43 protein-coding genes (1 of these 43 running past the window's edge) are annotated in these 53704 nt (G+C 59.0%); 12 read left to right on the top strand and 31 right to left on the bottom strand.

The window, feature by feature from the left end; translation table 11 throughout:
• Nucleotides 1-436: 436 nt before the first annotated feature.
• The 21 genes from tyrS to infC form a co-directional block, all read right to left on the bottom strand.
• Nucleotides 437-1741 carry a tyrosine--tRNA ligase gene (tyrS, locus tag AB1Z34_RS03950; RefSeq protein ID WP_367157933.1) on the bottom strand — a complete coding sequence of 435 codons (1305 nt, stop codon included), beginning with the start codon at nt 1739-1741 and terminating at the stop codon, nt 437-439.
• Nucleotides 1742-1753: 12 nt separating this feature from the next.
• A complete protein-coding gene (locus AB1Z34_RS03945; RefSeq protein ID WP_367157932.1) occupies nt 1754-2404 on the bottom strand; it encodes a DNA-3-methyladenine glycosylase in 651 nt (216 codons plus the stop codon).
• Nucleotides 2405-2578 carry a Trm112 family protein gene (locus tag AB1Z34_RS03940; protein ID WP_016422889.1) on the bottom strand — a complete coding sequence of 58 codons (174 nt, stop codon included), beginning with the start codon at nt 2576-2578 and terminating at the stop codon, nt 2405-2407. It abuts the gene before it with no gap.
• The gene (locus AB1Z34_RS03935; protein ID WP_070643230.1) at nt 2568-3227 is read right to left on the bottom strand and encodes a hypothetical protein; all 660 of its coding nucleotides are present in this window, start codon (nt 3225-3227) and stop codon (nt 2568-2570) included. Before AB1Z34_RS03935 ends, AB1Z34_RS03940 begins: the two co-directional genes overlap by 11 nt.
• A complete protein-coding gene (locus tag AB1Z34_RS03930; protein WP_367157931.1) occupies nt 3214-4860 on the bottom strand; it encodes a VWA domain-containing protein in 1647 nt (548 codons plus the stop codon). Before AB1Z34_RS03930 ends, AB1Z34_RS03935 begins: the two co-directional genes overlap by 14 nt.
• A 6-nt stretch (nt 4861-4866) precedes the next feature.
• Nucleotides 4867-6018: a hypothetical protein gene (locus AB1Z34_RS03925; RefSeq protein ID WP_367157930.1), complete on the bottom strand. Its 1152-nt coding sequence runs from the start codon at nt 6016-6018 to the stop codon at nt 4867-4869.
• A 525-nt stretch (nt 6019-6543) separates the two neighbouring features.
• The gene (gene argH, locus AB1Z34_RS03920; protein WP_016422893.1) at nt 6544-7983 is read right to left on the bottom strand and encodes an argininosuccinate lyase; all 1440 of its coding nucleotides are present in this window, start codon (nt 7981-7983) and stop codon (nt 6544-6546) included.
• Between the two features lie 45 nt (nt 7984-8028).
• Nucleotides 8029-9228, bottom strand: a complete 1200-nt coding sequence (locus AB1Z34_RS03915; RefSeq protein ID WP_016422894.1) for an argininosuccinate synthase — start codon at nt 9226-9228, stop codon at nt 8029-8031.
• Between the two features lie 49 nt (nt 9229-9277).
• Nucleotides 9278-9760 carry an arginine repressor gene (locus tag AB1Z34_RS03910; protein ID WP_005511719.1) on the bottom strand — a complete coding sequence of 161 codons (483 nt, stop codon included), beginning with the start codon at nt 9758-9760 and terminating at the stop codon, nt 9278-9280.
• 4 nt (nt 9761-9764) lie between these two features.
• Nucleotides 9765-10706 carry an ornithine carbamoyltransferase gene (gene argF, locus AB1Z34_RS03905; RefSeq protein WP_070595570.1) on the bottom strand — a complete coding sequence of 314 codons (942 nt, stop codon included), beginning with the start codon at nt 10704-10706 and terminating at the stop codon, nt 9765-9767.
• A 6-nt stretch (nt 10707-10712) separates the two neighbouring features.
• The gene (locus AB1Z34_RS03900) at nt 10713-11918 is read right to left on the bottom strand and encodes an acetylornithine transaminase (RefSeq protein ID WP_367157928.1); all 1206 of its coding nucleotides are present in this window, start codon (nt 11916-11918) and stop codon (nt 10713-10715) included.
• Nucleotides 11919-11974: 56 nt separating this feature from the next.
• Nucleotides 11975-12868: an acetylglutamate kinase gene (gene argB, locus AB1Z34_RS03895; protein ID WP_070429631.1), complete on the bottom strand. Its 894-nt coding sequence runs from the start codon at nt 12866-12868 to the stop codon at nt 11975-11977.
• 21 nt (nt 12869-12889) lie between these two features.
• Nucleotides 12890-14098 (bottom strand): bifunctional glutamate N-acetyltransferase/amino-acid acetyltransferase ArgJ, encoded by a 1209-nt coding sequence (gene argJ, locus AB1Z34_RS03890; RefSeq protein WP_070605570.1) that lies wholly within the window; start codon nt 14096-14098, stop codon nt 12890-12892.
• On the bottom strand, nt 14095-15135 hold the full coding sequence (argC, locus tag AB1Z34_RS03885; RefSeq protein ID WP_187403959.1) for an N-acetyl-gamma-glutamyl-phosphate reductase: 1041 nt from the start codon (nt 15133-15135) through the stop codon (nt 14095-14097). The genes argJ and argC overlap by 4 nt, the downstream gene beginning before the upstream one ends.
• Before the next feature lie 184 nt (nt 15136-15319).
• The gene (locus AB1Z34_RS03880) at nt 15320-16156 is read right to left on the bottom strand and encodes a trypsin-like serine protease (protein ID WP_070866612.1); all 837 of its coding nucleotides are present in this window, start codon (nt 16154-16156) and stop codon (nt 15320-15322) included.
• A gap of 27 nt (nt 16157-16183) precedes the next feature.
• Nucleotides 16184-18676: a phenylalanine--tRNA ligase subunit beta gene (gene pheT, locus AB1Z34_RS03875; RefSeq protein WP_224433224.1), complete on the bottom strand. Its 2493-nt coding sequence runs from the start codon at nt 18674-18676 to the stop codon at nt 16184-16186.
• 32 nt (nt 18677-18708) lie between these two features.
• The gene (gene pheS / locus AB1Z34_RS03870) at nt 18709-19758 is read right to left on the bottom strand and encodes a phenylalanine--tRNA ligase subunit alpha (RefSeq protein ID WP_070429629.1); all 1050 of its coding nucleotides are present in this window, start codon (nt 19756-19758) and stop codon (nt 18709-18711) included.
• A gap of 98 nt (nt 19759-19856) precedes the next feature.
• Entirely contained in the window at nt 19857-20687 is an 831-nt protein-coding gene (locus tag AB1Z34_RS03865) for an RNA methyltransferase (protein ID WP_070546574.1), read from the bottom strand.
• A gap of 184 nt (nt 20688-20871) precedes the next feature.
• Nucleotides 20872-21255, bottom strand: coding sequence for a 50S ribosomal protein L20 (gene rplT, locus AB1Z34_RS03860; protein WP_016422904.1), 384 nt, complete (start codon nt 21253-21255; stop codon nt 20872-20874).
• Between the two features lie 77 nt (nt 21256-21332).
• The gene (rpmI, locus tag AB1Z34_RS03855) at nt 21333-21527 is read right to left on the bottom strand and encodes a 50S ribosomal protein L35 (protein WP_005511726.1); all 195 of its coding nucleotides are present in this window, start codon (nt 21525-21527) and stop codon (nt 21333-21335) included.
• Nucleotides 21528-21603: 76 nt separating this feature from the next.
• The gene (gene infC / locus AB1Z34_RS03850) at nt 21604-22155 is read right to left on the bottom strand and encodes a translation initiation factor IF-3 (protein ID WP_172954614.1); all 552 of its coding nucleotides are present in this window, start codon (nt 22153-22155) and stop codon (nt 21604-21606) included.
• A gap of 411 nt (nt 22156-22566) precedes the next feature.
• On the opposite strand from infC, the gene AB1Z34_RS03845 reads away from it, so the two are divergent.
• Complete coding sequence (locus AB1Z34_RS03845; RefSeq protein WP_367157926.1) at nt 22567-24999, top strand: DUF2339 domain-containing protein; 2433 nt, start codon at nt 22567-22569, stop codon at nt 24997-24999.
• A gap of 1 nt (nt 25000) precedes the next feature.
• Here the strand turns inward: AB1Z34_RS03845 and uvrA are convergent, their stop codons facing one another.
• Nucleotides 25001-27853 (bottom strand): excinuclease ABC subunit UvrA, encoded by a 2853-nt coding sequence (uvrA, locus tag AB1Z34_RS03840; RefSeq protein WP_016422907.1) that lies wholly within the window; start codon nt 27851-27853, stop codon nt 25001-25003.
• A gap of 139 nt (nt 27854-27992) precedes the next feature.
• Here uvrA and AB1Z34_RS03835 point away from each other — a divergent pair, with 139 nt between their 5' ends.
• From AB1Z34_RS03835 to AB1Z34_RS03820, 4 genes are all read left to right on the top strand, one after another.
• Nucleotides 27993-28700 (top strand): MBL fold metallo-hydrolase, encoded by a 708-nt coding sequence (locus AB1Z34_RS03835; protein WP_367157925.1) that lies wholly within the window; start codon nt 27993-27995, stop codon nt 28698-28700.
• Between the two features lie 189 nt (nt 28701-28889).
• The gene (locus AB1Z34_RS03830) at nt 28890-29759 is read left to right on the top strand and encodes a DoxX family protein (protein ID WP_016422909.1); all 870 of its coding nucleotides are present in this window, start codon (nt 28890-28892) and stop codon (nt 29757-29759) included.
• A 133-nt stretch (nt 29760-29892) separates the two neighbouring features.
• The gene (locus AB1Z34_RS03825; RefSeq protein ID WP_367157924.1) at nt 29893-32394 is read left to right on the top strand and encodes an AAA family ATPase; all 2502 of its coding nucleotides are present in this window, start codon (nt 29893-29895) and stop codon (nt 32392-32394) included.
• Between the two features lie 34 nt (nt 32395-32428).
• Nucleotides 32429-33523: a crosslink repair DNA glycosylase YcaQ family protein gene (locus tag AB1Z34_RS03820; protein ID WP_016422911.1), complete on the top strand. Its 1095-nt coding sequence runs from the start codon at nt 32429-32431 to the stop codon at nt 33521-33523.
• 68 nt (nt 33524-33591) lie between these two features.
• Here AB1Z34_RS03820 and AB1Z34_RS03815 read toward each other — a convergent pair whose 3' ends face one another.
• Both AB1Z34_RS03815 and uvrB read right to left on the bottom strand, forming a co-directional pair.
• Nucleotides 33592-34032, bottom strand: coding sequence for a universal stress protein (locus AB1Z34_RS03815; protein WP_005511992.1), 441 nt, complete (start codon nt 34030-34032; stop codon nt 33592-33594).
• A gap of 132 nt (nt 34033-34164) precedes the next feature.
• A complete protein-coding gene (gene uvrB / locus AB1Z34_RS03810) occupies nt 34165-36297 on the bottom strand; it encodes an excinuclease ABC subunit UvrB (protein ID WP_016422912.1) in 2133 nt (710 codons plus the stop codon).
• A gap of 398 nt (nt 36298-36695) precedes the next feature.
• Between uvrB and AB1Z34_RS03805 the strand changes: the two genes are divergently transcribed.
• From AB1Z34_RS03805 to AB1Z34_RS03780, 6 genes are all read left to right on the top strand, one after another.
• Nucleotides 36696-37577, top strand: a complete 882-nt coding sequence (locus AB1Z34_RS03805) for a type IV toxin-antitoxin system AbiEi family antitoxin domain-containing protein (RefSeq protein WP_016422914.1) — start codon at nt 36696-36698, stop codon at nt 37575-37577.
• A gap of 69 nt (nt 37578-37646) precedes the next feature.
• Nucleotides 37647-38615, top strand: coding sequence for an ABC transporter ATP-binding protein (locus AB1Z34_RS03800; RefSeq protein ID WP_005511996.1), 969 nt, complete (start codon nt 37647-37649; stop codon nt 38613-38615).
• 24 nt (nt 38616-38639) lie between these two features.
• Complete coding sequence (locus AB1Z34_RS03795) at nt 38640-39488, top strand: ABC transporter permease (protein WP_016422915.1); 849 nt, start codon at nt 38640-38642, stop codon at nt 39486-39488.
• Nucleotides 39489-39605: 117 nt separating this feature from the next.
• The gene (locus tag AB1Z34_RS03790; RefSeq protein ID WP_367157922.1) at nt 39606-40850 is read left to right on the top strand and encodes a sensor histidine kinase; all 1245 of its coding nucleotides are present in this window, start codon (nt 39606-39608) and stop codon (nt 40848-40850) included.
• Nucleotides 40847-41443, top strand: a complete 597-nt coding sequence (locus tag AB1Z34_RS03785; protein WP_016422917.1) for a response regulator transcription factor — start codon at nt 40847-40849, stop codon at nt 41441-41443. Before AB1Z34_RS03790 ends, AB1Z34_RS03785 begins: the two co-directional genes overlap by 4 nt.
• A gap of 80 nt (nt 41444-41523) precedes the next feature.
• Nucleotides 41524-42231, top strand: a complete 708-nt coding sequence (locus AB1Z34_RS03780; protein WP_016422918.1) for a hypothetical protein — start codon at nt 41524-41526, stop codon at nt 42229-42231.
• Here AB1Z34_RS03780 and mprF read toward each other — a convergent pair.
• Nucleotides 42224-44809: a bifunctional lysylphosphatidylglycerol flippase/synthetase MprF gene (gene mprF, locus AB1Z34_RS03775; protein WP_016422919.1), complete on the bottom strand. Its 2586-nt coding sequence runs from the start codon at nt 44807-44809 to the stop codon at nt 42224-42226. The genes AB1Z34_RS03780 and mprF overlap by 8 nt on opposite strands.
• Nucleotides 44810-44901: 92 nt before the next feature.
• A complete protein-coding gene (locus AB1Z34_RS03770; RefSeq protein ID WP_016422920.1) occupies nt 44902-46287 on the bottom strand; it encodes an alpha/beta hydrolase-fold protein in 1386 nt (461 codons plus the stop codon).
• A gap of 193 nt (nt 46288-46480) precedes the next feature.
• Here AB1Z34_RS03770 and AB1Z34_RS03765 point away from each other — a divergent pair, with 193 nt between their 5' ends.
• Nucleotides 46481-47695, top strand: a complete 1215-nt coding sequence (locus AB1Z34_RS03765) for an aminotransferase class I/II-fold pyridoxal phosphate-dependent enzyme (protein ID WP_016422921.1) — start codon at nt 46481-46483, stop codon at nt 47693-47695.
• Here the strand turns inward: AB1Z34_RS03765 and coaE are convergent.
• The 5 genes from coaE to polA all read right to left on the bottom strand — a co-directional run.
• Nucleotides 47625-48269, bottom strand: a complete 645-nt coding sequence (coaE, locus tag AB1Z34_RS03760; protein WP_042388750.1) for a dephospho-CoA kinase — start codon at nt 48267-48269, stop codon at nt 47625-47627. The genes AB1Z34_RS03765 and coaE overlap by 71 nt on opposite strands.
• Nucleotides 48270-48302: 33 nt before the next feature.
• Complete coding sequence (locus tag AB1Z34_RS03755) at nt 48303-49424, bottom strand: glutathione S-transferase family protein (protein ID WP_367157921.1); 1122 nt, start codon at nt 49422-49424, stop codon at nt 48303-48305.
• An 83-nt stretch (nt 49425-49507) separates the two neighbouring features.
• Complete coding sequence (locus AB1Z34_RS03750) at nt 49508-49717, bottom strand: hypothetical protein (protein WP_258225304.1); 210 nt, start codon at nt 49715-49717, stop codon at nt 49508-49510.
• A 73-nt stretch (nt 49718-49790) separates the two neighbouring features.
• Complete coding sequence (gene rpsA / locus AB1Z34_RS03745; protein WP_005510285.1) at nt 49791-51254, bottom strand: 30S ribosomal protein S1; 1464 nt, start codon at nt 51252-51254, stop codon at nt 49791-49793.
• 282 nt (nt 51255-51536) lie between these two features.
• On the bottom strand, nt 51537-53704 hold the 3' portion of the coding sequence (polA, locus tag AB1Z34_RS03740; RefSeq protein WP_367157935.1) for a DNA polymerase I. It continues 463 nt past the right edge of the window; the window shows 2168 of its 2631 coding nt (coding positions 464-2631); its start codon lies off the right edge, out of view; its stop codon occupies nt 51537-51539.

Here is a 53704-nt window from a genome sequence, read left to right as displayed (position 1 = left end):
GAAAGTCAAACCAACGACTCCCAGCGGCTAACCGCACGAAAACATTTCCCCCACATCAGCCAACCAAACACATAAACTGCCTGGCCACGCTGACCCCCGAATACATTACACACACCCCACCAAAGACACAAAACCCCAGGTAGATGGATATGAACTAGCGTTTTGCCTGTGGAGTAGAACGATTCATTAGGACCGACAGTCCCCACACCGTGACGAAAGCCGGGAGCTTTCGCTCATCGCTACCACCTTTGTTTCGGCTTCTATGCTCCCTTTAAAACAACCAAAGCTCCGGACTGACCAAGAGTCAATGATTCTGAAATCATCAATCCCCTAGCCTGCCCGGAGCCTTAGCCCAGCTACCTAAAAAGAATCAAGCTGCATAAACACCAATTAATCGAGAGATCAGCAGCGCGCCTACACAAAGACCAACCAGCACTTACACGAACTTCACACCAGCAAAGTTCTTCTTGCCGCGGCGCAGTACAATCCACTTGCCATGCAGCAGGTCCTCAGCAGAAGGCTCCCACGCTTCGTCCTCGATGCGCTGGTTATTGGCGTACGCGCCGCCTTCCTTAATGGTGCGGCGTGCCTCGCCCTTCGACTTGGCAAGACCCGCAGCGACGAGAAGGTCGACAACAGTTCGCGGCTCGCCCTCAGCGATCTCCGCAACCTCAGTCTCGGAGACGGCGCCCGCCAGGGTGGCCTCGTCCAGCTCGGTCAGCTCAGCGCGGCCAAACAGGGCCTGCGCTGCCAGCTCAACAGCCTTGGTGGCCTCTTCGCCGTGGACCAGGTTGGTCATCTCCTGCGCCAGACGACGCTGCGCCTCACGCTTGAACGGACGCTCCGCAACAGCAACCTCGTACTCCGCGATTTCCTCCTGAGACAGGAAGGTGAACCAACGCAGGTAGTCAATAACCACCGAGTCACCCGCGTTGAGGAAGTACTGGTACCAGGAGTACGGCGAGGTCTTTTCAGCGTCCAGCCACAGCTTGCCGCCACCGGTAGACTTACCGAACTTCTGACCCTGCGCATCGGTCACCAGTGGCGCGGTCAGGCCGTGCACCTTGGCGCCGTCGATACGCCTGTTCAAATCGACGCCAGAGACGATGTTGCCCCACTGATCGCCGCCGCCAATCTGCAGCACGCAATCGTAGTTGCGGCGCAGCTGCACGTAGTCGTTGGACTGCAGCAGCATGTAGGAAAACTCGGTGTAGGAGATACCGTCAGACTCGAGGCGACGCTTCACAGTGTCGCGATCGAGCATGGTGTTGAGGGAGAAGTTCTTGCCGACATCGCGAAGGAAGTCAATGACGGACATGTTCATAGTCCAGTCCGCATTATTGACCATTGTCGCCGGGGCATCGCCCTCAAAGTCAATAAAACGACGCAGCTGGCCCTTGATGGCCTCCAGGTTGTGCTCAATGGCGTCTTGGCTGAGCATCGAACGCTCACCGACATCACGCGGATCGCCGATGAAGCCCGTGGCGCCACCGGCCAGCGCAATTGGGTGGTGACCGGCCAGCTGGAAACGACGCAGCATAATCATCGGAACCAGGTGGCCCGCGTGCAGCGAATCGCCAGTTGGGTCAAAACCGCAATACAGAGTAATGGGGTTTTCGCACGCCTCGCGCAGCGCTTCAACATCGGTGGACTGATTAATCAGGCCACGCCACTGTAGTTCGTCGATAATGTTCTGTTCAGTCACGTCCCCTATCGTAACGTCTCGCTTGCCGACGTTCACCGCGAGGGTGACCTAGAACTCCTCAACGGCCTTCTTGTGGCGACGATAGGCTGAGACGGAATCGTCCGGAAGCCACAGCCGCCACGGCCGATTCGCCGCTCGCCGAACGCCCACACGCGGGCCTGCGTGGACATCTTTATCCGGGTTGATGCTCTCTGGCTGCGCCACGAACACGCGTGACGACGGATCCAGCGCATCTGCCCCATAGTCATTTAAGTCAAGGCCAAGCGCCTGACCAACGTTGCCCGGACCACGTCCGAGACCCGCAACCGCAGGTTTTTCACCGCGGCGACGGCGCACCGCATCCAGGCCCTGCTCAATGCGTACGGAGCGGACTAATACTCCCCCACCCGTGCCGTCCGTAGCGCTGGTGATATTGGCACAAAAGTGGATGCCGTAGGAGCGGTAGATATACCAATGTCCCGCCGGGCCAAACATGGCGCGATTGCGTGCGGTTGGCCCCATGAAACAATGCGCGGCCGGGTCGGGATAGCGCTGGTCAACTGGGCCACCATAGGCCTCGACCTCCGTGATGGTGGCGATAACATCCTCAGCGGGGATTACAATTACGCAGCCGAGCAGCGTCTGCGCAGCCTCAATGGGAGCTCCCGACAGCACAGTGCGGTCGAGGGCGCTGTAGCCGTCGGGAAGCGGGAAAGGCAATTACTTGTCCCAGGCGATAGCTTCGTCGGAAAGCATGACCGGAATGCCTTCGTCGATGCGGTAGGCGATCTTCAGGCGAGGATTGACCAGCACCTGCTCATCTTCGAGGTATTCAAGCGGCCCCTTGTCACGCGGGCATGCGAGGATTTCAAGGAGTTTCGGATCAAGGCTCATAGTCCACTACCTTACCGAACTGAATTGCCAGGGTGTCACGCTGACCTTCCAAAGCAATCAGGTTGTCCTGACCGATTGCATCCTGGATCTTCTGAACCGCGGAATGCAGCAGGTCGATGGATTCCCGAGCCGGATTCTCGGCTTTGTGACGCAATCGCTCCGGGACCGCGAGGTAGGAGTTGACTGTCTGCGGCAAGTACTCCTGGATAATGCCGCCGATGACTACCTTCTGCTCGGGATAATCTTTGAGATACTTCCACTCGCTCAGGACGGATTCCAGCGTCGCACCCAGGTCATTTGCGGCGTTGCCAAGAGCTTCGCCAGGCTGGGCATCGAAAAGCCTGCCCAATGTCCGGTGAAGATTCCTACGCAGCTCAGATGGATTGAGCGGGCGACGCTGTGGGACCTCAGGCTTCGGCGCCGAGCTAACGGACTTCTGAGCCCCTTTGCTCTGCCTCGGCAACAAAGCAACCGACGCGCCCCAGGCGGCAATCGCAACAACCGGCCACAGGAAACCAAGCCCCACGGTCAGGTGCAGCAGCACGACGGCGATGGCAAGGATGAGCCCGACAATGTTAGCGGGACTGTTGAGAAAGCCACCGCCAGAGGAAGTGCCAGAGGAAGTACCGGAGGATTTACTGGTAGCCACGAATCTCCTTGAACACATCAGCAAGCTCGGTCTCACGGGATTCAAAGACCTTACCACCGGTCAGATTCGCAAGTTCCTGCATTTCTCCCGGATCCGCCTCGCCATAGCGGATGACGAATACCGGCGGCAGATTCCCGCCCTTGGACTGGTAGAAATCACGGAATTCCGCAAAGCTTTTGCCCGACGTTACCTGACCATCGGTCAACACCACGATGGACGGGATGGAGTTCTTATCCGAGCTGCCGAGAAGGTCGAAGGCTTGAATCAGTGCGTCGTAAAGCGCGGTCTCGCCCTCTGCGTACAGACCATCGACGGCGGCGGTGAGCTGCGCGCGCGATTCCGGGCCGTCAATTGTCGTGGTCGTGGGCTCGCCGACGCTCGTACTGAACGGCAGGATCGTCGCGATCTCACGGTTTCGCAGTCCCACGCTTCCCGTTTCGGTGCGTGCACTGCCGTCGACGATTGCGCGCATTGTCGCCTGTAGATCAGCGATGCGCTCACCGAACATTGAACCGGAGGTGTCGAGAACGAAGACCGACTCTCCGGGCACGCGCAGGTCATTGTTGTAAGCCTCAATGAGGCGGTCCGTGACGGCGCGATCGCCCGGGAACGGCAGCTCGATAATGACGCTGTTGGTCATGCTTTCCGGCAGGTTGGCGTCATCGGAGACCGGGCGCAGGAAGTGATCGGCGAGAACCTGTGAGTTCGCTTCCAGCCACTGCCCGAGAGCCTCCGTCTGCCGCGCGGCGAGATCATTAGCGGGCTGTGCTAGCGGCGTCAGCGGGTAATCCGCACTGATGACGCCGTCGCTCGGAACAACAACTTCCAGGTCAGCGCCCTCTTTATTCATCTGCTGCAACACAGCTTCATAGTTGATGAGCGCATCGACGGAGTCCGACTCATCCAGGAACTTGTCACGCAGCCACCCCGACGAACCCGAGGTCATCTTCTGCCCCTCGAAGAACTTCTGCAGTTCAGGCGTGGTGCGGTTGATATCCCCCGTAGTCAGCGCCGATCCGGTGTCGGCGAACGCGGTCGCAACCGACACCACACCGGAAAAGCCCGAGTTCGATTCCGCGGGGTTGGTCATGCCGTAGGTCAATTTGCCTGACGACGCAGCCTCCGCGATCTCAGCCCACGTCGGCTGCTTGGTATCCCAACCGAGCTCCCGAGCCTTCGCCGAATGGATACCAAAGGCTACCGGCGAGGTGGCGACTTTCTTGGCTTCGCCCAGCTTGTCAGCCCCACCGAGCAGATCAACGTACCGGTTGGTAGCAAACCAAGTGGCATCAAATTGGTTGTCGAATTCGTCTGCGACAAGGGCGTGGCTGTTCTTCACGGTGCCGTCGACAAGCTCGAGGTTAATCGTAAAACCGAGGTCGTCGGAGGCCTTTTGCATCAGTGGCTGGAGCTCTGCAAGCTCCGTGGCCCCGGCGATACGCATGGTCGAGCCCTTGAGGTCAGAATCGACGTCGACTTTGTTGGTCTTCTCCTCGTCGGAGCCCAGCGGCAGGTTCAGGCCACCGTCGGAGCAGGCCGCGACAGCGAAGATGCCGAGCACACCGACGAGGCCAAGAAGCATTTTGCGGAGGGCAGTTGGTGCCTTATCCATGTTCATTCGATCCATGTTCATTCGGCTTTACCCCTCTTCCGTTTCCGGCCTCGGAGGGCTCTGGTATCCACGGGAAACACCCTCAATAAGCTGCTCGAGGATGTCGAAACTCGGCGGATCAATGGAGTCCACAAAATCGGTGGAGACCTCCTGGCCCGTCTTCAACTGCGTCTGGAATTCCTCCATCGCCTCAGGCTGGCTGGAGCGGTAACCGTGCTTGGCCGCCAGCTTCTGAAGCTCAGGGTCTTCGGCGAGGAGCCGTGCGACCGCAGCTCCATTGTCGTTAAAGCCCAGCGCCACGTGAGTACTCAGAATCGTCGGCGATGGATACGCCAGGCGCATTTCCGGCTTCAACCGGCTGTTCGGGGCACTGTTCTCCCCCAGGAACTGCGACTCGTAGACCATCACCATTGGCTTTGACCCGACACCCTGCGAGAGGTAGTCCGAAAATGGCCCAGCTGATGAGGATTCCGTGTACCCCTGGCCGGTGAACAGCGGGGTGAGCTCTGGCAAGACCGCATTAACCTGCCCATTGTCGGACACAATCCGGCCTTCATTGGTAATCCAAGACATGAGCGACAAGTACATTGCGGCCGAGCTCGACGAACGAATGTCAGTCGTGGACATCTGCACCGTGCGCGGCGACGGATAATCGTTCTCCGCGAAGTCACGCCAGCGGACATTGTCGTGCTGCATCGTGGCCAGCGCCGCCATATCTACCTGCCACGTATTGCCCTGTTGGCGAGCAACATTTTCCCGCGCCAATGCCTGCAAGATGTTGTCGAAAGTAGCGATCGCCATCGGTGTGTAGAAGACGTCGTACCGCTCAGCGCCGCTCATTTTCTCGGCAATTTTCTCCGCTGCCGGTGCCGACGACGGGAATGCCAAGTCGAAGGAATCCAGATCCACATCCGTGGCCATCCGACGCGAACCCGCCGTCTTTACTTCCACCACATAGCCGTGAGAGGCAAGAACCTTCTGGACCTCTTTGTCTTCGAAGAAGGGCTTCTTCTCAGAGCCAACAATCGCCTTGACGACGGTCTTTTCACCACCGAAGAAATCACGGTTTCCTCCGGAGCTGCCACCAGAAAAACCTGGAATACTACCGCCACGACCGACATAGACTGCAACAGCCGCGATGACAATCAAAATGACTGCAAGAATTGCCCCCGGGCCCATGCACCCTTTCTTGCTACCACTCTGATTTTTATTTTTATCCCGTGAGCTGCGATTTCCACCGCTCGACCGCGTACTTTCCACCATGAAATTATGGTAAGAGACCCGGACAAACCTGGCAACAGATATAGAAATAATCAGTAATCTGCGTCACTTCAGGGGCACCCTGGCATTACTGGGTTACTGACGGCGGCGGGTCGATCCGAGTTACTGACTGCGTTTATGACTGGCGGCGGCGGGTCGAGCCGAGTTACTGACTACGTTTATGACAAAAATGGCCCGAAAAATGGCCTGAAAGTGTCATAAACTTACACAGTTTCACATTTGCAGCCCGTATTCGCACGTGGAGCCCGTAATTTTTCGGGTGGCCAGTTATCGGGTTGATAGTTACCGGGTCATCAGTTGTCGGGTTGCTGGTTTTTCTACTCCCCCCCCCGGGCTGTAAAAAATCGGCGTGCGGTCGATTGACCGCACACCGATTAATTAGCTGCGTTAGCTGGGCTAGCAGGTTTGCTAGCTCTAGCAGCTTTAGCCGCGAACCGGCTTTTCAGCCCACTGCTTCAGCTCGGTATTCTTCTCGTCAACGCGAGCGAGCTGCTCTGCAACACGGACACCCGCGGTGCCGCCGCGAGTATCGCGGGAAGCGACAGCACCGTCAATAGTCAGCACTTCACGGACCTTCGGAGTCAGTGCCGGGTGGACACCGGCGAGGTCCTCGTCGGAAAGCTCGTCCAGACCGATACCGCCCTTGGACTCTGCGATGCGGACACACTGGCCGGATGCCTCGTGAGCGTCGCGGAACGGTACGCCCTCGCGGACCAGCCACTCAGCCAAGTCCGTGGCCAGGGTGTAGCCAGCCGGAGCGAGCTCGCGCAGACGGTCTTCGTGGAAGGTCAGCGTTGCCACTAGACCGGTCAAAGCCGGAAGCAGTAGGGTTAGCTGCTCGACCGAGTCCACCAGAGGCTCCTTGTCCTCCTGGAGGTCGCGGTTGTAGGCCAGCGGCTGAGCCTTCAGCGTGGCCATGAGCCCTGCAAGATTACCGATCAGGCGACCGGTCTTACCGCGGGTCAGCTCTGCCACGTCCGGGTTCTTCTTCTGCGGCATGATGGAGGATCCAGTCGACCAGGCATCAGCCAGAGTGACGTAACCGTACTCCGGGGTGGCCCAGTAGATGATTTCCTCTGCCAGGCGAGACATGTCCACGGCAATCTGGGCGAAGACGAATGCCGCCTCAGAGGCGAAGTCACGCGAAGAAGTGCCGTCAATGGAGTTGTCCGTGGCAGAGTCGAAGCCGAGCTCTTCAGCAATGGCTTCCGGATCCAAGTGCAGCGAGGACCCTGCGAGCGCACCAGAACCGTACGGGGACACAGCCAGTCGACGGTCGAGATCGCGGATGCGGTCCAGATCGCGCAGCAGCGGATGCGCGTGAGCCAGCAACTGGTGGGCCAGCAATACCGGCTGCGCTGCCTGGGAGTGGGTCTTGCCCGGCATGATGGCATCCGGATGTGCCTTGGACTGAGCCACCAGGGCGGCAACCAGGTCAGTGACATCCAGTGCAACGCCGCGCACGGCATCGCGCAGCCACATGCGGAACAGAGTTGCCACCTGGTCATTACGGGAACGACCAGCGCGCAGGCGACCGCCGACCTCCGGGCCGACGCGATCAATCAGACCGCGCTCCATAGCACCGTGGACGTCCTCATCTGTCGGCTCTGGACCAAATTCGCCGGAGGCAACGTCGCGACCGAGCTGATCAAGGCCTTCGATCATGGTGTCAAAGTCGGCATCGCTGAGCAGCCCACGGGCATGCAGCACTCGGGCGTGGGCCTTGGACGCAAGAACGTCGTAAGGCGCGAGCACCCAGTCAAAATGGGTGGACTTGCTCAATGCGGCCATCGCCTCGGACGGGCCACCGGCAAAGCGGCCGCCCCACAGGGAGCCTTCGTTGGTACCGTGCTTTTCGACCATTGTCTTTTCCAATAGGCCTTTCGCTCTAGTCGCTCTGGAGAATCTTTACAGTTTGAAGTCGCGCTTTGCGGCCATCTTCGAGGACAGGCCGTGCAGCTCGACAAAACCGCGAGCCAGGGTCTGGTCGAAGGTGTCGCCCTCGTCGTAGGTAGCCAGGTTGAAGTCGTACAGCGAGGTGTTCGAACGACGACCGTTGACGTTGCAGTGACCTGCGTGCATGACCATGCGGATGTCACCGGAAACGCCCTTCTGGGACTCCTCGATGAAGGCATCCAGCGCGCGCTTCAGCGGCGAGAACCACAGGCCGTCGTAGACCAGGTTGGCCCACTCGCCCTCGACCTGGCGCTTGTAACGAGCCAGCTCACGCTCAACGGTGACGTCCTCGAGCGCTGCGTGTGCGGTCATGATGGCAATTGCGCCCGGAGCCTCGTAGATCTCGCGGGACTTAATGCCGACCAGGCGGTCTTCAACCATGTCCAGACGACCGATGCCCTGAGCACCAGCGCGGCGGTTCATCTCTTCGATGGCCTCAAGCACGGAAACCTTCTTGCCGTCGATGGCAGTCGGCTTACCGTCCTCGAAGGAGATGATGACCTCGTCCGGGGAGCTGAAGTTCAGGGTCGGATCCTCGGTGTACGCGTAGACATCCTTGGTCGGTGCGTTCCACAGGTCCTCCAGGTAGCCGGTCTCAATGGCGCGACCGAAGAGGTTCTGGTCAATGGAGAACGGAGAGGACTTGGACTGCTCAATTGGCAGACCCTTCTCCTCAGCGAAGGCAATAGCCTTGTCGCGGGTCCAAGCGAAGTCACGAGCCGGTGCAATAATCTTCAGATCCGGGGCGGTGTTAGCGAAACCAACCTCGAAACGGACCTGGTCATTGCCCTTACCGGTGCAGCCGTGTGCGACGTGAGTGCCACCAAACTCCTCTGCGGCCTTCGCCATGTGCTTAACAATCAGCGGGCGCGACAGTGCGGAAACCAGCGGGTACTGCTTCATGTAGAGACCATTGGCCTTAATGGTCGGCAGGCAGTACTCCTCGGCGAACTCGTCCTTAGCGTCGACAACGACAGCTTCGACAGCGCCGGCGTCCAGAGCGCGCTGACGCACGGACTCCATGTCCTCGCCGCCCTGTCCGACATCGATGGAAACTGCGACGACCTCGCCGTCGGTCATTTCCTTGAGGTACGGAATAGCAACGGTGGTGTCGAGGCCACCAGAGTAAGCAAGAATAACCCGGTTGGTCATAGGGTAAGCGCTCCTTTAATCGGTGCTTTAAAGCATTTCGTGGAATAGTTTACTGGTTCGTTCCGGCGGCTAGACGCTGGGCTAGGTCAGCGCCGGAAAGTGGTTCTCTAGCCAGGCACATTACGGTGTCATCTCCCGCAATTGTGCCAACGATTTCTTTGAGTCCCGCACGGTCAATCACACTGGCTAGATACTGTGCGGCTCCCGGTGGTGTACGCACAACCGCGATGGTGCCCGAATGATCAATGGAGACCAGCAGCTCGTCTAAAACGCGCCGCATCCTGGCCACTGCCCCGCTGGAGACAGCGAGTGCATCTTCGACGATGGAATACCGCGAACCGTTGGCTCCATCGCGAATCTTTCGGGCTCCCAGCTCATCGAGGTCTCTGGACAACGTCGCCTGCGCAATCTCAATGCCTTCGTCGGCAAGCAGCTCGACGAGCTGAACCTGACTGGACACGTGATGCTGCGCCAGCAGGTCAGCGATGCGCGTCTGCCTAGCTGTGCGAGAACCTGGTTGTGCTGCGGTCATGACCTTACTGCCTCTCCACCAGCCAGGTCAGCAACGCCTTCTGAGCGTGCATGCGGTTTTCCGCCTCGTCGAAGACTACCGACTGCGGGCCATCGATGACCTCGGCGGTAACTTCGTTGCCGCGGTATGCCGGCAGGCAGTGCAGGAAGATGGCATCCTCATTTGCCTTGGCCATCAGCTCAGCGTTGACCTGGTACGGCAGGAACGGAGTACGACGATCCAAGCCGTCGTTCTCCTGCCCCATGCTGACCCAGGTATCGGTGATGACAACGTCGGCACCGGCAATGGCCTCATCGACGTCCGCGGTCACGGACACGACCGCTCCGGTCTGTTCCGCGACCTTCTTGGCACGGTCGACGTAGACCTGCTCCGGCTGGAAGTCCTCCGGTGCACAGATGGTGACGTCCAGACCTGCGGTGGCGAAGCCCACAAGGTAGGAGTTGGCCATGTTGTTGGCACCATCGCCGAAGTACACAGCCTTCTTGCCACGCAGTCCCGTCTGGCCTTCCTCCGGGCACTTGTGCTCGATGATGGTCTGCAGGTCAGCGAGAATCTGGCACGGGTGGAACTCGTCGGAAAGCGCATTGACAATCGGCACCGTCGCGGTCTCAGACATGGCCTCCAGCCCTGACTGCGCGTAGGTGCGCCAGACAATTGCCGAGACAAAGCGGCTGAGCACAGCAGCGGTGTCCTGGTAGGTTTCGCCCTTGCCCATCTGCGAGTTACCGGTTTCGACCACAATCGCGTTGCCGCCCAGAGCTGCGATACCAGCGTCGAAGGAGAAACGGGTACGAGTCGACGTCTTGTCGAACAGCACCGCAACCGACTGTGGCCCCTCAAACGGACGTCGGGAGTACGGCGCTACCTTCAGCTCTGCAGCCAACTGCAGCACCTCAGCCTGCTCCTGTGGAGTCAGGTCATCATCGGCGAGAAAATGACGGAGCATCAGTTTCTAATTCCTTCCTTTGTTGGCGACAGCCTCAACGGCGTCGTTCAGGCAGGCATCAATCAACTCGACGGCGCGGTTGACTTCCTCATCGCTGAGGTTCAACGGCGGCACAATACGCAGCACATTCGCCTGCGGAGCGTTCAGAATGACACCACGTTCATAACCGGCGTTAACCGCTTCCTTCGCCAGGTTCTCGCGCAGCACCAGTCCAAGCATGAAGCCGCGACCACGCACGTGATCGACATGGCTTAACGACGCGAGCTTGCGAGCCAGGACCTTGCCCTTCTCGGTGACTCGATTGAGCAGCTTTTCTTCTTCCAGCGTCTCGATGACGGCCAGGCCGGCAGCGGCACAGACCGGATTGCCACCAAAGGTGGTGCCGTGCGCACCAGGAGTAAACAGTTCCGCTGCGCGGCCGTTGGCGATGACAGCACCCAGCGGCAGGCCGCCGCCGAGGCCCTTGGCCAGCGTCATGACATCCGGCACGATGCCATCGTGCTGGTGGGCAAACCACTGGCCGGTACGGCCAATGCCGGTCTGTACTTCGTCGACAATCATGAGGACGTCGAATCGCTTGGTCAGTTCGCGGACGGCAGCGAGGTACCCCTCTGGCGGTGCGACCACGCCGGTCTCACCCTGAATTGGTTCCAGAATCACCGCAGCGACACCCAACGGATCGGATTCGATGGTCTTGGTGAGGAAGTCAATGTCACCGTAGGGCACGAACTCGACTCCACCCGGCATCGGTTCGAACGGAGTGCGCTTGTCCGGCTGGCCGGTCATGGCAAGTGCGCCCATGGTACGGCCGTGGAACCCGTGGTGGGTAGCGATAATGCGATTGCGCCCCGTCAACCGCGCCAGCTTGAACGCGGCCTCATTGGCCTCGGTGCCGGAATTGCAGAACATAATCCGGGTGTCATCAGTGTCCCAGCCAGTGAGCTCAATGAGCTTCTCGCCCAGTGCCAACGGTGGCTCAGAGGCGAAAATGTTGGACACGTGCCCCATCGTGGAAATCTGCTTGGACACAGCTTCCACGATGGCCGGATGTGCGTAACCCAACGCGTTGACTGCAATACCGGCGAGCAGATCCAGGTATTCCTTGCCCTCGGAATCCGTGACAATAGCGCCCTTACCCTGCACAAGCTCAATGCGCGGCGTGCCGTAATTGTTCATCATCGTGTGTTGCCACTGCTGCTTGAAGTCGCTCATGTCGTCTTTCGACCTGCCTAACGTGTGTAGCTAAATTCTTGTCAGTCTTTTCTGCCTTATCCGGGCTCTACCATTGTGCCGATACCGCCGGAAGTCATCAGCTCCAGCAGCACCGAGTGTGGCTGGCGGCCGTCGATAACGTGGGCTGCAGGCACTCCCCGATCTACTGCGTTCAGGCAGGACTCCATCTTCGGAATCATTCCGGAATCCAGCGTCGGAAGGATTTCTCGCAGATGCGAAGTGGAAATCCTCGACACCAGCGAATCGCGGTTCGGCCAATCCGTGTAGAGACCCTCGACATTAGTCAGAATCACCAAACGGTTCGCGTTAATTGCCGATGCCAGTGCACCTGCTGCCGTGTCGGCGTTGATGTTGTAGACCTCTTTGCCATCAGCGGACGGCGCAATCGTAGAGACCACCGGAATACGTCCGGCATCAATCAGGTCTAACAGCGTTTCCGAGTGCACCTCGGTGATATTGCCAACCAGCCCGATATCTGTCTCCTTGCCACCGACATTTACCGTGCGTCGAGTACCGGTGAACAGGCCACCGTCCTCACCAGAGGTACCCACTGCATAGGGGCCGTAGGCGTTGATGAGGTTCACCAGTTCGCGGCCGACCTGCCCGAAGAGCACCATGCGGACAATTTCCATGACCTCCGGAGTCGTGACACGGAAACCGCCTCGGAACTCTCCCTCCAGCCCCAGGCGCTTGAGCATCGACGAAATCTGGGGGCCGCCACCATGGACAACCACCGGCTTGACACCCACGGTGCGCAGGAAAACCATGTCCTGCGCGAAGGCTTTCTTCAGTTTCAGGTCGGTCATCGCGTTACCGCCGTACTTGACCACCACAATCTTGTCGCGGTGGTGCTGCAGCCACGGCAGTGCTTCCGCCAGCACATGTGCCCGCTGCTCGAAGGACAGCCCTTCGGTCAACTGGTGAACCATTGCAGAGTCTCCTCAAAACCTTTACGACGAATAAGCCGAGTTGATGTGAACGTAGTCGTGGGAAAGGTCAGTCGTACGAATCGTGGCCTCTTCCGGATTACCAGTACCGAGGTCAACCTCAACGGCAATGTCCTTGCCGGAGAGATCCACTTCACGTGCATCTGGCGTGCCACCGGTATCGCGACAGACTACGTGACCATTGAAGGAAACCGTGATGTGCTCCGGATCCATATCCACCGGCGCAGTGCCGACAGCCGCCAGCACACGACCCCAGTTCGGGTCCGAACCGAACATCGCACACTTGAAGAGGTTGTCGCGGCCGATAATTCGAGCAGCTACCAGGGCATCTTCCGCGCCACCGGTGCCACGCACGGTCACGGACACACGCTTGGTCACACCTTCGGCGTCCGACTGCATCTGGCGTGCGATGGAATCACACACACTGAGCACTGCCTGGTCGAGCTCCTCCTGCGAGGGCTTCACACCAGAGGCGCCGTTAGCCAAGATGATGACGGTGTCATTGGTGGATGTGGAGCCATCAATATCTAGGCGGTTAAACGTAACCTCACTAGCCTTGGCAATAGCCTCGTGCGCCATTTCTGCGCTTACCGACGCATCCGTCGTAATCACACCGAGCATCGTGGCCATCGACGGGCTAATCATGCCAACACCCTTGCCCATAGCGCCGACAGTGAATCCGTCACCATGCGCAACGGCCTGCTTTGCCACCAAGTCAGTGGTCAAGATGGCTTCTGCTGCAGCCGTACCTGCGGCGGCATCGCTGCCCAGATTCTCACACAGCTTCGGCACACCTGCCAGCACAATGTCCATCGGCAGCCGGTCACCAATCAAGCCGGTGGAACAGGTGCCAATCTCGGTAACGTCGACGCCGAGCTCATCTGCGACCTTTTGACAGACTTCGAGGGCGTCGGAAATACCCGGCTGACCATTGCAGGCATTGGCGTTGCCCGAGTTCAGCACCACAGCTGACAGCTTGCCGTCAGCGATATGCTTCTTGGATACCGTCACCGGCGCAGCCTGGACACGGTTGGTAGTAAAGACAGCCGCCGCGGTCTTCTCCGGCCCCTGGTTTACGATGAGCGCCATGTCCGGGTTTCCGCTGACCTTGATGCCTGCAATGACACCACTGGCCGCGAACCCCTGAGGTGCACATACGCCGCCTTCGTCACCAGCGACGTTGACGAGACCTTCTTTTTCTTCCTTCATCATGGGGCAACTCCTACCAGTGGAAGTCCTGCAGTTTCATTCTGTCCAGTAACCAAATTCATGCACTGAACTGCGGCACCACCGGTGCCCTTTGTCAGATTGTCAATCGACGAGGTCAACACCAGACGCTTGGCGCGTTCATCTACCTCAACCTGAATCTGAACCAAGTTAGAGCCAATTACCGACTGCGTCTGCGGCTGCAGCCCTTCGGCCAACACCTGCACAAACGGCTCACCCTTGTAGAACTCGAGGTAGGCCTCCCGTGCGGCTGCCTCCGTCACCCCGTCGACAAGCGGGGCGGTGATGGTGGTGAGAATGCCGCGTGACGTTGGGGCGAGCACCGGCGTGAAGCTGACGGTGAGATCCTCTGCGTACGGCTTGAGGTTTTGCAGAAATTCTGCGGTGTGGCGGTGCTTGCCCGCAGTGTTGTAGGCGCGGAGATTGCCCATAACCTCGGACCCGAGCAGGGGCACAGCTGCCTTCTTGCCCGCACCGGAGGTACCGGTGACGGAAACAACGGACAGATCCGGCTTGACCAGACCCTTTGCAACTGCCGGCAGTGCCGTAATAGTCCCGCCAGTGGGGAAACAACCCGGCACAGCAATACGCTTGGAAGCAGCCACTACTTCCCTGTTGCCCGGCAGCTCCGGAATACCGTAAGTCCAGGTACCGGCGTGCTCCGAGCCGTAGTAGTGCTCCCACTCAGCGGCGTCCTGCAGGCGGAAATCCGCGCCGCAGTCAATAATCACTGTGTCATCCCCCAACTGCTCTGCAATCGCAGCCGAATGACCGTGGGGCAGACCGAGGAACACCACGTCATGCCCAGCGAGTGTGTCACCATTAGTCGGCTCAATACGGCGGTCAGCCAAAGGTGCCACATGAGGCATAATATCGCCCACACGAGCACCCGCGTTGGATGCTCCCGTTAGTGCGCCGATGGTCAGTTCGCCGGAAAGATACGCCGGGTGCGACAACAGGAGGCGGAGGATCTCTCCTCCTGCGTAACCGGTCGCACCGGCAATGGCAACGGAAATACTCATGCCAAACATTCAACACTTTTATTCACCGTGTTGCAAGATATTCATAGAATTCGTTGTCAAAGTGCTGGAACTCTACCGATGTGACTGGAGTGAATTATGAATATAACGCCGTCATCGGTACATACTCTTCGTTCACTGAGCGCGCCGGTCATTCAATCAGCACGCCGGATTACTCAACGCCGGACTATTCAACTACGACGCTTGGCTCCTGACTCATCACGCCATCTGCCCACTGCGCCACCGATGACGTCGTGGTGTAAAGATAGTAACCCGACTCCTCCGGTGCGACGCTGCCATCAAAAGCCACCGCGCCCGAGAACACCGCCGCTAGCTGGCCGTCGATAAAAAGCGGTCCGCCCGAATCGCCCACCTGCAACGCCGCGGGGCGCTCCATGCGCGCCAACACCGAGTCTTCCCGCACGCATTGTTGATACTTCACTGGACACATCGAAGCGGTGACGGTCGCCGACGGCAGCGTGCCATCCGCAACATCGCCGAGCAGCGATCGCCCATAGACCGTGCCTGCCGTTTCTTGCTCCGAAAACGCTTGACGACGTTCCATTGCGGGATACCCCGGAAGAGCTGCGTCGCCCGCAAGGTGAACAAGCGCTACGTCACCGGTGGGCGCAATTTCCCAGCTATCGATAGGAACACGCCGGGCATCCGGGCCGAATCCGACCTCGACTTCCCCAACCTGCTGCGGGACATCACGCACGCAGTGGGCTGCGGTCATTACCCACTGCGGGGCGACTGCAGTTCCTGTGCAAAAGTTTCCGGTATGGGGACTGGTCTGGACCATGATCGCCACCACGGAGTCCGCCGCCACACTAGGCGCAGCAACCTCCCCGCCAACCAGCGCAGCCGCACTCGGCGCGCCGGTGAGCAACAGACCTGCCGTGACAGCAGCTGCAGCCACAGTCGCCGCAGGCTTCGCGCTGCTCACCGCGCGCGCTCCAACGCGCTGCTCTCGTGCCTCTGCGCTATTCAGCCTGTTGCCGCGGTGCCGCAAGATGCCAATCATGGGTATCTCTCCCTGTGGTCTCCCCTTTTAGCCACGCAGCTGAGCGCCGTGACGGGTAGTGGCCAGCTCAATGGCCGCCTCGCGAGCCGCGGAAGCTTCCTCTTCCTTCAGCGTACGGTCCGGTGCGCGGAAACGCAGGGAGTACGCCAGTGAGCGAACGCCTTCGCCCATCTGCTCGGAACGGTAAACATCGAAGATACGAATGGATTCGAGGAGCTCACCGGCACCTTCCACCAGAGTCTTCTCCACCTCTGCGGCGGAGACCTCATCGCTGACAACAAGCGCGACGTCCTGGTGGACAGCCGGGAACGGGCTGAGTACCGGCGCCGGCAGGTGCTCCGTCACTGGCAGTGCATCGAGATTAATCTCCATCGCGCAGGTGCGCTCCGGCAGACCAACGTCCTTGCACACCTTCGGGTGCAGCTCACCGGCGTGGCCGACGACGTGACCGTCGACAAGCAGCTCAGCGCAGCGGCCCGGGTGCCACGGCAGCACCTCAGCGTTACGGATCTCCAGCTCGACGTTGGCAGCGCGGGCAACAATGCGCGCGGCTTCGATGGCGTCGGCGACGGTGTACGCGGCCTCGTCACCCCACGGGCTATCCAGGCGGATACGACCGCAGGCGACAGTGGCGACGTGCAGCGGCTGCTCCGGCAGCGAGTCCAGCAGCTCGGCGCGCTCGGCCTCGCTCGGCAGACCCGCGGTAGACGGCATCGGCGAGACACCGTTGCCACGCTCGATGGATACCTGCTCCACACCGTAGAGCGACAGGTCGACCTGGCCGCGAGCAACATTGCGCTTCAGCGATTCAAGCATGGACGGCAGCAGAGTCGTGCCCAGCTGAGCGTGGTCGGACTCCAACGGGTTGATGACCTTGACGGTGTTACGACGCGGGTCATCAGCGTCCAGGCCCCAGACGTCGAAGACATCGTTGGCAATGAACGGTGTCGGCAGAATCTCCAGGTAGCCATTGTGAGCCAGCGCGTGACCGACGAAGCGGCGGCGCAGCTGACGCTCGGTCAGACCGCGCCCGGCCGGGGCGATTGGGAGGATAACCGGAATGTCTTCCAGGCCCTCCAGTCGCAGGATTTCCTCAACCAGGTCAGCGGACATGGTCAGGTCCGAGCGCCAGGTCGGCGGAGTGACAGCCAGGCGGTCACCGTTGTCGACGACCTCGCACCCGACCTCGCGCAGGCGTCCAATGACGGTCTCACGCGGGTAATCAACGCCCGCAACTTCGCTGGCGCGGTTGACGGCAAAGTCAATAGTCGGCATGGTGGCAACCTCACCGAGCAGGGTGCGACCAGTGTCGATAGTGCCGCCGGCGATGTCAGCGAGCAGCTGGCAGGCCAGATCCAGAGCCGGCTCGACCAGAGCGGTGTCCACGCCGCGCTCGAAACGTCGTGAAGCCTCGGAGCTCAGCTTGTGGCGGCGACCACTGCGGAAGACATGCAGCGGCGACCAGTTGGCGGCCTCGAAGACCACATCGATGGTGTCGTCGGCGATTTCGGAGGTGAGACCACCCATGATGCCGGCCAGCGACTGAATACCATTGTCGTCGCAGATGACAACGTCTGCCGGGTCGAGCTTGCGGTCCACGTGGTCGAGGGTGGTCAGAGTCTCGCCGGCCTTAGCGTTGCGGATGTGCAGGCCACCAGCGATCTTGGAACCGTCGAAAGCGTGCATCGGCTGACCGAGCAGTAGCATCACATAGTTGGTGACGTCCGTGGCCACGTTGACCGGACGCTGACCAGCCAGCAGCAGGCGGCGACGCATCCACCACGGGGTCTCGGCGTTCGGGTCGATGCCGGTGACACGGCGCAGACCAAAGCGGCGGGTGTCGGTGTCCTCGTCGATAGTGACGTTCAGGACCTCACCTTCGACTGGCAGCTCGTTGACCTTGGCTGGATCGGCGAAGTCGAGGTTGAAGGCGGAGCAGATCTCGCGGCCCAGACCGCGGGCCGACAGCGCGTAACCGCGGTCCGGGGTGATGTTGACCTCGAACTTCTCGTCATCGAGACCGATGAACTCCTTGGCGCACGAACCCAGCTCAGCTGGGGCCGACGGCAGCGTCAGAATACCGGCGGAGGAATCAGTCATACCCAGCTCAGCTTCGGAGCAGAGCATGCCGTTGGAAACCTTGCCGTAAGTCTTCCGTGCGGAAATCTCGAACCCACCCGGCAGCACGCAGCCCGGCAGCGCGACGATAACAATGGAGCCCTCTTCGAAGTTGCGGGCACCACAGATAATCTCCTGCAGCTCGCCGGTGCCATTGGCATCACCGACATTGACCTGACAGAAGCGAATTGGCTTCTTAAAGCCCTCGAGCTCCTCAATGTGGTCGACGCGACCGAAAACCAGCGGCCCCTCGACCTTCTCCAGCGGCTCGTGCCCCTCGGTTTCAAAACCAACGCGGACAAAGCCCTCATCCAACTCGTCCGGGGTGACGGACCAGTCCGGGTTGATGGTGTTCTCTGGGCCGCGAACGATTTCAGTGACCCACGACTGTGGAATGAACATGTAAGTAAAACTCCTATCTGTAGGTCAGTGAATTAGCCGCGGATACCGAACGGCTGCGTGAAGCGGACGTCGCCTTCGACCATGTCGCGCATGTCGGTCAGGCCATTGCGGAACTGCAGGGTGCGCTCCAGGCCCATGCCGAACGCGAAGCCCGAGTACACCTCCGGGTCAATACCGGAGGCACGCAGCACGTTCGGGTTGACCATGCCGCAGCCGCCCCACTCGATCCAGCCGGCACCGCCCTTCTTGTTCGGGAACCAGACGTCAACCTCAGCGGACGGCTCAGTGAACGGGAAGTAGTTGGTGCGCATGCGGGTCTTGGTCTCCGGACCGAACAGCGCCTTTGCCATGTGATCCAGCGTGCCGCGCAGGTGCCCCATGGTCAGCCCCTTGTCCACAGCGAGTCCCTCCACCTGGTGGAAGACCGGGGTGTGGGTAGCGTCGAGCTCATCGGTGCGGAAGGTACGGCCCGGGCAGATAACGTAAATAGGCAGGTCACGTGACTGCAGAGTGCGAACCTGGACCGGCGAGGTGTGCGTACGCAGCACCTGCTTAGATCCTTCCGGCGCAATGTGGAAAGTATCCTGCAGAGTACGAGCCGGGTGATCCGGCAGGAAGTTCAGCGCGTCAAAGTTGAAGTACTCGGCTTCGACCTCTGGGCCCTCGGCGACTTCCCAGCCCATGCCCACGAAGATGTCACCGATCTGCTCGGACAGGATGGTAATTGGGTGCATACCGCCACGCTGGCCCCGCGTGGTGTCCACCGACACGTCGATACGCTCCGCGACCAGACGACGCGCGTTTTCCTCTTCCTCCAGCACCGCAAGTCGCTCTGCATAGTGCTTCTCGACGGCTCCGCGAACAACATTTACGCGACGACCAGCATCCTTGCGCTCAGCCTTCGGAATGGAGCCCAGCGCGCGGCGCGCCTGCGGAATGTAGCCTTCATCCCCCAAGTGCTCACGGCGGGCGGCAGAAAGCTCATCCAGGTTGCCGGCAGCATCAAAGGCATCCGTGGCCTTCTGCGCAGCCGCCTGGAGGGCGTCCTCGGAAAGATCGATAGGATTTGGCGAATCGCTCACGTGTCAACCACTTCTATATAGGACTATCAGTTCTTGTGATGGAACAATCATAGTCGAGGATAACTGCACACGTGCACGCACCTCACCATCGAGGTTTCCTACTTACCCCGGACCGTCTCCCACAGGCACATGGCCGCTGCGGTGGCGAGGTTCAACGACTCTGCCTCGCCCTTAATCGGGATGGACACACTTGCCCCCGCCGAGGCCGTAATCTCCTCCGACAGGCCATGGGCTTCGTTGCCGAAAAGCCAGGCGACGGGACCGTCGGGAAGCGCATCAACGCCGAGCGTGAGAGCGCCATCCATCGCCGTGGCGAGGGTGGTAAAGCCCGCTTCCCTAACTTTCTCCATAACGACGTCAATATCGCGCTCGCGTGCGACAGGGGTATGAAAAACAGAACCTGCCGAGGAACGCACGGCCTTAGAATTCAACGGGTCAACCGAATCGCCAGCAAGGATAACCGCGCCAGCGCCGAGAGCATCAGTCATACGCACAATCGTGCCGACATTACCCGGGTCATTGCACTCCACCGGAATCACCAAACAGCCGGACTGCTTTCCAACCTCAATCGCCTCTTCCAACGAAGTGGACACCGCATTGGTGTCGCAGACGGCGAAGAGTCCGGTGGTGGTGACAGTTTCGCTCAAAGAGCGGGCGGCGGAGTCGTCGATAAGCGAAACAGACTTGCGCTGCGTCCCCGACTCGAGATACCCCGTGAGCAGCTCGCGGAACTGCTCGGCGGCGGCAGCGGTGACGAAGATTTCCACGACAGCCTCTGCGCGGATAGCTGCATCGACGGAATTGAAGCCTTCGATGAGGAAGCGACCGGTCTTCTTCCGCTTGGCCGCACGGTGGAGCTGAATAGCCGCCGAGACTCGCGGAGTGCGAGGAGTAAACGGCTCGTCGTTGAAGTACAGCGCAGAGTTCATAGTGATTAATCCTAGTGATGCGGCTCGGGATTCATAACCGCCAGCAAGCCAGTGCGGATACGAAAAACCACCGCCGAGGTTATTCGTTAACCCAATCGACGGTGGTTTTTCAAAGATGTTGGCAGGCGCACTGCCAGTAAGCAGACGCTTGCCGACGCTACGTACGAGTTACCTCGTAGCTGCTTTACTTAGCAGCAGGAGCGTTGACGTCCTCCGGCAGAGCGTCCTTAGCGACCTTGACCAGAGCAGCGAATGCCTGCGGGTCGTTGACAGCCATCTCAGCCAGGTTCTTACGGTCAACCTCAACGCCAGCCAGGTTCAGGCCCTGGACGAAGCGGTTGTAGGTGATGTCGTTAGCGCGGGCAGCAGCGTTGATACGCTGAATCCACAGACGACGGAACTGACCCTTACGGTGGCGGCGATCGCGGAACTCGTAGGTCTTGGAGTGGAGCATCTGCTCCTTGGCCTTGCGGTACAGGCGGGAGCGCTGACCACGGTAGCCCTTTGCGGAATCGAGAACTTCGCGACGCTTCTTCTTAGCGTTAACAGACCGCTTCACACGTGCCACGGTGATACTTCCTTTTCGTTGTCTTTAAGAACTAGTGAAATTAAGAGGGCGATTGCCCTGGGACGAGGCTTGAAAAATTAAGCCTTGCCCAGCAGACGCTTGACGCGCTTGACGTCCGACTTAGCAACGTCCGTGGTGCCCTTCAGGCGACGGGTACGAGTGGACGGCTTGCCCTCCAGGAGGTGGCGGCGGTTAGCCTGCTCGCGGCGCAGCTTGCCGGAACCGGTGACCTTGATGCGCTTTGCGGTGCCCTTGTGGGTCTTCTGCTTCATGTTAAAACTCTCCCCTACCGATCTTTGACGCTCGTGGCGCAAAAATCTCGTTTACAACCATTTCTGGTCAGGTCGGTTACTTCTTACCCTTATTCCGAACCGGCCCCAGGACCATAGTCATGTTGCGACCGTCCTGCTTCGGGCGAGACTCGACAATGCCGTACTCTTCGACATCGGCGGCCAGACGCTCCAACAGGCGGAATCCCAGTTCTGGACGAGACTGTTCACGGCCACGGAACATAATCGTGACCTTGACCTTCGAACCCTTCTCCAAGAAACGAACAACGTTGTTCTTCTTGGTTTCGTAGTCGTGGTCATCAATCTTCGGACGGAACTTCTGCTCCTTGACCACAGTCTGCTGCTGGTTCTTTCGAGCCTCGCGTGCCTTCTGAGCTTGTTCGTACTTGAACTTGCCGTAGTCCATAATCTTGGCGACCGGCGGCTTTGCTCGCGGAGCAACCTCAACCAGATCAAGGTCTGCTTCGTAAGCGAGCTTGAGTGCGTCACCGGTGCGGACAACGCCCACCTGCTCACCATTCGGTCCTACAAGGCGGACTTCCGGTACTCGAATATCCTCGTTAATACGAGCTTCAGCGCTGATGTGGCCTCCTAGGTTGAACCTGAACAATCTTCGTTTCAAACCGCGATAGCAAGCGGGAAAGGAAGAAAAGCCACGCGTCTACAGCGGATTACTACACACTGCATAAGGACGCCTTCCAATCGTGCGATGTGACATCACCGATTAGGGTGGACCCCGGCGCTACCGTAGTTCTTTGGCGCACCTAGGGTGGGACTTAAATCCTCTTCGCTGCCGAATGCAACTAAATGCTCCCCGAAGGCAGCAAGCATCGCATTCTGGCGGTCGTAGACGAGATGTTAACACAGCTGTTCTCGCATACCAAAACCGGCTTTTGCGCCAGGTTATTCACTACCAGCTCCCCGGCACCCTACCGAGCACTTAAAAGTGCAATCCGAATTGTAATCAGATTGGTAGATTCTCTCCATAGTTTTTAGGCCAAACACGATTAAAGTCGTCACCATGAATACTGGCTCCAACGGCTTTGGCCCTAAAGCCGAGAACACCAATCCTAATCAGCATTCCGCCCGATACGACAAGCCTCCGACCGGCGATTTTGTCCTGACCGGCGACTCCGTCTCAGAGCTTTCCCATGCTCTGGCAGATCTCGAAGCTAGCTCGCTTCGTCTGGCTCAGCTGACTCATACTTGGCAGGTACGCCTCTCGCAGGCAAGCGAGCAGGCCCCGGCCGTACCGCACGCGCCTCACACTACGGGAGCGGAATCTGCGCCAGCACCTCAAGCGCCGCCCCATGCTGCACCTCAAGGGACACCTCAACACAATCCGCAACCGCCGCCAGCACACAGTCCGCCACTAGAGCAGGCGCCTCCTCCCCGTTGGGAACCGCAGGCTGAGCAGGCACTGACCACACCGCAGTATCCCCAGCAGTCTCAGCAGATGCAGGTGCCACCACCGCCAACGCAAGCTGACTGGCGGAACCAACCAGCACCCCTGCCACAGAGCGACGCAACTGCGCAGCCGATGTTCGGCTTCCCCTCTGCCCACCAATGGCGGCGGGATTCGAAGTCGCCACAGTCTTCTCCCACAGACTCCACCCCGCCACCGAAGCTGCCAGAGGCATCGCGCGAACCTCGCGAGCCCTGGTGGCGCAACGAGAAGGCAATCATCAGAATCATCGCCATCTTCGGTGGTCTCATCACCGCTGCCGGTATCGCGTTTTTCGTCGCGGTCGCAATCCAATCCGGCCTGATTGGACCAGCCGGTCGTGTGGTCCTGGCTTACTTGTTGGCCGCTGTGCTCGCGGTCGCGGCTGTGCGAGCGCACCGTCGTCAAGCACCGCCTGCTGGCGTGACGGCGTTGATTGCGACATCACTAGCCGCTGCGCACCTGACAACGATGTCGATGTCCTACCTCCTCGACTGGATTCCGGTGGCGGCGACGCTGGTCATCATGTTGCCTTTCGCTGCAGTCGGTCTATACGGCGCGCGGTGGACGAAGTCGAGTGCAACCGCGGCGTGGACAATCACAATCAACACCGGATTAATGCTGTGGGCGACGATCGGCCTCGACTTCCACGCCCGCCCGCTGAGCTCCTCGCTCGCGCAAATCACCCTTCAACTGATGGTCATCGCCGCTATCGTCTGCCTCCTGAACGTCCCCTTCCGGAAGTACGTAGTCGCATTCCTGCTCGGCGCAAACGTTCTCATCGGCGTAATCACGACCAACAATGCACTGGTGATGCCCGCAATCGCCGCACTCACCATTGCCCTTTTCGTGTTTGCCCAGTTCGGCCCGCTGGCGATGGCTCGCCAACTCACTCCCGAGCTTGACGACGAGCCTTCGGAAACCAGCACCTGGGAAGACGATCTGGTCACCATCACGTCAGTAGTTGCCTTCTCGACTCCGGTTGTAGCTGCAGTCCCAACGGTCAACGCCACACAGTCCACCTCCAGCCTCTGGTTGCTGTTCTACGGCGGATTCGTGCTGTTCATCGCAATTGCTGCAGTATTCCTTTGGAACCGTGCCATCTTCCGCTATCTCGCACCATTGGCCTTGGCCACGGCAATTCTGCCCTGGCTAGCGCTCGCGGTGGCGGGCCCGGAAAGGAGCTCAGGAGCCGATACTGGAACCCACGCTTGGGGTCTCATCCCAATCTCCATCGGTGCCGCGCTCTTTGTCTGGGCGCTGGCCACAGCACCGAAGCACGGCGCAATTGGCGCACGACTACAGGCTCCTGAACCAACCCGGGATGCCGTCGCACCATATACAAAGATTGCGGCACTGACCTGGCTGCTCGGCGCAACGGTAGTACACCTCTACATCCTGCCCGCAGCGTTGAATGCCGGTGCTGCGGCTGGCTACTCGGCAACGTGGGCAGAAATGCTTTCGCTGTTGTTCCTGTTGTGCGCCGACATCGGCCTGGCCGTGACGGCAGCGAGGTCGCAGCTACCGCCAGCTTTTGCACTGATTGGCCTGGCTGCACTGGGTATGCCATTTATCGTGCTGCTCACGACTATTGGCGTGAGCTTCAACGCCGCACACATGTTGCTGAGTATTTTCTGGGCCACGATTGCCGGCATGCTGGTGCTATCGAAGAGGTTCCACCACATTCCGGCGCGACTGGCAGCGGGTTTGACGATTGCGGCGCTGTCTATCGTCAAGCTGATCTTCTACGACATGGCAACGCTCGATGGCGTTATCCGCGCCTTGGCGTTCCTCGGCTGTGGTCTGATTCTGCTGGCCATGGCGGTCTCCGGGGCGAAGCAGAAGAGTGCCGAGGAGCCGGCGGCACCGGACTGTGACGGCACCGCCAGCGATACTGACGCTGCCGGCGCGAGCGGCGCAGCAGATGCCGACCCCGCTGCTGACAGAATGGAAGGCATCACCCGCACCGACGGTCCTGGAATTTCCGACGGAAACGACCCGACTACCTAAGCTACTTAAGCAGCGGCTTCAGGTACTGCCCGGTGTGGGAGCCGGAACAGTTCGCGACATCCTCCGGCGTGCCCTCTACAACCACGGTGCCACCGCCGGAGCCGCCTTCCGGCCCCATGTCGATGATCCAATCCGCAGACTTGATGACATCCAAATTGTGCTCAATGACAATGACGGTGTTGCCCTTGTCCACCAGACCCTGCAACACCAACATGAGCTTGCGGATGTCCTCAAAATGCAGCCCCGTGGTCGGCTCATCCAAGATGTAGACCGTCCGGCCATTGGAGCGCTTCTGCAGCTCACTGGCCAGCTTTACACGCTGAGCCTCACCGCCCGAGAGTGTGGTTGCCGCCTGCCCGAGACGGACATAGCCCAGGCCGACGTCGACAAGCGTATTGAGATAACGCGCAATCGACTGAATCGGCTCGAAGAACTCCGCTGCCTCGGAGATGGGCATGTCCAGAACCTCAGCGATGGTCTTGCCCTTGTAACGAACCTCCAGCGTCTCGCGGTTGTAGCGCGCGCCATGGCAGACCTCGCAGGGCACATAGACGTCCGGCAGGAAGTTCATCTCAATCTTGATGGTGCCGTCGCCCTTACACGCCTCACAGCGGCCGCCCTTGACGTTAAAGCTGAAGCGGCCCGGCTTATAACCGCGCACCTTGGCCTCTTGCGTCTCGGCGAAGAGGTTGCGGATCTTGTCGAACACACCGGTGTACGTCGCTGGGTTGGAACGCGGGGTGCGACCAATCGGCGACTGGTCTACCTGCACCAGCTTGTCAAGCTGATCCAACCCCTCCACGCGGCTGTGTCGACCCGGCACCTGACGAGCACCGTTGAGCTCGTTGCTCATCACCTTGGCCAGAATTTCGTTGACCAAGGTGGACTTGCCTGAACCGGAAACACCCGTGACGCAGGTCAGCACACCGAGCGGGAACTTCACGTCGATCTTCTTCAGGTTGTTTTCGCGAGCGCCCTTGACCGTCACCATGCGCGACTTATCGATCGCACGACGGTTCTCCGGCACCGCCAACACCCGACGACCCGAGAGATACGCACCTGTCAGTGATTCCTCGCAGTCAACGATGCCAGACGGTTCACCCTGGTAAACGATTTGTCCACCGTATTCACCGGCCTTTGGCCCAATGTCGACCAGCCAATCGGCCTCACGAATCGTGTCCTCATCATGCTCGACCACAATCAGGGTATTGCCCAGGTCGCGCAGGTTTTTCAGAGTCTTGATTAGACGGTTGTTATCACGCTGGTGAAGACCAATCGAGGGCTCATCCAAGACGTAGAGCACGCCTGCGAGCCCCGAGCCGATCTGAGTGGCCAGACGAATTCGCTGCGCTTCACCACCGGACAGCGTGCCTGCCGAACGAGACAGGGACAGATAATCCAGGCCAACGTCAAGCAGGAACTTCAGACGAGCCTGCACCTCACGCAGAACACGCCCGGCAATCATTTCCTCGCGCTTGCCCAGAGTCAGCGAATTCAGGAATGCCGAGCCATCGTGAACCGATAGCTCTGTCAGCTCGGCAATATTCTTCTGCCCGAACTCCGCCGAATCCAACGTCACCGAAAGAATCTCCGGACGCAAACGAGTACCGCTACATGCCGGGCACGGCACCTCACGCATGTACCCCTGGAAACGCTCCTTCTGAGAGTCGCTCTCCGCCTGTGACAGCTTGCGGTGCAGGTACGGCATCACGCCTTCGAAAGGTGCGGTGTACTGGCGAGTGCGGCCATACCGATTGCGGTAACGCACCGTGACCTTATGGCTGGAACCATGCAGCAGGGCCTTGCGCTGCGGCGCTGTAAGTTCCTCAAAAGGCGTGGTCGGGTCGAAGCTCATCTCGGTGGCGAGCCCCTCGACCAGTTTTTCAAAGTACTTCTTGTTCAGCGTCTGCCGCCATGGCGCAATCGCCTCAATCGTCGGCAGCGACGGATCTGGAATCACCAGGTCCGTGTCCACCTCCAGCTTGGTGCCGATACCGTCACACTCCGGGCACGCACCATACGGCGAGTTAAAGGAAAACGACCGTGGCTCCAACTCATCGATAGCAATGCGGTGCCCATTCGGGCAGGCCATCTTCTCCGAGAACCGCTGGGTTCGACGCGGGTCGTCCGCCTCTAGCCCAACGGCGTCGATGACCACGACGCCGTCGGCAAGCAGAAGCGCCGTTTCGACGGAATCGGTGAGCCTGCGCTGCTGCGACTCCTTCACCTGGAGACGGTCAATGACCACGTCAATGTCATGCTTGACCTGCTTCTTCAGCTTCGGCGGATCCGTCAGACGGTGCATTTCACCATCGACGATGACACGCGCGTAGCCCTCGGATGCGAGGCGTTCAAACAGGTCGACGAATTCACCCTTGCGCGTGCGCACGACGGGTGCGAGGACCTGGAATTTGGTGCCCTCCGGCATCTCCATGACCTGATCGACGATCTGCTGTGGAGTCTGTGAGGAGATTACTTCCCCACAGGTCGGACAGTGCGGTGTACCGGTGCGCGCGTAGAGCAGACGCAGGTAGTCATACACTTCAGTGATGGTTCCGACGGTCGAGCGCGGGTTGCGGTTCGTCGACTTCTGGTCGATCGACACCGCCGGCGAGAGCCCCTCAATCATCTCTACATCGGGCTTTTCCATCTGCCCCAGGAACATGCGCGCATAGGAGCTCAGCGACTCCACGTAACGGCGCTGGCCCTCGGCGAAAATTGTGTCAAATGCCAGTGACGATTTACCCGACCCCGACAGACCGGTGAAAACCACCATCTTGTCTCTGGGCAAATCGATGTCAACACCCTGCAGGTTATGCTCGCGGGCGCCTCTGACCACTAGACGTTCAGCCACAGTGGGAAACCTCAATTCGTCGACGATTCACTGCCGACTAGTCTACAGCCCATAACCAATTTTTCGCACATGTGTTCAGAGACTCGTGGTTACGTTGCGCTCCTAGCGCGCCGACAGACACCTCATTACCCTGGGGCGCATGAACGACGACATTACAATCAGCCCCTACTCCAATTCGCCGAGCACGCGCGGCGTTGAGCGCATTGACTACGGCAATGTCACGATTTATAAGACCTCCGTCGGACCGATGGACAACAACGTCTACCTTTTGGTCGACTCCCGCGAGCCCGACAATTCCCTACTTATCGACGCCGCCACCGACGCCGACCACCTAATCCGCCTGGTTGAGCACGTCGGCGCGCAGGTCCGCACGATTGTCACCACGCACTCCCACGGCGATCACGTTCAGGCGCTCGGCGAGCTCCTGCAGTCATTCCCGGCCCGCCACATCACGTCCAGCCTCGACGCTGCCGACATTCCCGAGCCCGCCGACCAGCAGCTCGACGGCGGCGAGACCATCACGTTCGGCGAGGACATCACGCTGCCCACGTTCATCCTGCGCGGACACACCAAGGGCGGTCTCTGCCTCGACCTGTCCGCCAAAGAAGCCGGCGCGCTTTCCGAGGGCACCCCGTCACACCACCTCTTCGTCGGTGACAGCGTCTTCCCAGGCGGTGTCGGCAAAACGTACTCGCCCGAGGATTTCACGCAGCTTATCGACGATGTCGAGAGCCGTGTCTTCCGCGTCTACCCCGCCGACTCGGTGATTCACCCCGGCCACGGCAAAGACACCACAGTTGGTGTCGAGAGCCCCGAGGTCGAGAACTGGCGCCAGCGTGGTTGGTAGCGCTGGATGAGCGTGGTCGGTAGCGCTGGATGAGCGTGGTTGGCAGCGCTGGATGCAGCCGGAGCTTCTGAAAAACTTGTCATTCCCGCGACATAAATAGGCCGGGCTGCGTAGGATTAATAGTGAATTACAGCGACCAGATGGCCAAAAACACGGTTTCACCTGGACGACAAAGGAGATGGAATTTAGATGATTCGCAAGTTTGCCCGACCAATGCTGGCCTCGGTTTTCGTTGCCGACGGTGTCGACACGCTGATGAACCAAAAGGATCATGAAGAGGGCGCACGCGACCTAATTGCCCGCGTCCGCTCCGTAACCCCGAACCAGTACAACAAGTACGTGCCAAATAGTGAGAAGCTGGTTGTCCAGGTCGTCGCTGGTACCAAGGTTGCTGCGGGTTCCCTCTACGCTCTGGGTAAGGCTCCACGCCTGTCCGCCACCGCTCTGGTCGCTGCACAGGTTCCGACGATGCTGGCTCGCCACGCATTCTGGGAGACCCAGGATTCGAAGGAGAAGGCAGCTCGCCGCACTGGTTTCCTGACCGACATCGGTCTGCTGGGTGGCCTCTTCCTGGCTACCGCTGACACCGACGGAAAGCCGGGTGTCGCTTGGCGCGCTGAGAAGGCTGGCAAGCAGCTGAACAAGAAGGTTCAGGCTGCCCTGCCGACCAAGTCTGAAACCGAGCAGCGCACTGAGGAAATCAGCGCAGCCTTCGCTTCCGCCGGCGAGAACGTCCGCGAAAAGGCTGGCCTGCTCCGTGACCGCGCTTCTGAGGCCACCGATGGGGCTCGTGAATACGTCGAGGACAACAAGGACGGCTGGCGCGAGCAGCTCACCGACGCCTTCGACACCGCTAAGAGCTACGTCGAGGACAACAAGGACGACTGGATTGCCAAGGCTACCGAGCTCGCTGAGGACGCTCGCGACTACGCCGAGGACCTGGGCAAGGATCTCAAGAAGGACACTCGCAAGCAGCGCAAGGAACTGCGCAAGCGCGCAGCCAAGGCTTCCAAGGAGGCCAAGAAGTCCGCAAAGAAGGCGCAGAAGCGCCTGCAGTAAGTTTGCTGCCGCAGTTAAAGCGGTATACTTAAACGCTCCCCACGCCACTACGCGTGCGGGAGCGTTTTCATATTTTTATATTCATTCAGCACATCAGTTAGCACTAATTCAGCGATTCGTTGAGGAGACCAGGTTGGCGTCGCGCGCATCCGAGCCCGGGCAGGACCAGACAGGCCGCATTGGCCGCACTGGCCAGGCAGGTCTGCCGGACCAAGCAAGTTCAGCACCACAGCGAGAAGAAGAGAGTACCCTCGCTGCCGAACAGGCCTACGTCGACCGTGCGTTCAGCTTCCTCGACCGGGCACGCGAGCGCGACCAAGAGTACCTGCGCCAGGTCATGCTCATCGACGCCCCAGACCCGCAAGCCCGCGTTGAACGCGAGGTGGAATACCACCGACTACAGGCTAATCTGGACCGCTACCGCTCAGCCGAGATCGGCCTGGTCTTTGGTCGAATCGATATCGATGACATAGACCCCGACAATCCTTTGGCAGAGGAAGGGCCGGGGGCGACCGTCGATAAGCGATACATCGGGCGAATCGGCCTGTCCGATGAAGGCGACGATTACCGCACGGTCATCATGGATTGGCGTGCCGACGGTGCGCGCCCGTTTTACCTGGCCACGACCGCGCATCCCGAGGGAGTCAGTCTGCGTCGCCACCTGCGCACTCACGGCCGGAAGGTCCGCAGCATTGACGACGAATGGCTCTCCGGCGAGGAAGCCGACAGCGCACACGAGACCGAAGTTGAAGCGGGCGTCGGTGGCGAATCGGTGCTGCGGGAGGTCATGAATCAAGCGCGCACCGGCCATATGCGAGGCATTGTGGAGACCATTCAGCGCGAGCAGGACCTCATCATCCGCGACTCCACCCGCGGCACCCTGGTCGTCCAGGGCGGTCCCGGCACGGGCAAGACGGCGGTGGCGCTGCATCGCGTCGCGTGGCTTCTCTACACCTACCGCGATCAACTGGCGAAAACCGGTGTCCTCATCATCGGCCCGAACACAACTTTCCTCGACTACATCTCGCGCGTGCTGCCGAGCCTCGGCGAAACTGGCGTGGTGCTGACCACCATCGCCGATCTCTACCCCGGCGTGCGCGGTTCCAACGCGCTTATCGACGGACACAACCCCGAACCCCTGGTTGCGCAGGAAGTTAAGGGCTCGATTGAGATGCTCACTATCCTGCGCGAAGCCGTGCGGGCCTACCAGGAGCTCCCCGCGGAACCTCTTGAAGTCCGGAACGACAACATCACCCTGACGATCACACCTGACATGGTGAAAACTGCACGCACGCGTGCGCGGCGGACTCGGAAACCCCACAATCTGGCCCGGCCGATTTTCCGCGATCACGTGGTGGAGCTCCTGGCCGCGCAGATGGCCGAGGTCATCGGCGCCGACCCGCTGGGCGGCGAGAACCTGCTGTCCGTGACCGACGTTGCCGACTTACGTGACGAAATTGACGAATCGGGAGCAGTCGCCGACATCCTCGACGAGCTGTGGCCTGCGCTTACGCCCGAGCGGGTGCTGTCGGAACTGCTGAGCTCTCGCGAGGCCATCGACTACGCCGCCAGCGATTACGACGAGCTGACGCGCGAGGCTCTCTACCGGCCGGAAGGCACCGCCTGGATGCCTTCCGACGCCCCGCTTCTCGACGAGCTGGCGGAACTCCTCGGCCCGGTTGGTGAATCGGAGGCCGATGAAGAGGATTGGCAGGCCCGCGTCGAGGAGGCGCAGGGCGCGTTGGATACCCTGTCCAGTTCTGCATCCCAGGATCTTGACGACGGCTTCGAGGCCGAGATTTTGTCAGCGTATGACGTCATCGATGCCGAGGCACTGGCCGAACGCCACCGTGAGCGCGACCTGCGATCCACCGCCGAGCGGGCGGCGGCGGATCGTCTGTGGGCCTACGGCCATGTCATCGTCGACGAGGCTCAGGAACTCTCCGCGATGGCCTGGCGAATGCTGCGCCGCCGCAGCCCCAACGGCTGGATGACCCTCGTCGGCGACGTGGCCCAGACGGGCTCCCCCGCAGGTGCCGCGACCTGGGATGATGTGCTGGAACCCATCATCGGCTCGAGGTGGCATCTCCACGAGCTGACCGTCAACTACCGCACCCCAGCTGAGGTGATGGAGGTCGCCGCCAGCGTCCTGGCCGAGATTGATCCGGAGCTGGAGGCACCGCAGTCGATCCGCGCGACCGGCCGCAAGCCTGTCCAGGCTCGCACCGTGACGGAGGCTCTGGCGCATGTGGAGCAGGTTGCGCAGCCGGACCGCCTGGTCGCTGTGATCGCGCCCGCCGAGTTGCTCGAAGCCACGCGCGCGGAGGTGCGGGATTTTCTCGGTGGTGGAGCTGATGGAGATGGTGACCCTGATGGTGCTGGCGGGGCTAGTGCCGCCGATGACGCACCTGCTACTCGCCCCAGCAAACTCACCAACTGCGCGGTCTACGACATCACGACCTCAAAAGGCCTGGAATTCGACGAGGTCATCGTCGTTGCGCCCGACCAGATTGTGGCGCAATCCCCACAGGGGCTACAGGACCTGTACGTTGCACTGACTCGTGCGACCCAGGGGCTAATTGTTGTGGCGCCTCAGCAGTCGGGCGTTTTGCCGGAGCTGCAATGGTTAGAATGACGAGGATAGTGCCGTACAGAATGAGTGAGACATAATGTCCCAAAACTATCTACCTCAGCTAGCTGAACTTCGCGCACGCCGTCTCATTGCCCAGGGGTTAGCTGCAAGTCAAGCACGCAGCGATTGGAATACAAACCTCAAGTCGCCTGCATTATCAGCAACGCATGGCATGGTTGCTCTGCAAGGACAGAATTATTCGAACGGTGTTGATGCCATCGCCTTGCGCAGTGGCAGCACCACCGACGATGTTTTAGCAGCCATTTCTTCTTACGACATCGTTCGCTGTTGGTCGCAACGAGGCACCCTGCACTTTGTTTCAGCGCAAGACGCGGGAGCAATTATGAGGTTGACGAATCCGCGCATCGAAAAGGCAGCAGCAAGACGTCGTACGACACTCGGGCTTTCTCAAGATGATGTGCAGACCGCAAGGGCAGCATTTCATTCCGAATTGCGCTCACGTGGCCTGTCCGACCCGCTGACTCGGACTGAAGCCTATGAGGTTTTCGCAGATCATGGAATAGACCCCACGGAACAAAGAGGTCCTCACCTACTGCGCACATTCGGCGGCGAAGGCGCTGTCGTCCAAGGGCCACGAAGAGGATCCGAAGATACCTTCGTCCTGCTTGCCGACGTAACGTCCAAAGACGGCCTCTCAGCAAATACCACAGAGGGCTCCAGCACAGAACACTCAGCTGAATCCACGCTGGCCGACATTGCCTGGCGCTATGTTAATTCCCGCGGACCTATCTGTGTAGCTGACTTCGCGTGGTGGCTGGGGCTGACGAAAACTCAAGCGAAAAAGGCCCTTAAGCTTATCGATCACTTAATAGTTCCTTTCTCCCTCGATTCCTCTGCCTCTCCGGACGCGCCAACTGACACAGAATTCATCGGTGAAAATCTCGCGCAAAATGAGTACTTCATGCCGACATGGCAGCAGAACGTAACTGAAGCCGAGCTTGAAGCCGCGCTTTCACTGACGCTTCGACTGCCCGCTTTTGACGAGTACCTCATGGGCTACGGCAGCCGCACCGAAACTCTTCCTGAATCCCTTCGCAACCAGGTCTTAACCAGAAACGGAATTAGCTGGCCTTTTGTAGTTGAAGAAGGGGTTATCACCGGCCGACAATAGAAAAACCGGCACCTCAACCCAAAGGTGCCGGTTTAAAGCGAAAGCTAAACTGTTAGCTCACCGTTTTATTAGCTCACAGTGTGAACAATCATGACGTCACAGTCCGACTGACGAGCAACATCAGCCGGCACGGAGCCCAGCAGACGACCAGTCAGCGAGTTAATGCCGCGGTTACCGACCACCAGCAGGTCAGCGCGGCGGTCGGTGACCAGAGACATCAGAGCCTCAACCGGGGAGCCGGAGCGAACCTCGGTCTCAACCTTGGTAGCGCCGACGGCCTCTGCGGCCTCCTTAGCAGCAGCCAGGTTCTTCTGAGCCGGATCATCGCCGAGGACCTGAACCGAATCCTGGCGCAGGGTCTTGGACGCATCCTCTGCAGTCTCGTAGTAAGCGCAGCCGATAACCAGGGTGGCATCGAAAGCAGCGGCAATCGAGGCAGCGCGCTCTACTGCGAGCAGCGACGACTTAGAACCATCCGTGCCGACAACAATGGTCTTGTAATCACTCATGAAAACTATCCCTCACTGTGGAAGTTGCATTAAAACAGTTCATCGTGCGTAACGCCGTCGTTGCCCCGAACCCACTGGCCAGAGCCACTTTCGCGAATACACTGTTTTACTTCCCACAACAGTAGCAAAAAACTACTCGACACCGGCCTCAATCATCCCCTTAAGTTCCTTCTTGAGGTCGAAAATCTCATCGCGCAAGCGCCCCGCGAGCTCGAACTTCAACTCTCGCGCAGCCGCGGCCATCTGCTCCGACAGGTCCGCGATAAGCGCCTCGAGCTCAGCCCTCGGCATCTGCTTACCGCTGGCACCATCGGCCGCGCCCGAGCCGTCGGCACGCGAGAGCAGCGCATCAGCGGCCGCACCGGTCTTGCCTTCGTAATCGGTGTCAGCGTTGTCGTAGACCTGATCCAGAATGTCCGCGATCTTCTTGCGCAGCGGCTGCGGATCGATGCCATGCTCGGTGTTGTACGCAATCTGCTTTTCGCGGCGGCGCTCCGTCTCGTCGATGGCGAACCGCATGGAATCGGTGATCTTGTCGGCGTACATGTGCACCTCGCCGGAGACGTTTCGCGCGGCACGACCAATCGTCTGAATCAACGAGCGCTCCGAACGCAGGAACCCCTCCTTATCGGCGTCGAGGATTGCCACCAGCGAAACCTCGGGCAGGTCGAGGCCCTCGCGCAGCAGGTTAATGCCGACCAGCACGTCGTACTCGCCGAGCCGCAACTGTCGCAGCAGCTCAACGCGCTTGAGCGTATCCACATCCGAGTGCATGTACCGCACCTGCACACCATTTTCGAGCAGGTAGTCGGTCAGGTCCTCCGCCATCTTCTTCGTCAGGGTGGTCACGAGAACGCGCTCGTCACGCTCGGTGCGCTTTCGGATCTCGCCGATCAGATCATCAATCTGCCCCTCAGTAGGCTTAACGACGATCTTGGGGTCCACCAGCCCAGTCGGACGAATGACCTGCTCCACATACTCTCCACCGGTCTTTTCGAGCTCATAGTCACCCGGCGTTGCGGACATGAACACGACCTGGCCCACGCGGGCATCGAATTCGTCGAACGTCAGCGGGCGGTTATCCAGCGCCGATGGGAGGCGGAAACCGAAGTCGACGAGGTTGCGCTTACGGGAAGCGTCGCCCTCGAACATGCCGCCAATCTGTGGCACGGTGACGTGCGACTCATCGATGATGGTGAGGAAGTCCTCCGGGAAATAGTCAATGAGCGTCGCGGGGGCCGAGCCCGGCGCGCGACCATCGATGTGGCGCGAGTAGTTCTCAATGCCGGAGCAGAAGCCGACCTGTTCAATCATTTCGAGGTCGTACTCCGTGCGCATGCGCAGACGCTGTGCTTCCAGCAACTTGCCCCGGTTTTCCAGATCCGCCAGGCGTTCGGCGAGTTCGGCCTTGATGTCCGCGACGGCCCGTTCCATGCGCTCCGGGCCGGCGACGTAGTGCGTAGCAGGGAAAATGCGCAGCTCCGGGACTTGGTCGATGACGTCGCCCGTGACTGGATTGAGGTAGTACAGCGAATCAATCTCGTCGCCGAAGAACTCCACCCGCACGGCCTTTTCTTCGTAGGCCGGGATGATGTCGACCACGTCACCTTTTACTCGGAAGGTGCCGCGGGTAAAGGCAATGTCATTGCGGGCATACTGAATGTCCACCAAAAGGCGCAGGAACTGGTCGCGGTCGACTTCCTCTCCCTCCTTCAGCCACACCGAACGGTCGAGGTAGGACTGCGGGGTACCCAGGCCATAGATGCACGAAACAGAGCTGACGACGACTACGTCGCGACGCGACAGCAGCGCTGAAGTAGCCGAGTGGCGCAGTCGCTCCACGTCCTCGTTGATGGAGGAATCCTTTTCAATATAGGTATCGGTCTGCGCGATATAGGCCTCGGGTTGGTAGTAGTCGTAGTACGAAACGAAGTACTCGACCGCGTTGTTTGGCAGCAGGCTGCGGAGCTCATTGGCCAGCTGGGCCGCCAGCGTCTTGTTCGGTGCCATGACCAGAGTTGGCCGCTGCACCTTTTCGATCAGCCACGCTGCGGTGGCTGACTTACCGGTGCCCGTGGCACCCATCAGGACTACCTCGCGCTCGCCTCTATCTAGGCGCTCCGACAGTTCCGCGATTGCCTGCGGCTGGTCGCCCGAGGGCTCGAACTCGCTGATGACCTCGAAGTTTCCCTCAGCGCGCTCGACTTCACCGACGGGCCGGAACTCCGAGTGCGCGAGGACGGGTTGCTCTGCTGCAAATGCCATAGTTCCCAGCGTAGCGAAGGCTGTCTTGAAAGCGGCTGGTTACGTTACTTCCTGGGGCTTTGGGCTGTCCAGGGCTGGGGCCCAGGGGCTTAGGAGCGGCTGTCGAGTTCCGGACCAACATTAAAATCGGCACAGATTTGGACAAGGCTGGCATAAAGTCGCTGCCAGGCCAGCAAAGGCAGGTTCCGCTTCACCAGCTGGCCCTTAGTGCGCATGGACTGACTCCTGGTGAAGCGCAAGCCGTCTTATCGATGGTCCGCGGCTGCGGCTGCGAGGCTGCGAGGCTGCAAGGCTGCGGGAGGCCTGGGTTATCCACACCCTGAAAGTTGTCCACAGATTGGACGTGGAGCCTCTCTCGCAGCGAAGTCCCTGGGCCGAAAAAGCTTAGAGTCCCGACCATGGGAAGTTTCACCACGGCCGAGTTGCGTGCACTCGGCATCGGAGAGAAAAAGACCAGAGCCCTCCTACAACAAGGCAGGCTAACTAAATTGGTACGGGGCCTCTACATTGACGACCACTCTCCCGCCTCAGTCGCCCGAGCAATCACGGGGCATTACAAAAGCATTGCGCTAAGCGGTAAAAGCGCAGCTCAAATCCACTTGAGACTTCCCCTGACACTTCCTATCCAGGCAGAGGGCGCGGGATCAGTTCAGGCCGAGACCTTCTCCATTAGGCACAGCCGCCTGCCGGCCTACACCGACATCAATGGCCTCCCAGTTGCCGAAGCCCTCTGGGCAGCACGCGCTTCAAAAGACTATGCACACAGAATCCTGGAAACACACTACGCCGGCCGGGACGGCGAGAAGCGACTCAACCACGACCTCAGCCGGATGCGGAAAGTCCCCGCATGGCTGCGTGAAACCATCACCACCACGCCGATTGGCTCATGCAGCGAACTCGAGCGCAAGCTGGCCCGTCCACTAATCAAGCGCGGGTACCGCATCCGAATGAACCAGTACATCGGCCCCTACTGCTTCGACATCCTGCTTGACCAGTGGAAAATAGCCATCGAAGTTGACTCAGAGAAGTACCACGCCAACGAGGACTCGTTCATCACAGATCGCTGGAAGACCAACTCCGGCACGCTGCACGGCTGGATAATCCTAAGGTTCACAGACTCATGCATCAATTGGAATCTCGACAGCGTCCTCGACGAAATCGAGCAGGCAATCCGATGGGTACAAAAGCGCCGTCCCCGCGTGGACTATAAACCAGGATGGCCTGCCTGCCAGAAAGTCTGGGAGTGGAATCCAACGGTTGGCTACGCCAACAAGCAATGACACCTGTCATGGGCAATTCGTGACACCACCTATACGTCCATACCTCTAATCCGCGCTGAACTTGGAACTATGAATCCGGACGTAATTCTCGAGTTCTCCAATATCACCAAGCAATTCAGCAAAGGCCAGGTAACCGCACTCGATGATGTCAGCGCCACCGTCCGCCGCGGTGAGGTCGTCGCCATCCTCGGTGAAAACGGCGCAGGCAAAACCACACTTATCGATCTCATCCTCGGCCTGACCACACCCACCGCCGGCCGCATCGAAGTCAACGGCCAATCATCCAGGAACGCGGTCAATGCTCAGCAGGTCGGCGCTATCTTGCAGACGGGCGGTTTGCTTCCCGACGTAACGGTCGAGGACACACTCAAGATGATTGCCAGTGGCTATTCGGAGCATGTGGCGTTGGCGGACGTCGTAAAGCAAGCGCGGCTGGAACCCTTGCTGAAGCGGAAAGTCGGTAAGTGCTCGGGCGGTGAGCAGCAGCGATTGAAGTTTGCGTTGGCCCTGCTCGGTGATCCGGAGTTGATTGTGTTGGATGAGCCGACAGCGGGGATGGATCCGAGTGCGCGGCGCAATTTTTGGGCGGATATTCATGCCCGGGCGGAGCGTGGCACGACGGTGTTGTTCACCACGCATTACATGGATGAGGCGGAGGATTTTTCGAAGCGAATCATCATGCTGCACAAAGGGCGTATCATGGCGGACTTGGATACGCCGAGCATGCTTGCGCTGAGTAAATCAGTGCTGGTTGAGGCTAATTTTCCGGGTGCGGCACCGGAGCTTTCAGAGCGCACTGAGGTCGATGAGGTCACCTGGTTGAGTAGCGCTGCTGGGGAACCGGCCGGGACCAGTAGGCGCGTGCGGCTGCGGACACGGGATTCGGACTCACTGCTTCGTCACTTGGTAACGGAGACGGATGCGACCGACTTCACGGTCCAGCGCGCGAAGCTTGATGACATTTTCATTTCTATGCAGCGTGACGCAGATGTTGCAGCTGATGCCACGCCCGATGTCGCCGTGGCTGCTGGGAACTAAAGGAAATAACTGGAAAGGATTGCCATGACGTACACCGCGACTGAAACTTCGTCCGACATACCCGGCGCGACTGCTGGTACCAGCGCAACAAAGCTAACCGAATCCCACGGCCTGTCGACATACATCGCCATTCAGATCAAACGCTATCTGTCCGACTGGTCGAACCTGTTCTTCTCCATCGGCCTGCCCATCTTGTTCTTTCTGGTGTTCGGTGCCTCGCTCGACCGCGGCGGCGATGCCTTCCCTCACGGCAATGTCACCGCCTACGTGATGATTGGCATGGCTATTTACGGCGGCGTCACAGCAGCGGTGGCCAGCGCCGGACAAACGATTATGGAGCAAACCACGGGATGGGGTCGCCAGCTTGCGCTGACACCAATGTCGACGTCGCATATTGTACTAAGCCAGGCAATTCTGGTGCTCTTCGCCGCAGTGTTGCCGATTGCGGCAATGTATCTTCTCGGCCTCGTCATCGGCGCCGAGATGGAGCCACGGGCCTGGATTGTCAGCTTCATTCTCTGTGTTGTAACCTGTCTGCCGTTTGGTTTCTACGGCTATGCCTGGGCACTGCTGCTGCCGAAGCCGTCAGCGCTCAGTATCGCGTCGGGCTCGATTGTCGTGCTGTCTTACCTCGGTAACCTCTTTATCCCGATGCAGGGCACGTTGCTGGCAATCAGCCGCTTCACGCCACTGTTCGGTTCTGTGACTCTGTCGAGGTATCCGCTGACCGCAGGTCTTACTCCCAGCACGGATACTGGTGCAGGACTCTACACCGAGCCACTGTGGGTGCCCATTGTCAATGTTGCAGTGTGGAGCATCCTGCTAATCGGCTTCTGCATATATCTGAACAAGCGCGAGAAGTCGCGGCTGTAAATGGCGCGGCGAAACACGGCTAGATAGCAAACCCAAGCGATAGCCATCGCCTCCATCTAACCTGTGACTAACTAGACCAACTTCCCTCTGCCACCGACCGAGACCGCCTAGGCATCTATGACAACCACTTTGCGACGCAGCTTCAGCCATCCCTTCCAGGGATTCCATGTCTACTCCGCACTGTCGGCTGGCATCTGGATTGTGGTTTTACCCTTCGTCTTCTTCGGTTTCGGCGCCGAAAAGGTCGCTCAGATAACTGCGCTGATTGTCAGCTTTGCGCTGGTGTACATCTTCATCTGGGGCTCACTTCACTACTATCCTCGCGGCTGGTTGCAACGAGCTCGCAACATACTTGCCCTGTGCATAGTCGCAGCGTTCGGCCTGCTCTCCATCCCGCTTGTGGGAAACGGCGCCAGCGCATTCCTGCCATTTGTCGCAGCATTGCTCAGTTGGATGCTGCCCATCATCCCCGCCATCCTCAGCATTGGCGTGCTCGGCGCAACAATCGTTACCATTAGTCATTTCTTGGCTCCGGAAAGCGGTCTCATCTTACCCATCGATGCCCTGTTTTGGGCCGTCGTTGTCTGCTGCGTTGTTCAACTCAGCAGGTTCTCCCAGGAACGAGCCCAGCTCAACCAGGAAATTGAGCTCAGCCAGCAGCGCGACTCCATCGCCCGCGATGTCCACGACGTGCTGGGCCATTCGCTGACGGTCATCTCGCTCAAATCTGAAGTCGCGCGGCGTTTGGTCCACACCAACCCCGATGCCGCCGCTGCCGAACTCGAGGCCATCACCGCTCTGTCGCGCACATCGCTTGCCGAAGTCCGCTCAACAGTCACACGCATGCGCCAGCCGGATCTCGCAGGCGAGCTCGCCGCCGCCGCGCGGGCATTCCACACCGCACACATTGAGGCTTCGCTTCCCGACGATTCCAGCGGTGTAACCACCAATGCGAAACTCTTCTCCTGGGTGATTCGCGAGGCCACCACCAATATCATTCAGCATTCTGAGGCAGAGAATGTCTCAATCGAACTCACACCATCCAGCGTGGAAATCATCGACGATGGCATCGGCTTCGACATTTCCGACCTAGGCTGCGATTCCTCCGCGGCTACCACGGGCGAAGGCCAAACTGTCGCCGCTGGTGGATTGGCTGGGCTGAAGCAGCGTGTCCAGGATGCTGGCGGTGACCTCATTATCGAGTCCGCACCAGGTCGCGGCACTCGCCTTGTGGCCACGATGACGCAGTCACGCTTGCAGCGCTCGCACCGCTCCCACCACGCGGGCCGTTCATCCACCACAAGCTCCAAAAACCACCTCACTGACACAACCGTCACCGAATATGCGCGGGAGAATAGATGATTCGCGTTCTCATAGCTGATGATCAGCACCTAGTTCGAGGGGCTTTAAAGGCTCTACTGGAAACCGAACCGGACTTGGACATCGTGGCTGAAGCCGCCGACGGCATTGAAACAACGCAAAAAGTCATCGAGCAGGACGTCGATGTCGCGCTTATTGACATCGAAATGCCGCGCCTCAACGGCATTGACACCATCGCGAAAATTTCTGACCACTGCCGCTGCCTCGTCGTCACTACTTTTGCTCGCCCCGGCTACCTCAAACGCGCACTTCAGGCCGGTGCCAGCGGATTCCTGGCAAAGGACACGCCTCCTGAGCAGCTCGCAGAAGCTATTCGACGCATCCACTCCGACCTCCGAGTCATCGATCCGGCCTTGGCCGAGGCCTCACTTTTCACGGCCGACTCTCCCCTGACCGACCGCGAAGTCGAGATCGCTCGACTGATTCTCCAAGGCGCTGATACGGGCACAATCGCCGGCCAGCTCTTCATTGCCAAGGGCACGGTGCGCAATCAGGTGTCGTCAATTATCACGAAGACGAATACCTCAAACCGCGTCGAGGCCGCGAAAACTGCTCGCGACAATGGTTGGCTCTAGAAAACAGGTCGAAATACCGCCCTGATTTTCATCGAATCGTTATTACTTTCATAGTGCGAAAACTCCCTACTGCCCACTGCGTGACGCCTACGAACACCCACCACACCTTTGCTTCACGACGTGCACTCATCGCCGGTATCCTCGCCACAACCGCATTGACCTTCACCGCCTGCTCTCAAAACGACGGCGCAGTAACTAGCCAATCGGCAGCTGACACCGCCACCATGACTCAGACTGACGGCAACGCATCAAACGCAAACTCAGAGAATAGGCCGAACCCAACCGGCTCAAACTCTGATGCTGGCGGCAGCAATAACGGTGGCGCTGCCGGAAACTCCGACGACACCTCCGACGATGCAAATTCTTCCGAGACGGCCCCATCACAAAATGGTGGACAAACCAATGGGGATACCGAAACCACGTCTTCGTCGTCAAGCGAAAATGCAGACATCGGCCAGGCGATGAGGGACATCATCTACAGCAACTCGTCGCCGGGGACCACGTTTACCGGGGGCGAGGAGATGACTGTTTACGTGTATGGCGATGGTTACCGCACGAATCTGGTCGTTGCCGGGCCGAATACCAGCTGTGAGTTTACCACCGAGGTCTTCCATCAGCAGACCGACGGTCTCAACGCCACCGCTGATAACATTCGCGATAATTTGAAGCCGAATATTCAGGCAACGAGCCCTGCGACCGGCCAGACCTACGATGTCAGCTGCGGCACGCAGGGCGATGGTGTCGTGGCGTGCAGCGGCGGAAACGACGCACGGATTTATATCAATTAGCGTTGATTGCCATTTCGGGAGCAGGCATTTCGTCTTCACTCGTTGACAGCGCAATTGCTGAATACTGCCCTGGCCGATTGATCAGTTTCGACAGACTTGCGGTAATGGCAGGCAACGATTTCACATCGGTGTAGGTCAAGTACCGAGACTTCCATACAGGCTTGAACTTCTCCTTGTAATTGCGCAGCCCGCGGAAGTTATAAATCCGTCCGCCGTAGTTGTACACCAAATAGATCGTTTTTTCGCTGAGCCTAGAATGCGGTCGGGCACCTGTGTTTGACATTGGTGCCATGCCAAAATTGAACTCGGTATATCCATGGTTCTTTGCCCACTCCATCAGATTCACGAAAATGCCATCCATCACTCCATCTGGAGCATCAGGTCGAATGCGCATCAAATCCACTGACGCAACCCTTTGCCCTTGCGGCATTATCGAAGCAAATCCTTCGACACGGTCTGAATCCGCCGATCGAACAACTGCAATCGGTGCACGTGACAGATAATTCTCATCAAAGAAACCGAGCGAGAAGCTCATTTCCGTGCGTTTTCCGAGCCACTCCTGCGATGCGTCTCGCAATTCCATAATGAATTCTGGGCTGTACGGTGCCTCGGCAATTTCAAAAGTACAACCAGAGCTTTCTAACTTGTTGTACATACGTCGGAACGTCTTGCCCTTATTACCGACTCGGGTGAAACCCGAAATATCAACCGTCGCATCTTCACCGAGTTTGACCAGGCTCATGCCCTCATTTACACATCGAGCCAAATGGTCTTCGCCCACTTCATAGAATGCGACCGAGCACTGAAAGGTATCCGCATAGTCAATAAAGTCCGCGAACAGTTGATTGAAGGCATCCGGGTCGCCGAATGGATCACCGAGTGCAATCAAGGTCGTGCCATGGGGGCGGTACAGCAACGCTGCACGGTCCGCACCATTTCGCTTATCGACGGTAAAGAAAACCTGCTTATCGCCTAGGTAATACAGATGCGAAAAAGCATTCCCGCCCCATTTTTCAATCAGGGCCTCGAATCGACGTGTCTGCTCTTCGTTTGGGGCTTCGAACTCCGGAGCGCGACAGCGAGAAAACAATACTGCAATTGCCACAGCACATGCGAGCATTACGTAGAAAAGAACCATTGGCCAGTGAGTATTGGCATGCGGGGATGGTGCGGGTACATTGACCACCTTATTTACCCGAAGCGCATGCCAACTCGAAAGAACGATTGGAATAGCAATCGCCAGAGCTGCCGTTGGTACGAAACTACTCCACTTTAATGGGAGTGGATCTCGATCAAACGCACTGCGAGACGCGAATAGTGCAAGTGCAAAGACCCCAAGATAAATAGCCTCTTCGTAGTCGATTCCGCGCACTAGACACGCAACCGCTGCCACCCCAAGCAGCACTAAAACCAGCTGGTAGCAGCGTCTGACTCGTTGGTTAATTCCGCGAGCCAAGATAAGCAACATGACGGCGATAAACAGCACTGTCAAATGCGATGCACGCCGGACAGTGCTCGGCAAAACTTCTTCGATAATCCGAATACGTGAAGCAATTTCAGGTGTCAGCGCCGAAACAAAGAGCAAAAGACTAGAGAAAACGGTGATAACTGCGAGTATCCGAGCCATGACACGGTGCGGAAAATCGGACTCGAGTTCTTTCACGCTGTCGGAGACCCAAAAGACCGCCGCCAGCAGCCACGGAACGATGTAATAGAAAACGCGGTACAGTACAAGGCCAAGCAGAATATGGTTAGTGTCGAGGCCAACTTTGGCGCACAGCGCAAACACTGTGAGGTCGAAGCTACCAGCTCCTGCAGGCAGGAAAGATAGCAATCCGGCCAGAGTGGCGGTTGCAAAAATAAAGATAGCAATCGGGAGTGAAAACTCCGGTGTGAACACCCGAACGCATACCCAGAAGAACAGCCCAGCTGCTGCCCAATCAACGACTGAGGTGCCGAGAAGATACCACTTTTCCCGCTTTCCTATCTGCGCAAAAGTCGTTTTTCTTAAATCAATTACGCCAAGTTTAAATCTATCCGCTAAGAAAAACAGCGGCAGATAAAAACATGAGATTATGGCGACGACAATTAACCAGCCATCGAAATGCACTGCGTACGGCAACGTTATTGCCAACATTACGAATAACCCGAGTAGGTTGGCAGCCCACACACTTGCCGAAACACCAATGGACTTACCTCGGTCCGCACCCGCCCAGGTATAGTATTTCGCACGGATTGTACCTCCGGTGAGCCCACCGAATCCGGCGAAATTATTAAAGGCCTGCGCAATCCAGCCAATCTTCAATGCTTCGCGTGGCGACACCTCCACACCGGCATATTTGGAGGCGACCAAGTCGTAGAGTCCCGTCGCACTGAACGCAATCAGACCTAACACCATGATGATTGCGTTTACGTGCATCGACGTATCAGCAAAAATTTCTCGAAGTTGGCTTCCTGAAATGGCGGCAAACTGGCCACGAGCCACAAGCACGATAATGGAGATTATCGCGATATAGAAAACAATCTTTAAGATTTTTCCGTGCGCCTTAAGCCACTGGTACAAGGATTGCATCGTCATACCTTTAACTCCGATCTTTAATTTCGCAGATGATCTAAACCAGACAGCCATACTTTTGATGGCCGCATCGAGAAAAATAGTGTTCTTGTGTTCTAGTGGCTTTGCGCCCGGATAAGATTCATTTTCTCCGCAAGCCAGGGGAGCTCGTCGTCAAGCGCGCGATCCCACACTTTCCATTCGTGCGTACCGGAATAGGTGCGCTCTTGGACGTCCATTCCCTGTTCCCGTCCGGCTCGGCAGACTTTCCACAGCCCTTCGATGACATCTTTAGATTCCTCATCGCCTATGGAACAGAATGCGGAATAACCAGTGAAGTCTTCGCCAGAAGCGAAAATCGATAACGGATTATTTGCCTCAAACGTGGCCTTGTCGCCACCAAAGCCCTTCTCGATTGTCGTCTCAAGGTTGTGCAGATTTGGGAACTCCTCGCCTGACATGTCCAGCACGGTACGATACGGGCCTCCCTTACGGCTGAGAACTTGCATCGCGCAGGTACCACCATTGGACAATCCACCTACTGCCCACGACTGCGGTCGAGTATCTACTTGGAAATGTTGCTCCAACCACGCCGGTACGTCATGTTCCAAATAGGTTGCGACCGCCCCATTTTCAGTGTCGGAGCAGAGCGGATTCTTGAAGCTCGAAGATAGCTGATCAACTATCGCCACAATCGGCGCCAAACCATTGTGTTGCTCAGCAAAGCGATCCATAGTATTTTTCAGGTCGCCGTTTACCAGCCAATCCTTCGACGTACCCGGCTGTCCTGGCATCAGTACAAGCACAGGCAGCAGAGGACGAGGTCGAGCGAAATAGGCAGCTGGAACATAGATAATGGAGGAGCGCGGAGAAAAGTCAGTAGCAGGGATATCTGCTTGCACGAGAACGCTGCTATCAGAGCTCAGTTTTTCGACTTGGCGTGGCCGCCACCGTTGTTCCAAGGATGTTTGTTTTGCCGACTCACTGTCACCGGGACGATAAACATCCGCGACCGGCGCAAGCCCATCTACCTCGCCAAAAGCCTGCACTTTGCCTGGTCCGCGTAGCACCTGGGCCAAGTTTGCATACGTGCCATAGTGAATATTGGGAACGGCATAGGCGCCGAGTACTGATAATGAGCAGACGAGAAGACCCGCAATGATGCGCCTAGGCTTCTTGGAAAACGCAATTACAACTAGAGCAACGATGCCGGACAAGCCAGATGCGAATGGTCCGAAAACTTCAATACCGATGTAGTCCGGGATCGGTCGCCACACCTTATTAAGCACATACCAGCCGATGGTGCTCACCACAGAGACAGCCACTACAATCGCGCAAACTTGAATTAGTCCCGATTTTCTAGAGCTGTTCCCCTTTGCAACCAGCCAAAGGAGAAACCCGAGAGTCAGCAGCATTAGTATAACTGCGATAATTTCTGGAACTCTGCCACGCAGCTGTACCAATTTGGCAGCCTCAAGGGCGTACCACGACCAATCTTGCATGCGGTAAAGACTATTTTTTAAAAGGAAGAGAATGCACAGAATATCTGAAGCTCTTATCTAGAATTGTCGCTTCGATTTGTAGCGCTCAGAGATGGCACGCCAAAGCTGGTGTACACAGCTTCGCGGACTGACGACCATCACATCCTGCAGCTTCATGCTTCGAACTCATGAGATTCCACCTACAGTAAATACCATGACTGTTTCCCGCTTGCGCCCCTTCGGCGAGACCATCTTCGCCACCATGTCCCGCCTCGCTACCGAGCACGAGGCGATCAATCTTGGACAGGGCTTCCCCGACTGGGATGGGCCGGACGAGGTGCTCGCGGAGGCGCGACATCAGATAGCTGGAGGAAACAACCAGTACGGCCCCGGCCGCGGTATGAAGGTGCTCCGTGATGCCATCGTCGCCGATCGCGCCCGCCGCACGGGGCAGGTCTACGACGCCGACACCGAATGCCTCGTCACGGTCGGCGCCACGGAGGCGATTGCCGCCACCGCCTTGGGGCATCTCGAACCCGGCAGCCACGTCATCGTCATCGAGCCGTACTACGACTCGTACAAAGCCGTCATCGCACTGGCTAACTGCACATATACCGCGGTGCCGCTCATCCCCGCAGCTTCCGGCACGGCACGCTCCTGGTCGCTCGACCGCAGCGCGCTTGCCGATGCCGTCACCGCCAAAACGGCCATGATCATCATCAATTCGCCGCACAACCCCACCGGCACCGTCCTCGCGGACGAGGACTTGCAGGCCATCGCCGATGTCGCCATCGCAAACCATCTACTCGTGCTTGCCGACGAAGTCTACGAACGCCTGTACTTCAACGGATTGTCACACTCTTCCATCAGCGCTCTGCCCGGCATGCGCGAGCGGACCATTGTCGTGTCCAGTGCCGCAAAAACCTTCAACGTCACCGGCTGGAAGATTGGCTGGACGCTCACCCCGACCGAGCTACTCGATGGCGTGGTTAAAGCCAAGCAGTTCTTGAGCTATGTCGGTGCCACTCCCCTTCAGCCAGCCGTCGCCCGTGGCCTGCAGGAATGCGCACCGTGGGTGGACGAACTGGCGGGGCAGCTCGAGGGCAACATGCGGCTCCTCGCCGATGGCTTGGAGGGCCTTGGCGCCGATGTCTTCACGCCGCAGGCGGGGTATTTTGTCGTCGCCGATATCTCGAGCTGGGGGCTTGGCGACGCCCTGGAGACCTGCACCCGGCTGGTCAAAGAATGCCGCGTCGCAGCCATCCCCGTCACCGCTTTTGTGGATGACCCAGAGTCAGAAAAGTACCGCTACCTGGTACGGTTCGCTTTCTGCAAGCGCGCCGAGGTGATTGAGGAGGCTATTGCGCGGCTACGGGATTATCTTGCTGCCCGGCCTGCAGCTGGCGAATCTGATTCAGCGGCTGAATAATCCGCTCCCAAATCCGGTCGACCTGGCGCACGAGGTCCTCCTCGGTGCCTGAGTTTTCCAGAACCACGTCGGCGAACTGCAGGCGCTTGTCATCGCTGATTTGCTTAGCGATGCGCTGCTTCGCATCCTCTCGGTCTACACCGCGACTTTCCACCAGACGGTCGAGACGGACCTCCACTGGGGTGTGCACAACCACGACGAGGTCCTGCGCTTCCGACTGCCCCATTTCAATCAACAGCGGAGAGTCAAAAACAATGATGGCGTCACCTGCCGCGTTGAACTGCTCTTCGGTGCGCTGCTCAATACGCGGGTGGGTGATGGAGTTCAGCAGCTCCGTCTTCTCCGCTGATACGAAGGCCCGCTTCGCAAGCTCGCCGCGGTTGAGGGAGCCGTCGTCAAACAAAATGCCCTCGCCGAAAGCTTCGGCGAGTTCGGCCAGCGCCGGTTCCCCGGGTTCGACGACATCGCGAGCGATCTGATCAGCGTCGATGATGACAGCACCGAGCTCGGCAAACCTACGGGCGACCGTAGATTTCCCACTGCCCATGCCGCCGGTTAGTCCTACTTTGAGCATGTCTCTAAGGGTACGTGGACACGCCCCCGCACGTTAGTGCTTTACGACGAGATCCTCGATGCGGTGACCCTCTTCAACGGGATCTGGGTTGACTGGGGCCGGGGCGGTGCCGTTACCGAATGGGCTGCCACCAAGGGCCTCACGGCCGTGCGGCTGGAGCAGGTCAGAGAGCTCCGGCCCCTTCGGGACAATCCCTAAAGGATTGAGGTCGCGATGGACTTCGTAGTAGTGGCGCTTGATATCGACGAAGTCAGTGGTGTCGCCGAAGCCCGGAGTCTGAAAGAGATCACGCAGGTAGTTGTATAGAACCGGCATCTCGGAAATCTTGCTCCGGTTGCACTTGAAGTGGCCGTGGTAGACAGCATCGAAGCGGATGAGGGTTGTGTAAAGGCGAATGTCGGCCTCAGTGATGTGGTCGCCAATGAGGTAACGGCGGGTCTCCAAGCGCTCAGAAACCTTGTCTAGGGCATTGAACAGCCGGTCGTAAGCTTTGTCGTAGGAGTCCTGCGAGCCTGCGAAGCCGCAGCGGTAGACACCGTTATTGATCTCGGTGTAGATGAACTGCATAAGCTCATCCATTTCCGCACGCAGCTCCTCCGGGTAGAGATCCGGGGCGCCGTCACGGTGAAACTCGGTCCACTCGGTAATGAAGTCCAAGGTGATCCGGGGGAAGTCATTGGTCACGACCTCGCCCGACTCGATCTCGACGATGGCCGGAACAGTAATACCGCGCTGGTAGTCCGGGAAACGCTTGAGGAATGCCTCCTGCAGGCGCTCGTAGCCTAGTACTTCGTCACGGCCACCTGGTCCCTTGTCGAATGCCCAGGAGCGGGCATCGTGCACTGGCCCTGGAATTCCGACTGAAATTGCATCTTCCAAGCCGAGCAGCCTGCGAACGATAAGCGTGCGATGCGCCCACGGGCAGGCGCGAGCTGCAACAAGGCGGTAGCGACCGGCTTCAACGGGCCACGTCTTAATTCCGTCGCCTACCTCTCGACCGTTCTTAACAATGCGGTCGTTGATATAGCGGGTGTCGCGGTTAAAGTCCTTACCCTCCTGCGAGTACACACCGCCTGTGGAGTGGGAGGAATCCTCTACGTGATTAGCGTTATCTACCTGTTTGGCTTCGTCCTTTGTTGTCATGTCACCAATCATATGGGTAGAGAGACGGGCTGTCAACGGCAGTAAGGGCAGCCAGAGCCACCAAAATCGACAAGGCCACCAGGACATTAGGGCCCTTAGGGCCAATAGGACGGCTTGCGCTTCGCCAGCAGCCCGTTACTGTGCAGCAAGCCACTTCTGGTGAAGCGCAAGCCCGCTTTAGGCAACAGCGGCGCCACCTTTATGGCCCAAAGCCCCAACACCAGGACCAAAAATGCAGCAAGCTCCCAAGCCGCCGCTATAAGAACAAGGCCGAGCAGGTGCCCGTCGTAAAGCAAAGAAGGCACGAAAAAGCCCCAGCGAGGAAAACCTCGCCGGGGCGATTTCTCAAAGGGACGTGTAAGCCCTTAGCGGCCTAGCTTAGTTGCCAGCCAGCTTCTCGCGCAGAGCAGCGAGCTGCTCGTCGGAAGCCAGGGTGCCGCCTGCGTTGTCTGCAGCCGGTGCAGCCGGAGCAGCCGGGGCTGCCTCGCCGGACTCGGAGGAGTAGTTCGAAGCGGTCTCTGCAGCCTCGGCAGCTGCAGCGCGGTGACGCTCGATCTGGGCAGCGTGCAGCTGGTGGTGACGCTCTGCCTCTGCGTAGCGAGCCTCCCACTCTGCGCGCTGAGTCTCGAAACCTTCCATCCACTCGTTGGTCTCCGGGTCGAAGCCCTCCGGGAAGATGTAGTTGCCCTGCTCGTCGTAGGAGTCGCCCATGCCGTACTTGGTCGGGTCGAACTCTTCGGTGAAGTCCTCGTCAGCCTGCTTGAGGGACAGGGAGATACGACGACGCTCGAGGTCGATGTCGATGACCTTGACCATGACCTGCTCGTCGACGGAGACAATCTGGTCCGGAACGTCGATGTGGCGGGAAGCCAGCTCGGAGATGTGAACCAGGCCCTCGATGCCCTCCTCGACGCGGACGAACGCACCGAACGGAACCAGCTTGGTGACCTTGCCCGGAACAATCTGGCCGATTGCGTGAGTGCGGGCGAAGACGCGCCACGGATCTTCCTGAGTAGCCTTCAGGGACAGGGAAACGCGCTCGCGGTTCAGGTCGACCTCGAGAACCTCGACAGTGACCTCGTCGCCAACCTGGACAACCTCGGACGGGTGGTCGATGTGCTTCCAGGACAGCTCGGAAACGTGAACCAGGCCGTCAACACCGCCGAGATCGACGAATGCGCCGAAGTTGACGATGGAGGAAACGACACCCTTGCGGACCTGGCCCTTCTGCAGCTGGTGCAGGAACTCAGAGCGGACCTCAGACTGGGTCTGCTCGAGCCATGCACGGCGGGACAGAACGACGTTGTTGCGGTTCTTGTCGAGCTCGATGATCTTGGCCTCGATCTCCTGGCCGATGTACGGCTGGAGGTCGCGGACACGACGCATCTCGACGAGGGAAGCCGGCAGGAAGCCACGCAGGCCGATGTCGAGGATCAGGCCGCCCTTGACGACCTCGATGACGGTACCGGTAACCGGCTCGTCGTTCTCCTTGAGCTGCTCGATGGTGCCCCAAGCACGCTCGTACTGAGCGCGCTTCTTGGACAGGATGAGGCGGCCTTCCTTGTCTTCCTTGGTCAGGACCAGCGCGTCGATCTCATCGCCAACTTCGACCACTTCGTCAGGGTCGACATCGTGCTTGATGGACAGTTCGCGGGAAGGAATGACACCTTCAGTCTTGTAGCCGATGTCGAGAAGAACCTCGTCGCGGTCAACCTTAACGACGGTGCCTTCAACGATGTCACCATCGTTGAAGTACTTCATCGTCGAGTCGACAGCGGCCAGGAAATCCTCAGCGGTGCCAATGTCGTTGATGGCAACCTGAGGGACGTTAGAAGTGGACATATAAGATGTGCTCCGAAGCGGATAGAAATCGAAAAACGGACAATTTCGGCCTTGCCCCTCAAAGAAACTCCTGGACAATCGGGCCAAATCCGCTTTCGGCGAATCTCGCCATTGGCAATTAGTTAACCCGATGTCCATGAAGCTCGAGGCTGCAAAGTCGGCACGCTAATGCATACCTAGCGAACAATACCGATTTGAGCTGCGACATTCAAGTCCGCAACACATCCGCGACAAACCTGCAACAAGTCCGCCGACCAGCACTACGGCCCGACCTTCGCACCACTAATGCGCAGCAGTATCCCAGTTCACACCAGCACCGATAGAAACATCCAACGGAACCAACAATTCAGCCGCCGAGTCCATCTCCCGATGCAGCAGCTCCTTGATGGCTTCCTCTTCCCCATCTGCAACTTCCACAACCAGTTCGTCATGAACCTGCAGGAGGACACGTGAGCGCAACCCGCCCCGTCGTAAAGCATCGTCGACCCGGAGCATTGCAATCTTAATAATGTCTGCCGCCGAGCCCTGGATCGGCGAGTTCAATGCCGCACGTTCCGCGTTATCGCGAGCGATGCGGTTGTCGGCGTTGAGTTCCGGCAGGTAGCGACGACGATCGAACATCGTGGCCGTAAAGCCGTCCTTACGCGCCTGCTCAACAACCTTGTGCAGATAATCGCGCACGCCGCCGAAGCGCTCGAAGTAGTCCTCCATGAGCTTCTTCGCCTCGCGCTGCGGAATGTCGAGCTGCTGCGCCAGACCAAAAGCACTCAGACCATAAGCCAGTCCGTAGCTCATCGCCTTCACACGACGACGCAGCTCGGGCGTGACCTCATCAATGCCGACGCCGAAGACCTTCGAGCCGACGTAATTGTGCAGGTCCTCGCCCTGGCGGTAGGCCTCAATCAACCCCGGATCCTGCGACAGGTGCGCCATCACGCGCATCTCAATCTGCGAGTAGTCCGCGGTGATCAGCTGCTCATAGCCATCGCCGACCACGAACGCCTCACGAATCCGTCGCCCGAACTCCGTGCGCACCGGGATGTTCTGCAGATTCGGCTCCGTCGACGACAGACGCCCCGTCGCCGCGACCGTCTGATTAAAAGTCGTATGAATACGGCCATCATCAGCAACAGCCTTAATCAGCCCCTCCACGGTCGTCTTCATCTTCTGCGACTCGCGGAACTTCAGCAGGTAGTCCAGGAACGGATGCGGGTTGACCTTCGCCAGCCCCTCAATTTCCTTCGCCGCCGTGGAATAGCCCGTCTTCGTCTTCTTTGTCTTGGGCATTCCCAGCTGGTCAAACAGAACCTCTTGCAACTGCTTCGGCGATCCGAGATTCAGCTCAGGCTTATCGACGAGGTTGCGAGCCTCACTCTCCGCCTCATCGGTAGCCGCCTGCGCCTGCTTGCGGAGCTCCTCGAGCGCATCAACATCGACAGCGATACCGGCGCGTTCCATCCGACCCAGCACTGGGGCGAGCGGGACTTCCAGGTCGGCGTACACGCTGTAGAGCCCGGCCTCGTCGAGTTCGACAGCCAATCGCTCAGCCAGGTCGATGACGGCGGCGACATAGGAAGCGTCTTCGGCCGGGCCATCGAGCAGGGTCATCTGGCCCTCGGCCTGCGAAAGAGTCTGGCCCAGGTGACGCTGGACGACGTTGTCCAAGCTGTAGCTGCGCTGGCTTGGGCGCAGCAGATACGCAGCCAGGAAGGTGTCGTGGATGACCCCGGCCAGCTCGAAGTCGTAGTTCCAGAGTGCATGCATGGCCGTTTTAGAGTCATGCACCAGCTTCGGATGGTCGCCAGCGAGCCACTCGCGCAGTGCGTCGGCATCTTCGGCGGAAAGATCACCCAAGTCGAGAGAAACAGCCTGGCCGGAGGTCTTGCCCTTCTCATCTGCGGAGCCAATCATCAGGGTGTGCTCCCCGACCTGCAACGCGGCCGGCTCGTGCAGATTATCGAGCCAGGCAGCCAGGGCGCCGTCGTCAAGCGAAACAGCCTCGAGCTTTGTCGCGCTGTCGCTGATGGAGGCAGTGACGCCCGCGCCTTCGATGGAAAGGGTGCGGAAGACGCGTTCGCGAAGGTTGTCGCCGAATTCGAGGCGGTCGAAGAAGTCGATGATTCCCTGGGCGTCGGCGGGACGGAGCTCGAGCTCGTTCGGACCGTACGGCAAGGGCAGATCCTTGACCATTTCGGTGATGTCGCGGTTCAGCTGGACGTTTGCGACGCGCTCGCGGAAGTTATCGCCGACTTTGCCGCGGATTTCGTCAGCGTGGTCGATGAGGTTTGCCAGCGTGCCGTACTGAACGATCCACTTCGTCGCGGTCTTCTCGCCGACCCCCGGAATGCCCGGGAGATTGTCGGAGGGGTCGCCGCGGAGAGCCGCGAAATCCGGGTACTGAGTCGGCGTCAGACCGTACTTCTTCTCGATAGCAGCAGGCGTGAAGCGAT

The organism is Corynebacterium sp. 045007, assembly GCF_040743205.1.
Classification (GTDB): domain Bacteria; phylum Actinomycetota; class Actinomycetes; order Mycobacteriales; family Mycobacteriaceae; genus Corynebacterium; species Corynebacterium jeikeium_D.
The sequence above is the reverse complement of the archived record's forward strand: the minus strand, read 5'-3'. Positions and strand labels throughout refer to the sequence as shown.

Excerpts from the sequence above, each read along its gene's own strand:
- mprF (WP_016422919.1), bottom strand. The coding sequence starts at position 44,809 with ATGACGATGCAATCCTTGTACCAGTGGCTTAAGGCGCACGGAAAAATC.
- AB1Z34_RS03800 (WP_005511996.1), top strand. The coding sequence starts at position 37,647 with ATGAATCCGGACGTAATTCTCGAGTTCTCCAATATCACCAAGCAATTC.
- AB1Z34_RS03940 (WP_016422889.1), bottom strand. The coding sequence starts at position 2,578 with ATGAGCCTTGATCCGAAACTCCTTGAAATCCTCGCATGCCCGCGTGAC.
- argH (WP_016422893.1), bottom strand. The coding sequence starts at position 7,983 with ATGGTCGAAAAGCACGGTACCAACGAAGGCTCCCTGTGGGGCGGCCGC.
- AB1Z34_RS03805 (WP_016422914.1), top strand. The coding sequence starts at position 36,696 with ATGGGAAGTTTCACCACGGCCGAGTTGCGTGCACTCGGCATCGGAGAG.
- AB1Z34_RS03815 (WP_005511992.1), bottom strand. The coding sequence starts at position 34,032 with ATGAGTGATTACAAGACCATTGTTGTCGGCACGGATGGTTCTAAGTCG.
- AB1Z34_RS03910 (WP_005511719.1), bottom strand. The coding sequence starts at position 9,760 with ATGACCGCAGCACAACCAGGTTCTCGCACAGCTAGGCAGACGCGCATC.
- AB1Z34_RS03925 (WP_367157930.1), bottom strand. The coding sequence starts at position 6,018 with ATGGGCCCGGGGGCAATTCTTGCAGTCATTTTGATTGTCATCGCGGCT.
- rpmI (WP_005511726.1), bottom strand. The coding sequence starts at position 21,527 with ATGAAGCAGAAGACCCACAAGGGCACCGCAAAGCGCATCAAGGTCACC.
- AB1Z34_RS03785 (WP_016422917.1), top strand. The coding sequence starts at position 40,847 with ATGATTCGCGTTCTCATAGCTGATGATCAGCACCTAGTTCGAGGGGCT.
- AB1Z34_RS03845 (WP_367157926.1), top strand. The coding sequence starts at position 22,567 with ATGAATACTGGCTCCAACGGCTTTGGCCCTAAAGCCGAGAACACCAAT.
- AB1Z34_RS03765 (WP_016422921.1), top strand. The coding sequence starts at position 46,481 with ATGACTGTTTCCCGCTTGCGCCCCTTCGGCGAGACCATCTTCGCCACC.
- rpsA (WP_005510285.1), bottom strand. The coding sequence starts at position 51,254 with ATGTCCACTTCTAACGTCCCTCAGGTTGCCATCAACGACATTGGCACC.
- uvrB (WP_016422912.1), bottom strand. The coding sequence starts at position 36,297 with ATGGCATTTGCAGCAGAGCAACCCGTCCTCGCGCACTCGGAGTTCCGG.
- AB1Z34_RS03755 (WP_367157921.1), bottom strand. The coding sequence starts at position 49,424 with ATGATTGGTGACATGACAACAAAGGACGAAGCCAAACAGGTAGATAAC.
- argB (WP_070429631.1), bottom strand. The coding sequence starts at position 12,868 with ATGGTTCACCAGTTGACCGAAGGGCTGTCCTTCGAGCAGCGGGCACAT.
- AB1Z34_RS03790 (WP_367157922.1), top strand. The coding sequence starts at position 39,606 with ATGACAACCACTTTGCGACGCAGCTTCAGCCATCCCTTCCAGGGATTC.
- AB1Z34_RS03930 (WP_367157931.1), bottom strand. The coding sequence starts at position 4,860 with ATGAACATGGATCGAATGAACATGGATAAGGCACCAACTGCCCTCCGC.
- AB1Z34_RS03795 (WP_016422915.1), top strand. The coding sequence starts at position 38,640 with ATGACGTACACCGCGACTGAAACTTCGTCCGACATACCCGGCGCGACT.
- pheT (WP_224433224.1), bottom strand. The coding sequence starts at position 18,676 with ATGTTCATTCCACAGTCGTGGGTCACTGAAATCGTTCGCGGCCCAGAG.
- argJ (WP_070605570.1), bottom strand. The coding sequence starts at position 14,098 with ATGATGAAGGAAGAAAAAGAAGGTCTCGTCAACGTCGCTGGTGACGAA.
- argF (WP_070595570.1), bottom strand. The coding sequence starts at position 10,706 with ATGCTCCGTCATTTTCTCGCCGATGATGACCTGACTCCACAGGAGCAG.
- AB1Z34_RS03900 (WP_367157928.1), bottom strand. The coding sequence starts at position 11,918 with ATGAGCGACTTCAAGCAGCAGTGGCAACACACGATGATGAACAATTAC.
- argC (WP_187403959.1), bottom strand. The coding sequence starts at position 15,135 with ATGAGTATTTCCGTTGCCATTGCCGGTGCGACCGGTTACGCAGGAGGA.
- AB1Z34_RS03830 (WP_016422909.1), top strand. The coding sequence starts at position 28,890 with ATGATTCGCAAGTTTGCCCGACCAATGCTGGCCTCGGTTTTCGTTGCC.
- AB1Z34_RS03770 (WP_016422920.1), bottom strand. The coding sequence starts at position 46,287 with ATGCAAGATTGGTCGTGGTACGCCCTTGAGGCTGCCAAATTGGTACAG.
- AB1Z34_RS03865 (WP_070546574.1), bottom strand. The coding sequence starts at position 20,687 with ATGAACTCTGCGCTGTACTTCAACGACGAGCCGTTTACTCCTCGCACT.
- AB1Z34_RS03835 (WP_367157925.1), top strand. The coding sequence starts at position 27,993 with ATGAACGACGACATTACAATCAGCCCCTACTCCAATTCGCCGAGCACG.
- coaE (WP_042388750.1), bottom strand. The coding sequence starts at position 48,269 with ATGCTCAAAGTAGGACTAACCGGCGGCATGGGCAGTGGGAAATCTACG.
- AB1Z34_RS03820 (WP_016422911.1), top strand. The coding sequence starts at position 32,429 with ATGTCCCAAAACTATCTACCTCAGCTAGCTGAACTTCGCGCACGCCGT.
- AB1Z34_RS03915 (WP_016422894.1), bottom strand. The coding sequence starts at position 9,228 with ATGACCAACCGGGTTATTCTTGCTTACTCTGGTGGCCTCGACACCACC.
- AB1Z34_RS03880 (WP_070866612.1), bottom strand. The coding sequence starts at position 16,156 with ATGATTGGCATCTTGCGGCACCGCGGCAACAGGCTGAATAGCGCAGAG.